This is a genomic window from Kitasatospora sp. NPDC051702 (assembly GCF_040681575.1).
In the GTDB taxonomy this organism is placed as follows: domain Bacteria; phylum Actinomycetota; class Actinomycetes; order Streptomycetales; family Streptomycetaceae; genus Kitasatospora.
This window is the reverse complement of the sequence record NZ_JBFAZB010000066.1, coordinates 1-42,094: the sequence shown is the minus strand read 5'-3', so window position 1 is coordinate 42,094 and position 42,094 is coordinate 1. Positions and strand designations below refer to the sequence as shown.

Here is a 42,094-nt window from a genome sequence, read left to right as displayed (position 1 = left end):
ACCCCCGGGATTCCTTGTGCCCGGGCGGGGGGGGGGGCGGGGGGGGCGCGCCCCGCCCCCCCCCCCCCGCCACCCCGCGGGGCGTCGGCCCGCCGCCCGGAGACCGGAGGCGTCCCGGCCCGCGGCCGGCGCGGCGAGGGCGCGTCAGCCCGCCGCCGGGGCTCGGTAGATCCGCAGGAAGGCCTCCACGCCGTCCGCCGCGATCCGGGCGACCTCCTCGTCGGCGACCGGCAGCGCCCCCCAGAACGAGCGCTCGGCGACGCCGTGGAAGGTCAGCAGGGTGTACTGCTCGGCGGCCAGCGCCGCGTCGTCGAAGGCCAGCAGTCCGCGGTCGGCGAGGGTGGTGAAGTGCCGCGCCAGGTCACGCTGCGAGGCGATCGGGCCGGCGTCCAGCCAGGCCTCCAGCACGTCGGCCGGGATGTTGGTCACCTCGGCGCGGATGGCCCGGCCGAGCGCGCCGTGGTCACCCGCGGACAGGACGGCCCGGGCCCGCTCGACGGCGAGGTCGACGAGGTCCTGGCGCAGGTCGACGACCCGGTCGAGGTACCGGGCCATCAGGGCGGCGATCCGCTCGGTGAGCTCGGCGGAGTTGTGCAGGGCGACGGAGAGGAAGAGGGTCTCCTTGTCCGCGAAGTGGTTGTAGACCGTCCGCTTCGACACCCCGGCCTCCGCGGCGATCGCGTCCATGCTGGCCCGGACGTAGCCCTCTCGCCCGAACACCGCCGTCGCGGCCCGCGCGATCGCCTCGCGCTTCTCCGGCCGTCCCGTTCCGCCCATCGCCACCACCGCCACCGCACCGCTCCTCGTCCGTCGAACTAGAAAACTACCCGGTGTAGTATATCTCGCCCGCGCCGGCCCGGGTTGCCGTCCGACCAGGGTGTCCTATGCTGCTGCCGATCTCTACACCCGTGTAGAAAGAAGTGGACGGCAGGCCCCGGCTCACCCGGTCGAGGGAACCAGTCGGCCGACCAACAGCGTCCAGTAGTGGCAGCGCACGGCCGATCCCCACACGGCGGCCGGGCGTGGGCGCCACCGTGGCGCACCAGCACCGAGGACCGGGGGTGAGTACGTGGCGGGCCGACGAGGACGGACGTCCGACCAGCGGATACGGCGGCAGTCGGGCGGAGCGGCCCGCCCGCTGCCCGGCGGCGCCGCCCTGCCCGCCGCGCTGGCCGTCGGGCTGCCGGCGGCGGGCGCCGCGGTCGACGAGCTCTCCGGGCCCGGCACCGGCCTGGCCTTCGGAGTGGGCGCGGTGCTCGGCACCGGCCTGGCCGCCGCGCTCAGCGGCCGCAACGGGTGGTGGTGGGTGCTCGCCGCCTCCCCGCTGCTGGTCCTCGGGGTCACCGCCGGCGCGGAACTGCTGGCCAACGGCGACGCCTACCGGGGCAGGGCCCTGGCCACCGGCTCCGCGAAGTGGGTGGTGCACGGATTCCCCGTGATGGCCGCAGCCGCAGCCGCGGCCGCGCTGGTGATGGTGGTCCGGGTGGTCCTGGGCCGGAGGAGGGCCCATGGCTGAGGAACGGAACGCCGACCGGGCCGCGGAGGCGGCTCCGGCACCCGCCCGCAGGCGCTCCCCGCTGCTGATCGCGGGCCGCACCGCGGCCTGCTCGGTGGCCCTGGCGGTCTTCGCCGCCAGCGGGGTGGTCTGGTACGAGTACACGTCCCTCACCGACGGGATGACCACCTCCGACGTCATCGCCGGGACGAAGAAGGACGCGCCCAAGCACCTCGACAACTCGGTCAACCTGCTGCTGATCGGCCTGGACAGCCGCAAGAACATGGACGGCACCGACCTGCCGCCGGAGTTCGTCCAGGACGAGCTGCACGCCGGCCACAGCTCCGACGTCGGCGGCTACAACACCAACTCGCTGATCCTGCTGCACATACCCGCCGGCGGCGGCAAGGTGCAGGCCGTCTCGATACCCCGCGACGACTACGTCATGACGTACGGCGCCGACGGCAAGCAGGCCGGCATGCGCAAGATCAAGGAGGCCTACGGCGAGGCCAAGGAGAAGGCCACGCCGGGCCTCCAGGCGAAGGGCCTCAAGGGCGCGGACCTGGAGAAGGCCGGCCGTGACGCCGGCCGGGCGGCCACCATCCAGACCGTGCAGAAGTTCCTCGACCAGCCCGTCGACCACATCGCCGAGGTCAACCTGATGGGCTTCTACGACATCGCCAAGGCCGTCGAACCGATCGAGGTCTGCCTCACCCACGACACCAAGGACCCGGCCATGGAGGGCCAGGGCTCCGGCGCCGACTTCCACAAGGGCATCAACAAGCTCAACGCCGCCCAGGCGCTCTCCTTCGTCCGCCAGCGCCACAACCTGGACGGCCCGGACGGCAACAGCGGCGACTTCGCCCGCACCCACCGCCAGCAGGCGTTCATCTCCTCCGTGGTGCACAAGCTCAAGCAGGACGGCATCGTCAGCGACCTGGGCAAGCTGCAGAAGCTCTTCGGCGTGGTGCAGAAGGACCTCGTCATCGACAACGAGTGGAACGTCCTCGACTTCGCCCAGCAGGCGCCCAACCTCACCGGCGGCAACGTCGAGTTCAACACCCTGACCTTCGACGACTTCGGCAAGCGCAACGGCCAGGACGTCAACCTGGTCACCCCGGCGAAGGTCCAGAAGGTGGTCAAGCAGATCTTCGGCTACGCGGACTCCGCCCCCGCCCCCGCGCCCGCGGACACCGCGGCCGCCACCCCCGGCGCACCGACCGCGACGCCCACCCAGACGCCGACCGCGTCCCCGACGACGACGGCCGCCGCGGCCTCCGCCACCGTGGACGTCTTCAACGCCTCGACCGCCGCCGGGGTCTCCTCGGGCGCGGAGTCCAAGGCGCTGGTCGCGATGGGCTTCAAGGCCGGCCGCACCGGCAGCGCGAGCACCCGCCCGAAGACCACCACCGTCGTCTACGGCAAGGGCGCCAAGGACGCGGCCGACCTGGTCGCCGCGCGCTACGGCGTGAGCCCCACCGAGTCCGCCGCGACGCCCGCCGGCCGGGTGGTGGTCACCCTCGGCACCGGGTTCACCGGAGCGGCCGACGACAAGCCCACCGCCACCGCGAGCGCCGGCGCCTCCGGGGCTCCGGGCGACCCGACCGCCAACCTGCCGGTGCAGGGCCCCGCGGTCGACGCGGAGTCCGACGGCGGCATCCCCTGCGTCTACTGACCCGGCGCGGCCGCTGACCGGCCGCACCGGGTGACGCCGGGTCACGCCGGCCGCACCCGTCACGTCTCTCGATCCGCCGCACCGCACCGTGGGGAGGCTCCCGCCCGGGGGCCTCCCCACGCGCATCGGCGGAGAGCCCTGGCACAATTCTACGTACTGCGTATAGTGTACTGCGTACGGGATAACCGTGCCGGCTTGCCGACGAGAGGACGCCCACCATGCAGATCACCACCTCCGCCATCGCCCTGACCGTCGAGGACACCACCGCCTCCGCCGACTTCCTCCGGCGCCACTTCGGCTACGCCGAGGCGATGTCGGCCGACGGCTTCGTCTCGCTACGGCACCCGGGTGGCGGCGTCGACGTCGTCTACCTGCGCCGCGGCATCGAGGTGCTGCCCGAGGACCAGCGCCACCGGACGGTGGCCGGCACCATCCTGGCCTTCGTCGTGGCGGACCTCGCGGGCGAGGAACGGCGGCTGCGCGCGGAGGGCGCCGGGATCACCATGGAGCTGCGCGAGGAGCCCTGGGGCGAGAAGCTCTTCCAGGTCACCGACCCGAACGGGGTCGTGATCGAGCTGGTCGAGTGGGCCGCGGAGTGACGCACGGCACGGCGGGCGCCACAGCGGACTCGACGACGGGCCCGACAACGGGCGGCGCCCCCTCGGCCGGTGGCCGAGGGGGCGCCGTCGCACCGTCCGGAGCGGTCAGTCCACCGTCCAGGTGTCGGCACCGGCCAGCAGCCCGGCCAGGTCGCCCGACCCGTGCCGGGCCACGGCCGCGTCCAGCTGATCGGCCATCAACTCGTCGTAGACCGGCCGCCGCACGTCGCGCAGCACCCCGATCGGGGTGTGGTGCAGGGTGTCGGTGTCGGCGATCCGGGACAGTGCGAAGGCCGTCGCCGGGCTGGCCGCGTGGACGTCGTGCACCAGCACCTGCGCCTCGTTGTCCGGCGTCACCGCCCCGACGGACAGCTCACCGCCCGGGCCGCGGAACACCCCGCCGGCCAGCCCCGCGCCGAAGCGGATCGGCTGCCCGTGCTCCAGCCGGACCAGCGCCTCGTCGCGCGTGCCCGGCTCCTTCAGCACCTCGAACGCGCCGTCGTTGAAGATGTTGCAGTTCTGGTAGATCTCCACCAGCGCGGTGCCCTCGTGCGCGGCCGCCGCCCGCAGCACCGACTGCAGGTGCTGGCGGTCCGAGTCGATCGTCCGCGCCACGAACGTCGCCTCCGCGCCGATCGCCAGCGACAACGGGTTGAACGGCACGTCCAGCGAGCCCATCGGCGTCGACTTGGTGACCTTGCCCAGCTCGCTGGTCGGCGAGTACTGGCCCTTCGTCAGACCGTAGATCCGGTTGTTGAACAGCAGGATCTTCAGGTTCACGTTGCGCCGCAGCGCATGGATCAGGTGGTTGCCGCCGATCGACAGCGCGTCCCCGTCCCCCGTGACGACCCACACGCTCAGGTCGGGCCGGGAGGACGCCAGCCCCGTCGCGATCGCCGGCGCCCGCCCGTGGATCGAGTGCACCCCATAGGTGTTCATGTAGTACGGAAAACGCGACGAGCAACCGATCCCGGACACGAACACCGTGTTCTCGCGCCGGATGCCGAGCTCCGGCATGAAGCCCTGCACCGCCGCCAGGACCGCGTAGTCCCCGCAGCCCGGGCACCAGCGCACCTCCTGGTCGGTCTTGAAGTCCCGGGCGCTCTGCGCGCCCTCGGCGCGGGGCACCAGACGCAGGGACGGGAAGCCGTTCTCGCTCATCGGTGGTCCTCCTCGTCCAGGGTGCCGATCGCCGCCGACAGCACGTCCGCCAACTGCGCCGCCTTGAACGGCAGCCCCCGCACCTGGTTGTAGGACTCCGCGTCCACCAGGTACTTCGCCCGCAGCAGCAACGCGAGCTGCCCCAGGTTCATCTCCGGCACGATGACCTTGTCATAACTCCTCAGCACCGTCCCGAGGTTCGCCGGGAAGGGGTTCAGGTGCCGCAGGTGCGCCTGCGCCACCTCACCGCCGTCCGCCCGCACCCGGCGCACCGCCGCGGTGATCGGCCCGTACGTCGAACCCCACCCGAGCACCAGCACCCGAGCCTCACCGCTCGGGTCGTCGACCTCCACCTCGGGCACCGCGATCCCGTCGACCTTCGCCTGCCGGGTGCGCACCATGAAGTCGTGGTTCGCGGGGTCGTAGGAGATGTTCCCGGTGCCGTCCTGCTTCTCGATGCCGCCGATCCGGTGCTCCAGACCCGCCGTCCCCGGCACCGCCCACGGCCGCGCCAGCGTCTTCGGATCCCGCAGGTACGGCCAGAACGAGCCGTCCTCCCGGTTCGGCCCGGTCGCGAAGTCCGGGCTGATCACCGGGAGTTCGTCCACCTCCGGGATCCGCCACGGCTCCGAGCCGTTGGCCAGGTAGCCGTCCGACAGCAGGAACACCGGCGTGCGGTACGTCACCGCGATCCGCGCCGCCTCCAGCGCCGCGTCGAAGCACTCGGCCGGCGTCGCCGGGGCCACGATCGGCACCGGCGCCTCGCCGTTGCGCCCGAACATCGCCTGCAGGAGGTCGGCCTGCTCCGTCTTCGTCGGCAGGCCCGTCGACGGGCCCCCGCGCTGGATGTCCACGACCAGCAGCGGCAGTTCCAGCGACACCGCCAGGCCGATCGTCTCGCTCTTCAGCGCCACCCCGGGGCCCGAGGTCGTCGTCACGCCCAGCGCCCCGCCGAACGCCGCGCCCAGCGCGGCGCCGATCCCCGCGATCTCGTCCTCCGCCTGGAAGGTCCGCACCCCGAAGTTCTTGTGCCGGGACAGCTCGTGCAGGATGTCCGAGGCCGGCGTGATCGGGTAGGAGCCCAGGTACAACGGCAGTTCGGCGCGCCGCGCCGCCGCGATCAGGCCGTAGGACAGCGCCAGGTTCCCCGAGATGTTGCGGTAGCGCCCGGCCGGCAGCCGCGCCGGCGGCACCTCGTACGAGACCGCGAACGACTCCGTCGTCTCGCCGAAGTTCCAGCCCGCCTTGAACGCGCTGATGTTCGCCTCCGCGATCTGCGGCTTCTTGGCGAACTTGGTGCGCAGGAACGCCTCCGTCCCGTGCGTGGGGCGGTGGTACATCCAGGAGAGCAGCCCGAGCGCGAACATGTTCTTCGCCCGCTCGGCGTCCTTGCGGGCCAGCCCGCTGTCCTTCAGCGCCTCCAGCGTCAGCGTCGTCAGCGGCACCTTGTGCAGGTGGAAGGCCTCCAGCGAGCCGTCCTCCAGCGGATCCGCCGCGTACCCGACCTTCGCCAGCGCCCGCTTGGTGAACTCGTCCGTGTTGACGATGATCTCCGCACCCCGCGGCAGGTCCCCCAGGTTCGCCTTCAGCGCCGCCGGGTTCATCGCCACCAGCACGTTCGGCGCGTCCCCCGGCGTCAGGATGTCGTGGTCCGCGAAGTGCAGCTGGAAGCTCGACACCCCCGGCAGCGTCCCGGCGGGCGCCCGGATCTCGGCCGGGAAGTTGGGCAGCGTGGACAGGTCGTTGCCGAACGACGCCGTCTCCGACGTGAACCGGTCCCCGGTGAGCTGCATCCCGTCACCCGAGTCGCCGGCGAAACGGATGATCACCCGGTCGAGTCTGCGGATGGGCTTGGCCCGCCGCTGCGGAGGGCCTCCCGGGGCGGGAGGACCGGCCGGCACGGTCGGGCCGGAGCGTCCGTCACCGCTCCCGGAACGACCCTCGTCGCCGTCCGGGCCGTCCACTGCCTCTGACTGATCGACCTGACTGGTCACTGCCGCGGACCTCCTCGTGGGCACACCACCGCGGGCGCGGCCCCGTGCCCCGTCCGCCTGGTGCACCTCCCGCATCCTATGCGCGGGAGGTCGGCCGGGGACGGAACTCCCGCGTGCGGCGGGAAATCACCGACCCGCGCCCGACCCGCACACGAGGTCCAACGTCCGGCCTCCGGAGATCATTCCGGCGGCCCTCCGAGGGCTCCGGCGGCCCGGTCGTGCCCCGGGCTCCGCTCCCGGCCGGTCAGGAGTTGAGGTACGTGAGCACCGCCAGCACCCGGCGGTGGTCCTCCGGGCTCTGCGCCAGGCCCAGCTTCAGGAAGATGTTGCTGACGTGCTTCTCCACCGCGCCGTCCGAGACCACCAGCTGCCTGGCCACCGCGGTGTTGGTCCGGCCCTCCGCCATCAGGCCGAGCACCTCGCGCTCGCGCGGGGTCAGCCGGGCCAGGACGTCCCCCTTGCGGCTGCGGCTGAGCAGCTGCTGGACCACCTCCGGGTCCAGCGCGGTGCCGCCCTCGGCGACCCGGACCACCGCGTCCGCGAACTCGCGCACCTCGGCGACCCGGTCCTTCAGCAGGTAGCCGACGCCCCGGGTGGAACCGGCCAGCAGCTCGGAGGCGTAGCGCTCCTCCACGAACTGCGACAGCACCAGCACGCCCAGCTGCGGGTAGTGGCCGCGCAGCTCGACGCAGGCCCGCAGCCCCTCGTCGGTGTGGGTCGGCGGCATCCGGACGTCGGAGACCACCACGTCCGGCAGCTCGCCGGCCGCGGCCAGCTCGTGGACGGTCTTCAGCAGGCCCTCGCCGTCACCGACCCCGGCCACGACCTCCAGGCCCCGGTCGGTGAGCAGCCGGGTCAGGCCCTCCCGCAGCAGTACGGAGTCCTCGGCGATGACGACGCGGCGCATGGCGACCTTCCCGGCAGGGTGAGCTGACAGGGGTCAGTCTCCCCCATTCGGGTGTCCGCCCGCCGGGGGATTCACGGCGCCGGACGCCCGTCCTCCGGGGGGTGCCCACCGCCGCGCGGCCGGTGCCGGGCGGCGCGGGCGCCGGGAGGGGGCCGGCTGAGTGCCGGGCCCGGGCGACTGCCGGGCCGGCGGGTGCTCCGGCCGGGCGGGTTCCCGGCCGGGCCGTCACATGGTGCGGATCGCCACCGAGTCGCAGAGGCCCTCCAGGGCCGCCTTCGCCGGGCAGTCCGGCAGCGGGGCGAGCAGCGCGCGGGCGTCCTCGGCCTGGCGCAGGGTCTCCCGGCGGGCGCGCTCCAGCGCCGGGTGGCGGCGCAGCAGCCGCAGCGCCTCGGCGTGCAGCTCGTCGTCGGCGAGGGGCTGGGCGATCAGCTCGCGCAGCCGGGTGTCGGCCGGGTCGGCCGGGTCCGCGGGCATCTGCTGCAGCAGCAGGGTCGGCAGCGTCGCCACGCCCTCGCGCAGGTCGGTGCCGGGGGTCTTGCCGGACTCGTGGCCGTCGCTGGCGATGTCCAGCACGTCGTCGGCCAGCTGGAAGGCGATGCCGATCCGCTCGCCGAACTCGCCGAGGGTGTCCACCATCCACGGCTCGGCGCCGGCCACCAGTGCTCCTATCCGGCAGGAGACGGCGATCAGCGACCCGGTCTTGCCGGCCAGCACGTCGAGGTAGTGCAGCAGCGGGTCGCCGTCCGGGCCGGCGCCGCGGGTCTCCAGGATCTGGCCGGTGACCAGCCGCTCGAAGGCGTCGGCCTGCATCCGGACCGCCTCGGGGCCGAGGTCGGCGAGCACCTGGGAGGCGCGGGAGAACAGGAAGTCGCCGGTGAGGATGGCGACGGAGTTGTCCCAGCGCGAGTTGGCGCTGGGGGCGCCGCGGCGCACCGGGGCCTCGTCCATGACGTCGTCGTGGTAGAGCGTGGCCAGGTGGGTCAGCTCGACGACGACGGCAGCGGGCACCACGCCCGGGGCGCCCGGGTCGCCGAACTGCGCGGCGAGCAGCAGGAGCAGCGGGCGGAAGCGCTTGCCGCCGGCCTCGATGAGGTGACTGGCGGTGATGGTGATGAAGGGGACGTCGCTCTTGACGGCCTCGGCGAGCGCCGTCTCCACCGCGTCCAGTCCGGCCTGGACGTCCCGGGTCAGGTCGCGGTCCTGCACGCTGAGCCCGAAGGGTCCCACGACGGTCACGAAGACCACTCCTCTGTCCCTGGTCGATCTAGCGGCCTGGTCCCTGAGTGCCGCCGCTGGCCATACAGGCAGGGTATCCGGTCGCGAGTGGATCACTGCACGGGCGTGCGGATCCTGTCATGATCGGGCCGGACGCCCAGGTCAGGGCGGCTGTCGCGGCGATCCGGCGGTGGGGGCGGAATCCGCCGGTGAACCCGCCGGGAGAACCGCGGCGGACGCACCGGCGGCGGACGCGCGTCCGGGCCGCGCACGGGGGGGCACGGCCCGGACGACGGGCCCGGGGCGGCGGCGCCGGCCCGGCGGGGTCAGCGGACGAACAGCGCCGCCTTGGACGCCAGGTCGAGGAAGTACTGCGGCAGCAGACCGAGACCCAGCGTGACCAGGACCCCCACCCCGATCGCGGTCGCCGTGAAGGCGCTCGGGATCGCGACGGTCGGGCCGCCCGGCTTCGGGTCGGAGAAGAACATCAGCACGATGACCCGGATGTAGAAGAACGCGGCGACCGCCGAGCTCAGCACACCGACGATCACCAGCGGAGTCGCCCCGCCGGCCGCAGCCGCCTGGAACACCGCGAACTTCCCGGTGAAACCGGAGGTCAGCGGGATCCCGGCGAAGGCCAGCAGGAACAGGGCGAACACCGCCGCCACCAGGGGCGAGCGCCGCCCCAGCCCGGCCCAGCTGGACAGGTGGGTCGCCTCGCCCTTGGAGTCGCGCACCAGGGTGACCACGGCGAAGGCCCCGAGCGTCACGAAGGAGTACGCCAGCAGGTAGAACAGCACCGAGGAGAGGCCCTGCTTGTTGGTGGCGATCACCCCGGTGAGGATGAACCCGGCGTGCGCGATCGAGGAGTACGCCAGCAGCCGCTTCACGTCCTGCTGGGTCACCGCGAGCACCGCGCCGACCACCATGGTGAGGATCGCCACCCCCCAGAGCACCGGCCGCCAGTCCAGCCGCAGGCCGGGGAAGGCCACGTAGAACAGCCGCAGGAACGCCCCGAACGCGGCGACCTTGGTGGCCGCCGCCATGAAGCCGGTCACCGGGGTCGGCGCGCCCTGGTACACGTCCGGCGTCCAGGAGTGGAAGGGGACGGCGCCGACCTTGAACAGCAGGCCGACCGAGAGCACCGCCAGTCCCATCAGCAGCAGCGCGTCGCTCTGGGTGCTGCTCAGCTGCGCCGGGGTGGTCATCGCCTTGCCGGAGATGACGTCCGAGATGTCGCCGAGCTTCACGCTGCCCGCGTAGCCGTACAGCAGCGCGGTGCCGAACAGGAAGAACGCCGAGGCGAAGGCGCCGAGCAGGAAGTACTTGACGGCCGCCTCCTGGGAGAGCAGCCGGCGGCGCCGGGCCAGCGCGCAGAGCAGGTAGAGCGGGAGGGAGAAGACCTCCAGCGCCACGAACATGGTCAGCAGGTCGTTCGCGGCGGGGAACAGCAGCATGCCGCCGACCGCGAAGAGGGTGAGCGGGAAGACCTCGCTGGTGGCGAAGCCCGCCCGGACGGCCGCCCGCTCCTGCTCGCCGCCGGGGGTGGCGGCGGCCTGGGCGGCGAACGCGTCGGCCGGCAGGCCGCCGGCCTTCGGCTCGAGCTTCCGCTCGGCGTAGGTGAGCACCGCCACCACCGCGACCAGCAGGATGACGCCCTGCAGGAACAGCGCCGGGCCGTCCAGCGCGACCGACTCCATCGCCAGCAGGTCGACCTTGGTGGAGCCGTAGCCCTGCGCGGCCAGCACCACCACGGCGACGAAGGACCCGATCAGCCCGACCAGGGCGAGCAAGACCTGCGTCCAGTGCCGGTGCCGGCGGGGCACGAAGGCCTCGACCAGGACGCCGAGCACGGCGGCGCCGAACACCACCAGCATCGGGGAAAGTTGGGCGTACTCGATGTGGGGTGCCGGGATGCTGGCGGTGTTGCCGCCGGCGGCGGCGAGCATGCCGGTGGTGCTCACTTCTGCTCACCTCCTGAAGTGGCGGCGACCGGGTGGACCGGCGCCGGGTCGGTCTCGTGGACCTGCGAGAGCGTCGCGTTCACCGAGGGGTTGACCAGGTCGGTGAGCGGCTTGGGGTAGACGCCGAGCAGGACGGTCAGCGCCACCAGCGGGGCGACCACCGCGAGCTCCCGGACCTTGAGGTCGGGCATCCCGCTGACCTCGGCCTTCACCGGGCCGGTCATGGTGCGCTGGTACAGCAGCAGGGCGTACAGCGCGGCCAGCACGATGCCGAAGGTGGCCACGATCCCGATCGCCGGGTAGCGGGTGAAGGTGCCCACCAGGACCAGGAACTCGCTGACGAAGGGCGCCAGGCCGGGCAGCGACAGGGTGGCCAGGCCACCGATCAGGAACGTCCCGGCAAGCACCGGGGCGACCTTCTGCACGCCGCCGTAGTCGGCGATCAGCCGCGAGCCGCGGCGGGAGATCAGGAAGCCGGCGACCAGCATCCAGGCGGCGGTGGAGATGCCGTGGTTGACCATGTAGAGGGTGGCGCCGCTCTGGCCCTGGCTGGTGAGCGCGAACACGCCCATGATGATGAAGCCGAAGTGCGAGATCGAGGCGTAGGCGACCAGCCGCTTGATGTCCTTCTGCCCGATCGCCAGCAGCGCGCCGTAGAGGATCCCGATCACCGAGAGGGCCAGGATCGCCGGGGCGAAGGTCTTCGAGGCGTCCGGGAACAGGCCGAGGCAGTAGCGCAGCATCGCGAAGGTGCCGACCTTGTCCACCACCGCGGTGATCAGCACCGCGGTGCCGGCGGTGGCCTCGCCCATCGCGTTCGGCAGCCAGGTGTGCAGCGGCCACAGCGGGGCCTTCACCGCGAAGGCGAAGAAGAAGCCCAGGAACAGCGCCTTCTCGGCGGTGCCGGTCAGCTGCAGCTTCCCGTCGGCGATCGCCGAGGCCAGGGTGGGCAGGTCGAAGGTGCCGAAGCCCTGGTCCTGCGCGATCACGTACAGGCCGATCACGGCGGCCAGCATCACCAGGCCGCCGAGCAGGTTGTAGAGCAGGAACTTGACGGCCGCGTAGCTGCGCTGGCGCGCCGCGTCGGGGCCGCCGGCCCGGTCGCCGAAGCCGCCGATCAGGAAGTACATCGGGATCAGCATGGCTTCGAAGAACACGTAGAACACGAAGACGTCGGTGGCGTAGAAGGAGACGACGACCATCGCCTCCACCGCCAGGATCAGGGCGAAGAAGCCCTGGGTCCGGCGCCGGTTCTCGAAGGTCCCGTCGGGCCGGAGGGGGCCGGCCCCCTCCGGCCCGGCGGCGGGCGGGGAGGAGGGGTCGGCGTCGTGCCAGGAGGCCAGCATGACGACCGGCACCAGCACGGCGGTGAGCAGGGCGAGCACGGCGCCGATGCCGTCCACGCCGAGCGAGAAGCTGATGCCGAAGGAACGGATCCAGCTGTGGGACTCGGTGAGCTGGTAGCGGGCGCCGTTCGGGTCGAACCGCGCGGCCACCACGGCGGCCAGCACCAGGGTGACGGCCGAGACGCCCAGGGCGACGGCCTTGGTGGTCCGGCGCCGGCCCTCGGTGGACCCGGCGGGCAGCGCCGCGGTGAGCACCGCGCCGGCCGCGGGGACGGCACAGGTGGCGGTCAACAGCGCGCTCATGGCCGGCCCCCCGGGTTCTTGTCAGGACGAGTCATCACACGGACCTCATCAGGAGAGTCGTGGCGACCAGCACCAGCGTGCCGCCGAACATGGAGAGCGCGTACGAGCGGACGAAGCCGTTCTGGATCCGCCGCAGCCGACTGGAGACGCCGCCGATGGTGGCGGCCAGGCCGTTGACGAAGCCGTCCAGTCCGCGGCTGTCGAAGTAGACCAGGGTGGCGGTCAGGGCCGAGCCGGGCCGGACCAGGACGGCGTGGTTGAAGTCGTCCTGGAGCAGGTCGCGGCGGGCCGCCCGGGTGAGCGGGGAGCCGACCGGCGGCACCACCGGGACGGGCGAGCGCCCGTACATCAGGTAGGAGACGCCGACGCCGACCAGCATGCAGACCGTGGTGAGCAGGGTAACCACCAGCGGAGTGAGCGGCGAGTCGCCCTCGGCGTGGCCGGTGACCGGCTCCAGCCAGTTCAGGAAGGAGTCGTTGTAGGCGAACAGCCCGCCCGCGAAGACCGAGCCGAGGGCCAGCAGGACCATCGGGATCGTCATGCTCTTCGGCGACTCGTGCGGGTGCGGGGCGTTGCCGTCGGCGTCGGGCTGCCAGCGCTTCTCGCCGAAGAACGTCATCAGCATCACCCGGGTCATGTAGAACGCCGTGACACCGGCGCCGACGAGCGCGCACAGCCCGAGGATCCAGCCCTCGGTGCCGCCCTTGGCGAAGGCCGCCTCGATGATCTTGTCCTTGGAGAAGAAGCCGGACAGGCCCGGGAAGCCGATGATCGCCAGGTAGCCCAGCCCGAAGGTGGCGAAGGTGACCGGCAGGTACTTGCGCAGGCCTCCGTAGTGGCGCATGTCCACCTCGTCGTTCATGCCGTGCATGACCGACCCGGCGCCGAGGAACAGCCCGGCCTTGAAGAAGCCGTGGGTCACCAGGTGCATGATCGCGAAGGCGTAGCCGATCGGACCGAGCCCGGCCGCCAGCACCATGTAGCCGATCTGCGACATGGTCGAGCCGGCCAGCGCCTTCTTGATGTCGTCCTTGGCGCAACCGACGATCGCACCGAACAGCAGCGTGACCGTGCCGACCACCACCACGGCGGTCTGCGCGTCCGGCGCCAGGTTGAAGATCGCGGCGGAACGGGTGATCAGGTAGACGCCCGCGGTCACCATGGTGGCCGCGTGGATCAGCGCCGACACCGGGGTGGGGCCCTCCATGGCGTCCCCGAGCCAGGACTGCAGGGGCACCTGGGCGGACTTGCCGCAGGCCGCCAACAGCAGCATCAGGCCGATCGCCGTCAGCTTGCCCTCGCTCGCCTGGTCGGCCGCACCGAAGACCGGCCCGAAGGCGAAGGAGCCGAACTCGACGAACATCAGCATGATCGCGATCGACAGGCCCAGGTCTCCGACCCGGTTGACGATGAAGGCCTTCTTGGCCGCCGTCGCCGCGCTCGGCTTGTGCTGCCAGAAGCCGATCAGCAGGTACGAGGCCAGGCCCACGCCCTCCCAACCGAAGTACAGCAGCAGGTAGTTGTCGGCCGTCACCAGCAGCAGCATGGCGGCCAGGAACAGGTTCAGGTACGCGAAGAAGCGGCGCCGGCGCTCGTCGTGCGCCATGTAGCCGACCGAGTAGACGTGGATCAGCGTGCCGACACCGGTGATCAGCAGCACGAACGTCATCGACAGCTGGTCGAGCTGGAACGAGACGTCGGCCTGGAAGCCGTTCACCCGGATCCAGGTGTACAGGTACTCGGTCACGGCCCGGTGCTCGGCGTCACGGCCCAGCATCGCCGAGAACAGTGCCAGGCCGAAGCCGAACGAGAGTGCCGCGAGTGCGGTGGCCAACCAGTGGCCGAAGCGGTCCAGCGCCCGGCCGCCGAGCAGCAGCAGGACTGCGCCGGCCAGCGGGGCGGCCACCAGCAGCGGAATGAGAGAGTTCACCGAGAGGCCCTCCGCCTACAGCTTCATCAGGTTGCTGTCGTCGACCGAAGCGGAGTGCCTGGTCCGGAAGATGGAGACGATGATGGCGAGGCCGACCACGACCTCGGCCGCCGCCACCACCATCGTGAAGAACGCGATGATCTGACCGTCCAGGGTGCCGTGCATCCGGGAGAAGGTCACCAGGGCCAGGTTCGAGGCGTTGAGCATCAGCTCCACGCACATGAACAGCACGATCGCGTTGCGCCGGATCAGCACCCCGGAGGCGCCGATGGTGAACAACAGGGCGGACAGGTAGAGGTAGTTGACCGGGTTCACTGCTCGCCCTCCTCGTCGGTGCGCTCGGACCCCGCCTGGGGCCCGTCCTGCTGACCGGCCGGCACCGGCTCCAGGGACTTGCGCGGCCCGGACACGACCGGCCGCTCGGAGGACGGGCGGCCCAGCCAGTCGGCGGTGCTGTTCTCCAGCTCCGCCATCCGCCGCAGCATCTCCTGGCTGACGTCCCGGACCTGGCCGCGCTCGCGCAGCGTCGCCATCACCGAGTCCTCGGCCACCGTGCCGTCCGGCAGCAGCGCCGGGACGTCCACCGCGTTGTGCCGCGCGTACACGCCCGGCGCCGGCAGCGGCGGGAGCTGGATGTTGTCCTTGACCCGCTGCGCGGCCAGCTCGCGCTGCGTCTTCGGCGCCTTCACGTGCTCGCGGTGGGTCAGCACCATGGCCCCGATCGCCGCGGTGATCAGCAGCGCGCCGGTGACCTCGAAGGCCCACACGTACCGGGTGAAGATCAGCCGGGCCAGGCCCGGCACGTTGCCCTCGGCGTTCGCCTCGGACAGGCCGGTGAAGTGGTTCAGCTTCGCGTTGGCGATCCCCGCCACCAGCAGCACGCCGAAGCCCAGCCCGCACAGCACCGCGGCGAACCGCTGGCCCTTCAGCTGCTCCTTCAGCGAGTCCTCGCTGGTGACGCCCACCAGCATCACCACGAACAGGAACAGCATCATGATCGCGCCGGTGTAGACCACGATCTGCACCACGCCCAGGAACACCGCGCCCTGGGCCATGTAACAGACCGCCAGCGCCAGCATCGTCGCCGCCAGGCACAGCGCGCTGTGCACGGCCTTCCTCATCAGCAGCATGCCCAGCGCGCCGCCGACCGCGACGACCGCGAGCACCCAGAACTGGACGGCCTCCCCGGTGGAGGTCGTCCCTGTCGCGGCGAGGGTGGTCAGGGGGCTCACGACCGGACCTCCTTCTCCCGGTCGGTGCGCTCCTGCTGGACCGTCCCGGGCGCCGCCGCGGTGATCTCGCCCCGGTAGTACGCGCCCTCGTCGGCGCCCGGGAAGATCGCGTGCGGGGAGTCCACCATGCCCTCGGACAGCCCCACCAGCAGCTGCTCCTTGGTGAAGATCAGGTCCCGGCGGGAGGAGTCCGCCAGCTCGTACTCGTTCGTCATGGTCAGTGCACGGGTCGGACAGGCCTCGATGCAGAGCCCGCACAGGATGCAGCGGGCGTAGTTGATCTGGTAGACCGCGCCGTAGCGCTCCCCGGGCGAGTAGCGCTCGTCCTCCCGGTTGTCCGCGCCCTCCACGTAGATCGCGTCGGCCGGGCAGGCCCACGCGCACAGCTCGCAGCCGACGCACTTCTCCAGGCCGTCCGGGTGCCGGTTCAGCTGGTGGCGGCCGTGGAAACGCGGAGCGGTGGGCTTCTTCTGCTCCGGGTACTGCTCGGTCAGCCGCTTCTTGAACATGGCCTTGAAGGTCACGCCGAAGCCGGCGGCCGGGCCGAGGATCGACGGCTTGTCGGGGCGTTCGTCCCGCTCCGTCTGGTCGGACTCCATCTCGGTTCAGCTCCCTTCGGAATGGTCGGCCCCGTTGAGGGCGTCCTGCAGTTGCTTCGGGGCGCGGCTGCGCCGGCGCGGCACCGGCGGCAGCTCCTGGCCGGGCAGCGGGGGCACCGGGTAACCGCCCGCCATCGGGTCGAACCCGCCCTGCGGCGACGCCCCGTCACCGGACGCCGCAGAGTCCTCGGGCTCCTTCTTCAGGAAGTCCCGCAGCAACGCGAGCAGCAGGATCCCCCCGACCGGCGCGCCGACGTACAGCACCACCTCGCCGAAGCCGTAGCCCTCGTTGCGCAGCGCCCGCACGCTCGCGATCAGCACCAGCCAGACCAGCGAGACCGGGATCAGCACCTTCCAGCCCAGCTTCATGAACTGGTCGTAGCGGAACCGGGGCAGCGTGCCGCGCAGCCAGATGAAGAAGAACAGCAGCAGCTGGATCTTCAACGTGATCCAGAGCATCGGCCACCAGCCGTGGTTGGCGCCCTCCCAGAAGGTCGACACCGGCCACGGGGCCCGCCAGCCGCCCAGGAACAGGGTGGAGGCGACGGCCGAGACGGTCACCATGTTGACGTACTCGGCCAGCATGAACATCGCGAACTTCAGCGAGGAGTACTCGGTGTTGAAGCCGCCGACCAGCTCGCCCTCGGCCTCCGGCAGGTCGAACGGCGCCCGGTTGGTCTCGCCCACCATCGCGATGATGTAGACGATGAACGACACCGGCAGCAGCACCGCGAACCAGGTCGGCTGCTGGTGCGCCACGATCTCCGAGGTCGACATCGACCCCGAGTAGATGAAGACCGCCGCGAAGGACAGGCCCATCGCGATCTCGTAGCTGATCATCTGGGCCGAGGAGCGCAGACCGCCCAGCAGCGGGTACGTCGACCCGGAGGACCAGCCCGCCAGCACGATGCCGTAGATGCCGACCGAAGCCGTCGCCAGGATGTACAGCAGCGCCACCGGGAAGTCCGTCAGCTGCATCGCCGTCCGCGTCCCGAAGATCGACACCTCGTCGCCGGGCGGACCGAACGGGATCACCGCGAAGGCCATGAAGGCCGGGATGGCGCAGACGATCGGGGCCAGGACGTAGACCACCTTGTCCGAGCCCTTGACCACCAGGTCTTCCTTGAGCGCCAGCTTCACGCCGTCCGCGAGGGACTGCAGCAGCCCCCAGGGCCCGTGCCGGTTCGGCCCGATGCGCAACTGCATCCAGGCCACCACCTTGCGCTCCCAGACGATCGCGATCAGCACCGTCAGGACCAGGAAGCCGAAGCAGAACACCGCCTTCAACAGCACCAGCCACCACGGGTCGTGGCCGAAGAAGTGGAGCGTCTCGTACGGCTGCGGAGTCATCGCTCCTCCCCTTCGCTGCTCGCGTCGCCGACCGGGGCCACGGCCTGCTCGACCGGCTCCGGTGCGGCCGCGGCGATCGTCACCAGGTGGCCGACGGTGGTGCCGAGCGCGCGGTGCGCGCCGCCCGGCGTGGAGTTGAGCGGCACCCAGACCGTGCGGTCCGGGATCGAGTCGACGACCTCCAGCGGCAGGGTCAGCGAGCCCGCCGGGCCCGTCACCCGCAGCGCACCGCCCGCGACGGCCCCGATCTCCTCCGCGGTGACCGGGGAGACCCGGGCCACCGCCCGGTGCCGGGTGCCCGCCAGGTGCGGATCACCCTGCTGCAGCGAGCCGCCGTCCAGCAGCTGGCGCCAGCCGCCCAGCACCGCCTGACCGTTGGCCGGCCGCGGCAGCACGGCCGGGTGCGCGGCCGGGTCCGCGGTGCGGTCGCCCGCCCACGGGGTGAAGTGGTCCAGCTCCAGGCGGGCCGCCCGGACGTCCGGCAGGCCGAGCCGGTGGCCCAGCGCGTCCGCCAGCATGCTCAGCACCCGCAGGTCCGGGTGCAGGTGACGGCCCATCTGCTGGTCCGGCTTGAGCGCCGCCTCGAACATCCGCACCCGGCCCTCCCAGTCCAGGAAGGTGCCGGCCTTCTCCGCCACCGCCGCCACCGGCAGCACCACGTCCGCGTGCGCCGTCACCGCGGACGGCCGTAGTTCCAGGGACACCACGAACGGCACCGCCGCCAGCGCCTCGTCGGCCAGCGCCGGATCCGGCAGGTCGTCCGGATCCACACCGCCGACCAGCAGCGCGTCCAGATCGCCGTTCACCGCCGCCGCGAGGATCTGGTCGGTGTCCCGGCCCAGCCGCGCGGGCAGCTCCGCCACGCCCCACAGCGCGGCGGCCTCCGCCCGCGCCCCCGGCGCCGCCACCGGACGGCCGCCCGGCAGCAGGCCCGGCAGCGCGCCCGCCTCGACGGCCCCGCGCTCACCCGCCCGGCGCGGCACCCAGGCCAGCGTCGCACCGGTCGCGTGCGCCAGGCGCAGCACCGCCGTCAGCGCGCCCGGCACGGAGGCCAGCCGCTCGCCCGCCAGGATCACCGCGCCCGGGCCGCGCAGCAGCTCGGCCGCCCGCCCGGCGTCGTCGTTCAGCGGCTCGTCCGCGGCCAGCGCCGCGAACCACTCCGGCTCGGTGCCGGGGGCCGCCGGCAGCAGTGCGCCGCGCAGCTTGGTCAGCCCCCGGGAGGCGAACGTCGCCACCGAGTACACCTTGGTGCCGCGCGCCCGGGCCGCCTTGCGCAGCCGCAGGAAGACGATCGGCGACTCCTCCTCCGGCTCGAAGCCCGCCAGCAGCACCACCGGTGCCTGCTCCAGCCGCTCGTAGCTCAGGCCCGTGCCGTCCACGTCCACGCCGCGCCCGGCGACGGCGGCGGCCAGGAAGTCCGCCTCCTCGCCGCTGTGCGGGCGGGCCCGGAAGTCCACGTCGTTGGTGCCGAGCACCACCCGCGCGAACTTCGCGTACGCGTAGGCGTCCTCGACGGTGACCCGGCCGCCGGTGAGCACGCCGGCGCGGGCGCCGCGCAGCCCCGCGGCGGCCCGGGCCAGCGCCTCCGGCCAGGACGCCGGGACCAGCTCGCCGCCCTCCCGCACCAGCGGGGTGGTGAGGCGGTCCCGCTGCTGGGCGTAGCGGAACGCGAACCGGCCCTTGTCGCAGTTCCACTCCTCGTTGACCGCCGGGTCCTCGCCCGCCAGCCGGCGCAGCACCTTGCCCCGCCGGTGGTCGGTGCGCTGGGCGCAGCCGGCCGAGCAGTGCTCGCACACGCTCGGCGAGGAGACCAGGTCGAACGGACGCGAGCGGAAACGATAAGCCGCCGAGGTCAGCGCGCCCACCGGGCAGATCTGGATGATGTTCCCCGAGAAGTACGACTCGAAGTCGTCGCCCTCACCGGTGCCGACCTGCTGCAGCGCACCGCGCTCCACCAGGTCGATGAACGGGTCGCCGGCGATCTGCTGCGAGAAGCGGGTGCAGCGCGCGCACAGCACGCAGCGTTCGCGGTCCAGCAGCACCTGGCTGCTGATCGGCACCGGCTTCTCGTAGGTGCGCTTCATCCCCTCGAAGCGGGAGTCCGTCTCCCCGGTGGACATCGCCTGGTTCTGCAGCGGGCACTCGCCGCCCTTGTCGCAGACCGGGCAGTCCAGCGGGTGGTTGATCAGCAGCAGTTCCATCACGCCGCGCTGCGCCTTCTCCGCCACCGGCGAGCTCAGCTGGGTGCGCACCACCATGCCCTCGGCGACCGGGATGGTGCAGGAGGCGACCGGCTTGCGCTGGCCCTCGATCTCCACGATGCACTGCCGGCAGGCGCCGGCCGGGTCGAGCAGCGGGTGGTCGCAGAAGCGCGGGATCTGGGTGCCGATGGTCTCGGCGGCCCGGATCACCAACGTCCCCTTGGGGACCTGCACTTCGACGCCGTCGATGGTGAGCGTGACCAGTTCGACCGGGGCCTTGTCGCCCGTGGAGGTGGATGGCTCTGTGATCGTCACGCGTGCACCTCCCTTTCGGTGGCGGACTGGTGGCCGGGGCGGGGGCCGTCGGCCCAGACGGTGGAGGCGGCCGGGTCGAACGGGCAGCGGCGCTCGGCCAGGTGCTGCTCGTACTCGGCCCGGAAGTGCTGGAGCGAGGAGACGATCGGGCTGGCCGCGCCGTCCCCCAGCGCGCAGAAGGACTTGCCGTTGATGTTGTCGGCGATGTCGAGGAGCTTCTCCAAGTCCCCCGCGACGCCCTCGCCCGCCTCGATCCGCTTGAGCAGCTGGACGAGCCAGTAGGTGCCCTCTCGGCAGGGGGTGCACTTGCCGCAGGACTCGTGGGCGTAGAACTCCGTCCAGCGGGTGACGGCCCGCACCACGCAGGTCGTCTCGTCGAAGACCTGCAGCGCCTTGGTGCCGAGCATCGAGCCGGCCGCGCCGACGCCCTCGTAGTCCAGCGGGACGTCCAGGTGCTCGTCGGTGAACATCGGGGTGGAGGAGCCGCCCGGGGTCCAGAACTTCAGCCGGTGGCCGGAGCGGACGCCGCCGCTCATGTCCAGCAGCTGGCGCAGGGTGATGCCCAGCGGCGCCTCGTACTGGCCGGGGTTGGTGACGTGGCCGGAGAGCGAGTACAGCGTGAAGCCGGGGGACTTCTCGGTGCCCAGGCCCTTGAACCACTCCTTGCCCCGGGCCAGGATCGGCGGCACCGAGGCGATCGACTCGACGTTGTTGACCACCGTCGGGCAGGCGTACAGGCCGGCGATGGCCGGGAACGGGGGCCGCAGCCGGGGCTGGCCGCGCCGGCCCTCCAGCGAGTCCAGCAGCGCCGTCTCCTCGCCGCAGATGTAGGCGCCGGCGCCGGCGTGCACGGTGATGTCGAGGTCGACGCCCGAGCCGAGGATGTTCCGGCCCAGCAGCCCCGCCCGGTACGCCTCCGCGACCGCCTCGTGCAGGCGGCGCAGCACCGGGACGACCTCGCCGCGCAGGTAGATGAACGCGTGGTCGCAGCGGATCGCGTACGAGGCGATGATCATGCCCTCGATCAGCGAGTGCGGGTTGGCGAACAGCAGCGGGATGTCCTTGCAGGTGCCCGGCTCGGACTCGTCCGCGTTGACCACCAGGTAGTGCGGCTTGCCGTCGTTCTGCGGGATGAACTGCCACTTCATCCCGGTGGGGAAGCCGGCGCCGCCGCGGCCGCGCAGCCCGGAGTCCTTCACCAGGGCGATCACGTCGTCCGGCGGCATGGCCAGCGCCGCCTTGAGGCCCTCGTAGCCGTGGTGGCGCTGGTACGTGGCGAGCGTCCAGGGCCGGCTGTCGTCCCAGGAGGCCGACAGCACGGGGGTGAGCAGCTTCTCGGCCGGCTCGGCGGAGGTCATCACGCTTCGGTCCCTTCGTGGCCGGTGCCCTCGTGGCGGGGCGCGACGACCTTGGTGCCACCGGTGCCGGGCAGCGCCTCGCCCCTGGCCAGCCGCAGGCCGGCGAGCGAGGGCGCTCCGCCCGCGCCGGACTCGTCGTTGGCGCCCGGGCGCTCGTCGGGGAAGCCCGCCAGGATCCGGGAGGTCTCCTTGAAGCCGCACAGCCGGGCGCCCCGGGTCGGCCGGACCTCGCGGCCGGCGCGCAGGTCGTCGACCAGCTGCTTGGCGCTCTCCGGGGTCTGGTCGTCGAAGAACTCCCAGTTGACCATCACCACGGGGGCGTAGTCGCAGGCCGCGTTGCACTCGATGTGCTCGATCGAGATCTCGCCGTCCGCGGTGGTCTCGTTGTTGCGCACACCGAGGTGCTGCTGGAGCTCGTCGAAGATCTGGTCGCCGCCGAGCACCGCGCACAGGGTGTTGGTGCAGACCCCGACGTGGTACTTCCCGGCCGGCCGCCGCCGGTACATCGTGTAGAAGGTGGCGACGGCGGTGACCTCGGCGGTGGTGAGGTCCAACTGCTCGGCGCAGAACCGGATGCCGGTCGCGCTGACGAAGCCCTCCTCGGCCTGCACCAGGTGCAGCAGCGGCAGCAGCGCCGACCGGGCCTGCGGGTAGCGGCCGATCAGCTCCGCGGCGTCCGCGGTCAGCCGGGCGTGCACCTCCTCGGGGTACGGTGCGGCCGGCATCGCCGGCATCCCCAACTGGACGTCTGTCACCGGTCCACGCCTCCCATCACCGGGTCGATCCCGGCCACCGCGACGATCACGTCGGCCACCTGGCCGCCCTCGCACATCGCCGCCATCGTCTGCAGATTGGTGAACGACGGATCCCGGAAGTGGACCCGGTACGGGCGCGTCCCCCCGTCGCTGACCACGTGCACGCCCAGCTCGCCCTTGGGCGACTCGACCGCCGTGTACGCCTGGCCGACCGGGACCCGGAAGCCCTCGGTGACCAGCTTGAAGTGGTGGATCAGGGCCTCCATCGAGGTGCCCATGATCTTGCGGATGTGGTCGAGCGAGTTGCCCATCCCGTCCGGGCCGACGGCGAGTTGGGCCGGCCAGGCGATCTTCTTGTCGGCCACCATGACCGGGCCCGGGCGCAGCCGGTCCAGGCACTGCTCGACGATCCGCAGTGACTGCTTCATCTCCTCCAGCCGGATCAGGAAGCGGCCGTAGGAGTCGGCGCTGTCGGCGGTCGCGACCTCGAAGTCGTAGTCCTCGTAGCCGCAGTACGGGTCGCTCTTGCGCAGGTCGTGCGGCAGGCCGGTGGCGCGCAGGATCGGACCGGTGGCGCCGAGCGCCAGGCACCCGGGCAGGTCCAGGAAGCCGACGTCGACCAGGCGGGCCTTGAACACCGGGTTGCCGGTGGCGAGCTTGTCGTACTCGTGCATCCGGGAGCGGAACGTCCGGACCGCCTCGCGGATCTGGTCGACCGCCCCGGGCGGGAGGTCCTGGGCGAGACCGCCGGGGCGCACGTACGCGTGGTTCATGCGCAGGCCGGTGACCAGCTCGAAGACGTCCAGGATCAGCTCGCGGTCCCGGAACCCGTAGATCATCAGGGTGGTGGAGCCGATCTCCATGCCGCCGGTGGCCAGGCAGACCAGGTGCGAGGCGATCCGGTTGAGCTCCATCATCATCACGCGGATGACGCTGGCCCGGTCCGGGACGTCGTCGGTGATGCCGAGCAGCTTCTCGACGGCCAGGCAGTAGGCGGTCTCGTTGAACAGCGGGGTCAGGTAGTCCATCCGCGTCACGAAGGTCGTGCCCTGGACCCAGCTGCGGAACTCCATGTTCTTCTCGATGCCGGTGTGGAGGTAGCCGATGCCGCAGCGGGCCTCCGTGACCGTCTCGCCGTCGATCTCCAGGATCAACCGCAGCACGCCGTGGGTGGACGGGTGCTGGGGGCCCATGTTGACGATGATGCGCTCGTCGTCGGCCCGGCCGACCGCCTCGACGACCTCGCCCCAGTCGCCGCCGGTGACCGTGAAGACCCGGCCCTCGGTGGTCTCCCGGGCGTGTGCCCGCTCGGCGTCCTCCCGCGGGTCCGCTCCCTGCGGGGCCTGTTCGTGGTGCTGGGTGCTCATCAGCTGTACGACCTCCGCTGGTCGGGTGCCGGGATCTGGGCGCCCTTGTACTCGACGGGGATGCCGCCGAGCGGGTAGTCCTTGCGCTGCGGGTGGCCCAGCCAGTCGTCCGGCATCATGATCCGGGTGAGCGCCGGGTGACCGTCGAAGACCAGGCCGAAGAAGTCGTAGGCCTCGCGCTCGTGCCAGTCGTTGGTCGGGTAGACGCTCACCACGGACGGGATCCGCGGGTCGGCGTCCGGTGCGGTGACCTCCAGCCGGATCAGCCGGCCGTGGGTGATCGAGCGCAGGTGGTAGACCGCGTGCAGCTCGCGGCCCTTGTCGCCGGGGTGGTGCACGCCGCTCACGCCCAGGCAGAGCTCGAAGCGCAGCGCCGGGTCGTCGCGCAGGATGCGGACGGTCCGCAACAGGTGCTCGCGCTCAATGTGGAAGGTGATCTCGCCGTGGGCGACCACCGTCTTCCCGATCACGTCGACCGGGTCCAGCCCCTGCTCCTCCAGGGCGCCCTCCAGCTCGTCGGCCACCTCGTCGAACCAGCCGCCGTACGGCCGCTCGCTCGGGCCGGGCAGCACCACCGGCGCGACCAGACCGCCGAAGCCGGAGGTGTCACCGGTGCCCTGGGCGCCGAACATGCCCTGGCGGCGGCCGACCACCTCGACCGGGATCTCGCGGACGGGCCGCTCCTGCCGGGTCTCGGGTACCTGCTCGTTCATCGCAGCTGCCCCCGCATCTCGCTGACCGGGGTGGCCCGGAGGGCGAGCGCCTCGCCGAGCTCCTCGGCCCGGCGCCGGTTCACGCCGAGCGGCTCGTGCTGGATCTTGTCGTGCAGCTTCAGGATCGCGTCCATCAGCATCTCCGGGCGGGGCGGACAGCCGGGCAGGTAGATGTCCACCGGGACGATGTGGTCGACGCCCTGCACGATCGCGTAGTTGTTGAACATCCCGCCCGACGAGGCGCAGACGCCCATCGAGATGACCCACTTCGGGTTGGGCATCTGGTCGTACACCTGGCGCAGCACCGGGGCCATCTTCTGGCTCACCCGGCCCGCCACGATCATCAGATCGGCCTGTCGGGGCGAACCCCGGAACACCTCCATGCCGAACCGGGCCAGGTCGTAGCGGCCGGCACCGGTGGTCATCATCTCGATCGCGCAGCAGGCCAGACCGAAGGTGGCCGGGAAGAGTGACGCCTTGCGCACCCAGCCGGCGGCCGTCTCCACGGTCGTGAGCAGAAAGCCGCTCGGCAGCTTCTCCTCGATTCCCATCAGATCCCTCTCAATGCCCTCAGAAAGCCCTCAAGTCCTGTGGTACGTCCGGCCCGTTCGGGCTTGTCCGCTCGTTCACAAGGGCGGCGGCCACCCCGCGCTCAGTCCCACTCCAGACCGCCGCGGCGCCACACGTAGGCGTACGCGACGAAGACGGTGGCGATGAACAGGAGCATCTCGACCAACCCGAAGATCCCCAGGGCGTCGAAGGTGACCGCCCACGGGTAGAGGAAGACGATCTCGATGTCGAAGACGATGAAGAGCATCGCCGTCAGGTAGTACTTGATCGGGAACCGACCGCCGCCCACGGGCTGCGGGGTCGGCTCGATGCCGCACTCGTACGCCTCCAACTTGGCCCGGTTGTAGCGCTTGGGGCCGGTCAGCGAGGCCATCACGACGGAGCCGACCGCGAACGCCGCCGCGATGGCACCGAGTACGAGGATCGGCGCGTAGGCATTCATAGCCCCCGCTCCCTCCGTCCAGTCGTCCTTGACTGCAGATCGGAACCGGCAGGTCACACTGTGGTGAACCCGCGTTCCGGTTCCCGGGATCCACCTCATGTGAGGCAGTTCACAAAGCCTGGAACGAGCGCATCCTATGCCCGTCGGCTTGTGATCTGCGACACGCAGTTCAACGTCATCTTTGTGATCTACGACACCCTTGGAATCACGCCGAATGTGAACATGCCGAGAGTTGTCAACACAAAGAAGTCAAATGGTCACAACCAGTCGCATTTACTTGTGAAGCGGCTGGTCAGAGGCACGCTCCTATATCAACTATGCGTCGTCTCAAGCAAATTTCCGGGCGTCATGTTGACGTGTTATAGCGGCTCACCCAGAGGGGTGGCGGCGCTCCGAACGTCCGCTTGACCCTTCGTTCACAAGCGCGCGAGCGCGGGGTGGAGTTGGGGTTCCCGTTCGCCACGCGGCCCCCGCCGCTCGCCGGACGCCCCTCCGCACGGCCCCCTCCAGCCGGTGTCTCCCTGCTGCCGTCGCCCCCGCCGGCCGGCCACCTCTTGCCGGCCACCCCTCGCCACTCACCCCGCTACCGGTTGCCGGCGGCCTGTTCCCAGACCCAGGCCGCGATGCCCACCCGGTTCCTGGCACCGAGCTTGCGCTGGACGTTGGCGAGGTGGTTCTTCACCGTGCCCGGTGAGATGAACAGCCCGGAGCCGATCTCGGCGTTGGTCGCGCCGTCGGCCACCAGCTCGGCGATCTCCCGCTCCCGCGCGGTCAACTCCTCCACCGGGCCGGCCGCAGGCGGCGCCGCCGCCCCCGAACCGGAGCGCTCCTCCGGACCGGGCGCCGCCATGTGCCGCAGGAGCCTGACGGTGACCTGGGGGCTGATCAAGGCGTCCCCGTCCATCGCCGCCCTGATCGCCTCGATCAGCAGCACCGGACCGGAGCGCTTGAGCAGGAAGCCCGCCGCACCGTGCCGGAGCGCTGTGTGCACGTACTCGTCCAGGTCGAACGTGGTCACCACGATCACCTTGCACTGACCGGCCAGCTGCCGGGTGACCTCCAGGCCGTCGAGCTTCGGCATCCGGATGTCCGCGAGGACCACGTCCGGACGAAGCCTCCTCGCCTCCGCCACCGCCGCGGCGCCGTCCGCGGCCTCGGCCACCACCGCCATGTCCGGCTGGACGTCCAGGATCATCCGGAACGCACTGCGGACGTCGGGCTGGTCGTCCGCGATCAAGACCCTGATCGGCCCGGTGCTGCTCATGCGTGCTCCTCCCGTGCTGCGGCCTTCGCCGCACTCCGCCGAACTCCTTGCCGGTCGCGTGCCTCCCCCAGGGGAAGCACCGCCGCCACCCGCCAGGACCGCACTCCGTGCGGCCCCGCCTCGAACGAACCGCCCAGGGCCTCCACCCGGGCCGCCAGCCCCGACAGTCCGCTTCCTCCGCCGCGCCGTGGGCGGCCTCCTGGAGCGGCGCCCCGCCCGTCGCTGGTCACGGTCAGCTCCAGCCGGCCGCCGGCTCGGAGCGCCCGGACGTCCACCGTCCGAGCGGTCGGTGCGTGCCGCCTGACGTTGGTGAGCGCCTCGACGACGATCCGGTGGACGGTGCCCGCCACCTCCCGGGGGACCGGGTCCTCCGGGAGCTCCAGCCTGACCTCGGCGCCGCCCGAGAGCACGAACTGCGCTGCCACCTCACGCAGTTCGGTCAGGCCCGGCTGCGGGGCGCGGCCGGCACCCTCCTCCGTACGCAGCAGCTGCACCGTCCGGTCCAGCGAGGCCAGGGCCCGCTGCCCGGCCTGCTCTATCCGCTCGAACATCTCCGCCGCCCGCGCGGGATCGATCGTGGCCAGGTAGGCCCCCGCCTGGGCCTGGGCGACCATGCCGCTCACGTCGTGCGCCACGAAATCGTGCAGGTCGTGGGCCAGCTCGAGCCGCTGGGCCCGCCGGGCCTCCGCCACCGCCCGGAGCCGGGCGCCGTCCAGGCCGCGCAGGTAGAGGCCGATCAGCACCGCGGGGAGGGACAGCATCGACCCGAAGCCGAAGAGGTCGAGCGCCCCCATCGGCCCGTCGACCGCCTCGAACCGGGAGGGCCAGAGGCCGACGGCGCCGCAGGCCGTCCAGGCGGCCGCGGCGGACCGCGGGCCGTCCGCCGACCGGAGGGTGAGGACCACCGCCAACAGCAGGGCGGCCAGTTCGGCCAGGCCGAGCAGCCCCGGCCACCTGTCCGCCTCCGCCCACCGGCCGACGAACCAGACGGCGATGGTGACCGCCGCCGACGACGCACCGACCACGGCCGTCACCGCCGCCACCCCGCGGCGACCGCGAGCCACCCACGCCGGCAGCAGCAGGGCCGGCACGACGAGTGCGAGCAGCTGAGTCATCGTCATCTCCTCCCTTGGACTGCCGTCACCGTACGACGGGGCACCCGGGGTCCGCTTGTGCCGATCGGCATATTTCAAAGGCCGGTTGAGCAGGTGGAACAGCCCGATCGGCATCTGCCGCGGAGCCGGTGGGAGGGGTCAGCCTTGAGTCGTCGAACCGGCCGGGAGGGCCGGGCAGGAAGGGAGCCACCACCATGTCGAAGATCGCGATCAACGCACGCGGCACCGGCCACCGGGCCGGGGCGGCCGCCCCGGCCGTCGCCGTCGCTCCGGACACCCTCGTCGCTCCGGGCGGTCGCAACGCCCGGGCCGTCCCGCCCGCACCGCGGTGGGCCGAGCTCGCCGCCGGGGCCGCGGCCCTGAGCACCGTCCCCTCGGGGGTGTGGCGGGTCGCCTTCGGCTTCGGCGTCCCAATGGGGTTCACCGGGGCGACGGCCGCGGCCTACGGCGAGCACCAGCCGGGTTGGGGCACCGTCTACTGCGTCGTACTGAGCGCCCTGGCCGAGGCGCTGGCGTTCCTGACCCTCGGCCTGGTCCGGCCCTGGGGCCTGGTGGTGCCCCGGTGGGTCCCGCTGATCGGCGGCCGGCGGGTGCGGCCGCTCGCCGCGATCGTCCCGGCGCTGCTGGGCTCGGTGGTGCTCACCGTCCTCGGCGCGGAGGGGCTGTTCGGCCGCTGGGCCGCCAACCTGGCCGAGCCGGATTCGCCGCGCGGGGCCGCCGCCGTGGTGATGACCCTCGCCTACCTGCCCCTGGTGGTCTGGGGCCCGCTGCTCGGCGCGGTCACCGTCGACTACGCCCGCCGGACACTGGGGCGCCGGTGATCACCGAGCCCGGTCAGGCCCGCGCCGCCTCCGGAGCCGGAGCCGGAGCCGGCGGCGGGGCCGGAGCCGCGCCCTCGGAGTCGCCCCGGGCCTCGTCCCCGGCCTGCGGCCGCGGAGCCGGGGCGGTGCGACGGCCCCACTCCGTCGCGAACAGGACCACGGCTCCGCCGAGCAGGGCCAGCGGGCCCATCCGGTTGCCCGCGATCGTGATGCCGAAGACGGCGGCCCAGAGCGGCTCCGTCCCCAGCAGCAGGCTCACCCGGGACGGCGAGGTGGCTCGGACGGCCCAGGTCTGGACGAAGAAGGCGAACAGCGTGCAGAACAGCGACAGGTGGAGCAGCCAGGCCCACTGTCCGGGCCCGTACGAGGCGGCGACGGCCCACGGTGCCGGCCCCGCGGAAAGCGCGACGACCGTGAAGACGGCGGTGGCGACCGCGAGTTGGACCCAGGTCAGGGCCAACGCGTCGGTGTTGCGCACGGCCCGGGTGCGGGCCGTGGTGAGGACGAACACCGCGCGGACGAGGGCGGCGCCCAGCACCAGCAGGTCACCGAGCGTGGGTGGGCGGAGCCCTCCGTCGCCGGTGAGCAGGGCGACGCCCAGGACGGCCAGCACGGCGGCCGCGAGGAAGGCGCGCGGCGGGGCGGTCCGGGTGAGCGCGCTCTCGCCGAGCGGGGTCAGCACCATGGCGAGGCTGATGATCAGTCCGGCGTTGGTGGCAGAGGTGTGCACGGCGCCGTACGTCTCCAGCAGGAAGATCCCGCTGAGCACCAGGCCCAGCGCACCGCCGCCCAGCCACTCGGCGCGGCTCAGCCTCCGCAGGGCACGCCAGGCGACGGCCCCGAGGAGTGGAAGCACCAGCCCGAACCGCAGCACCAGCATCGCGACGGCGGTCCCCGGCTCGGCCACCCGCTGGACGGCGAGGAAGCTCGACCCCCACACCACGGCCACCAGGAGGACCGGCAGGTCGCGGAGGACCGACGAGGAAGCGAACGAGGACGAGAGCGAGGAGCTGGACGTGGAGCTGGAACTGAACAGGCGGGAGCGCATGGGTCTGACCCCTCCGAGCGAACGGAACCGGCGGGCGCGAGTACCGTACGGCGTCGGACGGACCCAGGAGGAGGCCGAGCGGCGGGCTCGGCGGCGAACGGGCGGAGCGTGGAGCGGCGGTGCGCCATCTTCGCGCACCGGCCCGCCCCTGATCAACGGCCTTTCACGGGCCGGACGGTTCAGGGGGCGAGCAGACCGTTCGCCGCGGCGATCTCCTCGATGTCGGCCGGGGTCCCGGACATGACGGCGCGGACGTGCTCGGTGACGAGTTCGACCGGCCAGTCCCACCAGGCCGCGCGGAGCAGCCGTTCGATGTCGGCCTCGTCGAAGCGGCGCCGGATGGGGCGGGCGGGATTGCCGCCGACGACGGTGTAGGGCTCGACATCGGCGGTGACGACCGCGCCGGCCGCGATGATCGCCCCGTCGCCGATCCGGACGCCCGGCAGCACGGTGGCCCCGAAGCCGAACCAGACGTCGTTGCCGACCACGGTGTCGCCCCGGCTGGGCAGGCCGGTGACGATGTCGAGGGTCCGTTCGGTCCAGTCGCCGCCGAACATGGTGAACGGGAAGGTGGAGACGCCGATGGTGGGGTGGGCGGCGCCGGCCATCAGGAAGCGGGTGCCGGTGGCGATGGCGCAGTACCGGCCGATCACCAGCCGCTCGGGCCCGTAGGCGTAGAGGACGTTGCGCTCCTCGAAGCGGGTGGCCCCTTCGGGGTCGTCGAAGTAGGTGTACTCGCCGACGTCGATCCGCGGGTCGGTGACGAGCGGGCGCAGCAGGACCACCCGGTCATGGCCGGCGAGCGGGTGCAGTGCGGTCGGGTCGGGGATGGCGGTGGCGGTCATCGGGGAGGGCTCCTCTCGTAATGCGACCTGTGTCGCATTACGATGAGCATGGCATCAAGACCATCCGCACGGCAAGCTTTAACGCGACTGGAGTCGACTTTGAACGAGAGCGCCACGAACACCGCGGACACCGCGAACACCGCGAACACCCCCGACGCCACCCCGACCCCCCGCCCCGCCGCCGGTCCAGCCGCCAGCCCCGCCGCGAGCCCCGCCGCGGGAGCCGAGCCACCCCGAGCTCCGACTCCGCGCCCCGGCGGTCGCAGCGCCCGGGTCCGGGCGGAGGTGGTCGCCGCCACGCTCGCCGAGGTCACCGAGAAGGGGTACGACGGCCTCACCGTGGAGGCGGTCGCGGCCCGGTCCGGCGTCCACAAGGCGACGCTCTACCGTCGCTGGGGCGGGGTGGACGGCCTGGTCGCCGAGGCCCTGACCGTCTCGGCCGACCAACCGTGGCCGGTACCCGACACCGGCGACCTCCGGGAGGACCTCCGCCTCATCACCCGGGAGCTGTTCGCCGTCTTCACCGACCCGGAGCAGGGCCCCACTCCCACGGCGCTGATCACCGCCGCCCAGCGCTCCGACACCGGCGCGGCCGCCCTGCGCTCCTTCTTCACCGCCCGGCACCGACAGGCCGCGCAGGTGGCCGACCGGGCCGTCGCCCGCGGGGAACTGCCCACCGGCACGGACGGCGCCGAAGTCGTCCGGGCCGCCACCGCCCCGCTCTACTACCGGCTGTTCGTCACCGGCGAGCCGCTGGACGCCCGGTCCGCCGAACGGGCCGCGGACGCCGCCGCACTGGCCGCCGGCGCCGGCCTCTTCATCCACACCCGCGAGGCGAACCCCGCGACGGGTGCGACTTCCTGACCCTCCGACACCGAACGGGAACCCACACCACTCCGCCCCCTACCGGATCGCCGCCCCGGCGTGGATGATGTCGCCATGCCAAACCCGCCGTCCACCACCCCTCGGAAGGCCAGTCACGTGAAGCGCGCACCCTGGGCCCTGCTCGCCGTCGCCACCGTCCTGCCGCTCGTGGCGAGCACCGGCACCGCCGTCGCGGACACCCCGCCCACCACACCCGCGCCCACCTGCGCCTACACGCCCGCAGTGCCGGCCGACAACTTCAAGGGCATCCCGGTCTTCGACGCCAAGAAGGCCGCCCAGCCCTACCGCGCGACCCTGCGCACGAGCCAGGGCTCGATCACCTTCCAGGCGCTCACCGACAAGGCGCCCTGTACCACCTTCTCGTTCCGGTTCCTCGCCGAGCACGACTACTTCGACCGCAGCCACTGCCACCGTCTCACCACCCAGCGGATCTACGTCCTGCAGTGCGGCGACCCGACCGGAACGGGCAGCGGCGGCCCCGGCTACTCCTTCCCGGACGAGAACCTGACCGGCGCCACCTACCCGGCGGGCACGGTGGCGATGGCCAACGCGGGCCCCAACACCAACGGCAGCCAGTTCTTCTTCGTCTGGAAGGACACCAAGCTCTCCCCCGCCTACACCCCGTTCGGCCGGGTCACGGCGGGCCTGGACGTGCTGCAGAAGATCGCCGCGGGCGGCGAGGACGACCAGAACAACCCCGGCGACGGCTTCCCGACCCTCCCGGTGAACATCCGCAACGTGAAGATCAGCACCCGCTGACCCGGGGCCGGCACCCCGTGGGCCCGGACCCACGACCGCTCGGGGGGTGACCGCTCGCCCCAGGACCGCTCGCCTCAGAACCGCCCGGCTCGCAGCCCCCGGCCCGCGACCACTGGGTCACGACCATCGGGTCACGACCGCCCGGCCCGCGAGAGCCGGGCGCTGTCCGCCGCCGCTCCCGTACGGTGGCAGCACCACCGACACCGTACGGGAGCAGCGCGCATGGACAGCCGGATCTGGGAGAGCGTCGACCACGTCGTCGCGTGGCTCGACGCGGAGGGCACGCAGTCGCCCCGGGAGGAGCTCCTGCTGCGGATCCTCAAGCTCTCCGAGGAGGTCGGCGAGGTCGGTGCGGCGGTGATCGGCGCCACCGGCCAGAACCCGCGAAAGGGCGTGACCCACAGCTGGGAGGACGTCCAGCACGAGCTCTGCGACGTCGTCTTCTCGGCCCTCGTCGCGCTCCGGACGCTGACCCCGGACGCGGCCCGGGTGTTCGCCGAGCGCCTCGCCTACGTCGAACAGCGCTCCGCCGCCTCCCGCCGCCCGGCGGACCGGGAGCAGGGGGCGGCGGAGGATGCGACGCACTGAAGGCCGCACCGAGGAGGGCCGCCGGAGGGCGCCCCGGGGGGCGTTCCCCCGAGGACGCCCCCGAGGGTGTTACGCGTTCGGGGCGACCTTCGCGAGGCCGTTGATGATGCGGTCCATCGCGTCGCCGCCCTGCGGGTCGGTGAGGTTGGCGAGCATCTTGAGGGTGAAGCGCATCAGCATCGGGTGGGTGAGGCCGCGCTGGGTGGCGAGCTGCATCACCTTGGGGTTGCCGATGAGCTTCACGAAGGCGCGGCCCATCGTGTAGTACCCGCCGTAGACGTCCTTGAGGATACGCGGGTAGCCCTGGAGGGCGCGCTCGCGGCCGGCCTCGGTGACCCGGGCGTGGGCCTGGGCGATGACCCCGGCGGCGATCTGGCCGGATTCCATCGCGTAGGCGATGCCCTCGCCGTTGAACGGGTTGACCATGCCGCCCGCGTCGCCGACGAGCAGCAGGCCGCGGGTGTAGTGCGGCTGCCGGTTGAAGGCCATCGGCAGCGCGGCGCCGCGGATCGGCTCGGTCATGTTCTCGGGGGTGTAGCCCCACTCCTCCGGCATGCCAGCGCACCAGGCCTTGAGCACCTCGCGCCAGTCGAGCTCACCGAAGGCGGGCGAGGAGTTGAGGATGCCGAGGCCGACGTTGGAGGTGCCGTCGCCCATGCCGAACACCCAGCCGTAGCCGGGCAGCTGCTTGCGCTGGCCGCCGCGGGTGTCCCAGAGCTCCAGCCAGGACTCCAGGTAGTCGTCGTCGTGGCGCGGCGAGGTGAAGTACGTCCGGTAGGCGACGCCCATCGGGCGGTCCTCGCGGCGGTGCAGGCCCATGGCGAGCGAGAGCCGGGTGGAGTTGCCGTCGGCGGCGACGACCAGCGGGGCGCGGAAGGTGACGGGGCGCTTCTCGTCGCCGAGCTTGGCAGTGACGCCGACGATCCGGCCGGTGCGGTCGTCCAGGACGGGCCCGCTGACGTTGCAGCGCTCGTAGAGCCTGGCGCCGGCCTTCTCGGCCTGACGGGCCAGCAGCTCGTCGAAGTCGGCGCGCTTGCGCACCAGGCCGTAGTCGGGGAACGCGGACAGCTCGGGCCAGTCGAGCTCGAGCCGGACGCCGCCGCCGATGATGCGCAGGCCCTTGTTGTGCAGCCAGCCGTTCCCGGTGGAGACGTCGATGCCCATGTCCACCAGCTGCTTGGTGGCGCGCGGGGTCAGGCCGTCGCCGCAGACCTTCTCTCGCGGGAAGGCGGTCTTCTCCAGCAGCAGCACGTCCAGCCCGGCCTGGGCGAGGTAGTACGCGGTGGTGGAGCCGGCGGGGCCCGCGCCGACCACGATGACGTCGGCCGTGCTCTCGATCGGGCTGTCCGGCTTCGTCAGGTCGGCTGCGGTCTCGGACACGGTGGACACTCTCCTGGAGCTGCGGCTGGGGGACGGCGGCGTTGTCTTGGGCAGTCTAGTTCCGTTCACGGCGCCGGAAACGACCACGCCCCCGGCTGCGTCCCGCCCCGGACCCGGACCGCACCGGACCGCACCTCGCCCCGCACCCCCGACCGCGCCCCGCGGTCCGGGGGCGCCGCGGCGGTGCGCGCTACGCCGGCTTGTAGGCCCGGTGCAGCGCGACGATGCCGCCGGTGAGGTTGCGCCAGGCGGCCTTGGACCAGCCGCTCTCCTGCAGCTTGGCGGCCAGCGCGGGCTGGTCCGGCCACTCCCGGATGGACTCGGCGAGGTACACGTACGCGTCGGGGTTGCTGCTGACCGCGGTGGCGACCGGCGGGAGGGCGCGCATCAGGTACTCGGTGTAGACCGTCCGGAACGGCGTCCAGGTCGGGGTGGAGAACTCGCAGATCACCAGCTTGCCGCCGGGCTTGGTGACCCGGTGCATCTCGCGCAGCGCGGCGTCGGTGTCGTGGACGTTGCGCAGCGCGAAGGAGATCGTCACCGAGTCGAAGGTGTCGTCCGCGAAGGGCAGCCGGGTGGCGTCGCCGGCGGTGAGCGGCAGCTCGGGGTGGCGGCGCTTGCCCTCGGCGAGCATGCCGACGGAGAAGTCGCACGGGACGACCTGCGCGCCGGCGTCGGCGAAGGGCAGCGAGGAGGTGCCGGTGCCGGCTCCGAGGTCGAGCACGAGGTCCCCGGGTCCGGCGGCCACCGCCTCGGCCACCGCCCGGCGCCAGGCGCGGGCCTGGCCGAGGGAGAGCACGTCGTTGGTGCGGTCGTACTTCGCCGCGACGTCGTCGAACATGGCGGCGACTTCGTGCGGCTGCTTGTCCAGAGAGGCTCGGGTCACGACCCCATTGTTCACCCTGGCGCCGATGCCCCGACCAACGGGGCACGCCGGGCCACCGGATCCGGCCCCCCGGCCGGCACCCGGCCGGCCCGCGGCGGGCACGCCGGCCCCGTCAGTGCTGGGCGCGCCGCCCGCCCGGGCGCCGTCGGCGGCGGGAGCGCTTGCCGTGCGTTATAGCGGGCATCCCGTCGGCCAGTGCCCCGGTCGCCAGGGCGACGGTGGTGGCCAGCCGGCCCTGGCCGGCGCGGACCGCGACGGCCCGCCGGTGCCGCCGGATGCGCAGCACGCAGATCGCGAAGAGCCCGACGGCGACCGGAACGCTGAACCGGGCCAGGCCGACGCCGACCGGCTGCGGATAGGTGTCGCCGCAGATCCGCACCGCGCCCGGGTCGTCGGCGGCGTGCTCCAGGCAGATCGTGTCGCCCACCCTGGCGCCGTCGGTCAGCGGCAGCGCGGCCGCGGTGTGCTGCTGGCCGGAGGCCCGGTAGCTGACGGCGCTGTAGGAGCCGCCGCCGGTGGGCAGCTGGGTGACGACGCCCTCGACCCTCACCGGGTGGGCGGCGATCCGGTCGGCCTGCTCGGCCTGGCGCCAGCCGAGCAGGCACATGCCGACGGCGAGCACGGCGCTGAGCACGGCGGCGAGGTACCAACCACGGCCCAACCGCGGGGTTCGCGGTGGGGGGACGGTCGCGGATCGCATGGTTCCTGTCCTGGCTTGCCTTCGGGCCCTGGGACGGGGCCGCGCCGCCCGCGGGCACGGGCGGTGGTGTGGTGAGGGTACGGAGTGAGCTGTTCGGGATCGTAGCCGCTGGCGGGCCCTCAGGTCACGGCGAAGGGGTAATCACTCCACGCTGCGGACACCGCAGTTCGGCAGCACACGAAGGAAGTCCGTTGCGCCGCAGGGAAGTCCGGCTACCGGCGGGTACGGACGAACGACCCGGGCGCCGCTCAGCGCCGGCGGTACACCAACCGCCCCGCGAGCACGGTCGCCAGGCAGCCGCCCGGCAGCGGCCCGACGCCCACGGCGGCCTCTCCCGCCCCGGCCTCGTCCCCGGCCTCGCCCCCGGCCTCGTCCCCGGCCTCGCCCCCGGCCTCGTCCCCGGTCGCGTCCACCGCACCGCCGACCCGGCCGTCCCCGAGGCCGTCCCCGACGGCTCCCCGACCCGCCGGGAAGACCGCGAAGTCGGCCCGGCCGCCCACCGTCACCCGTCCGTGGACGGCCCGCGAGAGCGGCAGCACCGCCAGGGGGTCCAGCAGCCGACCACCGGCCGCGCCCGGAGCGGCACCCCGGTCCGCGTCGGCACCCGTGGCCGGGTCGCCCGGCAGCGCCACCAGCCCCGAGCGCGCCACGGCCGTGCGCACGGAGCTCCGCTCGAACGGCCCGGCGACCGCCGTCACCCCGAAACCGAGCATCCGTTGCAGCCCGCGCCGGGCGCTGGCCCCGCACCGCGCGTCGTCACCCGAAGCCCCCGAGGCACCCGCACCACCGGCACCACCCAAGGCACCCGCAGCACCCCCAGCCCCGGCATCCCCAGCGTCCACCAACCCGTCCACGAGCGGCTCGACCCCGATCCCCTCGCGCGGGTCCGGGTGGTAGTCACGCTCCAGCAGCCGGTGCCCGTACGGGTTGCGCAGTCCCGGGGTGAGCACGGCGGCACCCCAGTCCCGCACCCGTGCCCCCGGGTGGGCGGCGGCCAGCCCGGCGTACGCCCCGACGGCCTCGACGCGTTCGCCGCGCACCAGCACCGCCCCGTCCGCGAGGGACGGGGCGGTGGGGTCGGCCGGGTCGGGCAGCACGAGGGCCGCCCGGTGGAGGGTCAGCACGTCGGCGCCCCGCTCCTCAGTTGTCCAGGATCTTCAGCTCGGGGTGCGCCGTGCCGCCCTCGATCGCGGTGGAGGCGATGTGCGAGGCCACCCGCTGGTCGACCGGGTCGTTGGCCGGGTCGTCCAGCACCCGCAGGTGCTCGTAGGTGGTGGCGCGCTGGGCCGGGACGCGGTCGGCGGCCCGGATGAGGTGGATCAGCTCGGTGAGGTTGGAGCGGTGCTTGGCACCGGCCGCCGAGACGACGTTCTCCTCCAGCATGACGGAGCCCAGGTCGTCCGCACCGTAGTGCAGCGACAGCTGGCCGGCCTCCTTGCCGGTGGTGAGCCAGGAGCCCTGGATGTGGGCGACGTTGTCGAGGAACAGGCGGGCGATGGAGATCATCCGCAGGTACTCGAAGACGGTGGCCTGGGTCGAGCCCTTCAGGTGGTTGTTCTGCGGCTGGTAGGTGTACGGGATGAAGGCCCGGAAACCGCCGGTGCGGTCCTGCACGTCGCGGATCATCCGCAGGTGCTCGATCCGCTCGGCGTTGGTCTCGCCGGTGCCCATCAGCATGGTGGAGGTGGACTCCACGCCGAGGCCGTGCGCGGCCTCCATGATCTCCAGCCAGCGCTCGCCGGACTCCTTGAGCGGGGCGATCGCCTTGCGCGGCCGCGCGGGCAGCAGTTCGGCACCGGCGCCGGCGAAGGAGTCCAGGCCGGCCCGGTGGATCCGGGTGATGGCCTCCTCGATCGAGACGCCCGAGATCCGGGACATGTGCTCGACCTCGGAGGCGCCCAGCGAGTGGATCACCAGCTGCGGGAAGTCGGCCTTGATCGCCGAGAACGCGCGCTCGTAGTACTCCACGCCGTAGTCGGGGTGGTGACCGCCCTGGAACATGACCTGGGTGCCGCCGAGTTCGACGGTCTCGGCGCAGCGGCGCAGGATCTCGTCGAGCTCGCGGGACCAGCCCTTGTCGCTCTTCGGCGGCACGTAGAAGGCGCAGAACTTGCACGCCGTCACGCACACGTTGGTGTAGTTGATGTTGCGTTCGATGATGTACGTCGCGATGTGCTCGGTACCGGCGTAGCGGCGGCGGCGCACCGCGTCGGCGGCGGAGCCCAGTGCGTGCAGCGGCGCCGAGCGGTACAGCTCCAGCGCCTCCTCCGGGGTGATCCGGCCGCCGGCGGCGGCCCGGTCGAGCACGGCCTGCAGGTCGGTGCTGGGCGCATCGAGGGTGGTCGCTGCGAGCTCGGTCACCTGGCGGCCTTCTCTCTCTCGGGTACTGCTGTTCTCGGCGCTGCCGGCCCCCGGACGGCGGGCGTCCGGGTACGGCCGAACCAGCCTACGCCAGGCCCTTCGGGCGGCCGCGTCAGCCCGCTGTCCCGTCGACCCTGCGCATCGTGCCGGCCGGGTTACCGGCCGCCGGGTCGGCGGAGGTGAAGCGGATCGTGCCGTCCGCCTGCAGGGTGAGCGTCTCGGCGTAGGAGCCGCTGGTGCAGGCGCCGGGGAGTGAGGAGCGGACCAGCCGCGAGGTGAAGACGAGGGCGCTGCCGGAGGCGGACTTGAGCGTCCAGGCGCCGTCGCAGCTGAGCGGGATCAGGCCGGTGAGGGCGTTGCGGCTGGTGGTGTTCTCCTGGCCGATCGCGGCGGGGCCGATGGTGAGCGTGGTGGTGCCGGCGGGCAGGCCCTTGTCGCTGACCATGTCTCCGCGCCAGGTGCCCAGGAAGGCGGCCGGTACGGCGCTCGGCCCGCCGGTCCCTCCCGACCCGGACGCCGGTGCGGTCGCGGGGGCGGCGGGCGGCCCGGAGCGCCCGGCCGGTGACGCGGCGGCCGACGGATCGGACGGTCCGTCCGCCCCGCCTTCCCCGGACGCCCCGCCTTCCCCGGACGCCCCCGGCGACGCGCCGGACCGGCCCGGGTCGACGGACGGGACGGCCAGTGGTCCCGTGGTCGGTGCGGTCCCGGCCGGATCGGGCCGCTGCGTCCACGCGTACAGCCCGTACCCGGCGCCGGCGAGCAGCGCCGCGGCCAGCACGGCCGCCGCCGCCCGCCCGGCCCGCCGCCGCCCGGGCTGCCCCGGCCGGCCAGGCTGCCCCGGCCGGCCGGGCCGCCCCGGCTCCAGTGGCGTCACCGGTGCGGGCGGGTGCTGGCCGAGGGGCGGGTAGTGGCCGCGGGGCACGTAGGTCGGTGTCGGCACGGGCTCGTCCGGCGGGCCGCCGCCGTCCGGATCCCCCTCCAGGTCCAGCAGCTCCACGGCGCTGCGCCCGACCGCCGCCGCCAGCGCGGGCGGCAGCCAGCCGCCGTGGCCCAGCAGGGCGGTGGCGCCGCCGTCCGGGTCGAGCCGTTCGCGCAGCCGGGCCGGGGTGGGCCGGGCGGCCGGGTCCTTGGCCAGGCAGTCGAGGACGAGCGCGCGCAGCGGCCCGGCCAGGCCGGCGACGTCGGGTTCCTCGTGGAGCACCCGGTAGAGCAGCACGGCGGCGCTGACGCCCTCGCCGAAGGGGTGCACCCCGGTGGCGGCGAAGGCGAGGACGGCTCCGAGCGAGAAGACGTCGCCGGCCGGGCCGACGGGCCGTCCGTTCGCCTGCTCGGGGGACATGAAGCCGGGCGAGCCGACCACGTACCCGGACTGGGTGAAGCCGCTGGTGGCGTCGAGCGCGCGGGCGATGCCGAAGTCGATCAGCCGCGGCCCGTCGAGGGTGAGCAGCACGTTGGACGGCTTGACGTCGCGGTGCACCAGGCCGAGCCCGTGCACGTGGGCGAGCGCCTCGGCGAGCCCGACGCCGAGGGCGCGCACGGCCGGTTCGGGCAGCGGTCCGGAGTCCCGGACGGCGGTGGCGAGCGCGGGGCCGGCCACGTAGCCGGTGGCGACCCAGGGGTGTTCGCCCTCGGTGTCGGCGTCGAGCACGGGCGCGGTCCAGGCGCCGCCGACCCGCCGGGCCGCGGCGACCTCCTGCCGGAAGCGGGCGCGGAACTCGGCGTCGTCCGCGAGTTCGCTGCGCACCACCTTGACGGCGACGGTGCGCCCGCCCGCCGTGCGGCCGAGGTAGACGCGGCCCATCCCGCCCGCGCCGAGCCGCCGCAGCAGTCGGTAGGCGCCCACCTGACGCGGGTCGTCCGACCCCAGTGCCCGCATGCCCCGCACGCTCCCCTCGCGCCGTCGACGCGGCCGCCCGGCCGCGTCCGCCGTTCCCGGGACGCGCTGCGGTCGCCCGCAGGACGCACCCGGGAGCAGACCGTACCGGGCCGGGCGGGGGCCGCGCTCAGCCGACGGGCGGCACCGCCGGTTCGAGCAACCGCACGGCCACGTCCGACGCGACCGCTCAGCCGACGGGCAGCGCCACCGGTTCGAGCAACCGCACGGCCACGTCCCACGCGACCGCTCAGCCGACGGGCAGCGCCACCGGTTCGAGCAACCGCACGGCCACGTCCGGCGCGAAGCCGCTGTCGTGGGCGACCCGCCGGGCGAACTCGGCGACCCCGGCGAGCTGGCGCCCGCCGAGGGAGAAGTCGAGGGCCTCGCTGAAGTAGCGCTCCAGCACGTCGGCCCCGAAGGCCTCCCAGCGGGCCGCCTGCTCGGCGACCTTGGCGGCCTCGACGAGCGAGAGGTCGCGGGACTCCAGGAAGGCCCGGTGGACGGCCGCGGTGAGCTCGGGCCGGCGCTCGGCGAACTCCCGGCGCACCGCCCAGACGGCGAACACGAAGGGCAGTCCGGTCCAGTCCTTCCACATCTCGCCGAGGTCGTGGACGGTCAGTCCGAGGTCGGCGGCCTGTCCGAGGTAGGCGCGCAGCGCCGGGTCGCCGATCAGGACGGCGGCGTCGGCCTCGGCGAGCATGGCGCTGAGGTCGGGCGGGCAGCTGAAGTACTCCGGGCGGACGCCCTCGCGCTCCTCGAGCAGCAGCCGGGCGAGCCGGACGGAGGTGCGGCTGGTGGAGCCGAGCGCGACCCGTCGGCCGTCGAGCTCGCCCAGCGGGACCTTGCTGACGATGATGCAGGACATCACCGGGCCGTCGCTGCCGACCGCGATGTCGGGCAGGACGAGCAGGTCGTCCGCGTTGCGCAGGTACTCGACGCAGGTGATCGGCCCGATGTCCAGCCGGCCGTCGACCAGCTGGTCGCTCAGCTTCTCCGGGGTGTCCTTGGTGAGGTCGAGGTCGAGCAGATTGCCGGTCCTCGCGAGGCCCCAGTAGAGGGGGACGCAGTTCAGGAACTGAATATGGCCGACCCGCGGCCTGACCGGGGTGATCTCCGGGGTGTTCTCCTGGGGCTCCCGCGTTTGTCCGTCCGGTGCTGCCACTGCGCCGCTCCCTCGTGCTGTTCGTGCGCTTCCCCGCAGCGTATGCCCGGTGTTCGGAATGGCTCGCACCGGCCACCCGACACGCCCGCGCCGACTCCGCCACGGATGCCCCGCACGCCTGCGCGCGACCCGCCTCCCGACCCTCGCGGGGCGCCCGCGCCGCCTGCCCAACACCCCTGCGCCGCCCGCCCCGCGCCCTCGCGCGGGGCCTTACGACACGCGCCGTCCGGGCCGCAAGTCACCCCTGGTCGTCACAGCGACCGCATGCTAGCGTTGCCCTCAGTTGCAGTTTGATTCCCCTTGCAGTACTTGAAGCCTGCGGAGCATGTAACCGCAGGCTTTTTGTAGTTTTTCAGCAATATCGAAAAACTTCGGACTCGTCCGGAGGCAGGGCGATCAGCGCAGCGGACCGGGTGCCACACGGTGTGGCCCCCGATACGTCCCTCGCAAGGAGAACGGCATGGCCACGGGAACCGTCAAGTGGTTCAACGCTGAGAAGGGCTTCGGCTTCATCGCCCAGGAGGGCGGCGGCCCCGACGTCTTCGTCCACTACTCCGCCATCAACGCGAGCGGCTTCCGCTCGCTGGAGGAGAACCAGGCGGTGAGCTTTGACGTCACCCAGGGCCCGAAGGGCCCGCAGGCGGAGAACGTCACCGCTATCTGACCATCCTCTGATGTTCTGATCGCTCGGGACCCCACCGGGTCCGTCGGCGGCTCCCGACAGCCGTCACCATGAGCACAAGAGCAACACCCAAGGGGGCCCGCCCGACCGGCGGGCCCCCTGCCTCGTGCCCGGGAACCCCGGGGCGGCGTGCAGAAGGGCCCGCCCCCGCACCGTTCGGTGCGGGGGCGAGGGCGGGGGGGGTGGGGCGGTAGGCGGCCGGGTCGTCCGCGATCGGCGGGGCGGCCATGC

The 42,094-nt window shown here is 72.8% G+C and carries 38 protein-coding genes; 8 read left to right on the top strand and 30 right to left on the bottom strand.

Annotated elements, in window-relative coordinates; all coding sequences use genetic code 11:
• Positions 1-144 precede the first annotated feature (144 nt).
• Entirely contained in the window at positions 145-792 is a 648-nt protein-coding gene (locus AB0N04_RS35595; protein ID WP_360218913.1) for a TetR/AcrR family transcriptional regulator, read from the bottom strand.
• Positions 793-1,069: 277 nt separating this feature from the next.
• On the opposite strand from AB0N04_RS35595, the gene AB0N04_RS35590 reads away from it, so the two are divergent.
• The 3 genes from AB0N04_RS35590 to AB0N04_RS35580 all read left to right on the top strand — a co-directional run bounded on the left by AB0N04_RS35590 (position 1,070) and on the right by AB0N04_RS35580 (position 3,769).
• A complete protein-coding gene (locus AB0N04_RS35590) occupies positions 1,070-1,516 on the top strand; it encodes a DUF6542 domain-containing protein (RefSeq protein ID WP_360218910.1) in 447 nt (148 codons plus the stop codon).
• A complete protein-coding gene (locus tag AB0N04_RS35585; protein WP_360218907.1) occupies positions 1,509-3,170 on the top strand; it encodes an LCP family protein in 1,662 nt (553 codons plus the stop codon). The genes AB0N04_RS35590 and AB0N04_RS35585 overlap by 8 nt, the downstream gene beginning before the upstream one ends.
• A 218-nt stretch (positions 3,171-3,388) precedes the next feature.
• Positions 3,389-3,769, top strand: a complete 381-nt coding sequence (locus AB0N04_RS35580; RefSeq protein ID WP_360218904.1) for a VOC family protein — start codon at positions 3,389-3,391, stop codon at positions 3,767-3,769.
• A gap of 105 nt (positions 3,770-3,874) precedes the next feature.
• Here the strand turns inward: AB0N04_RS35580 and AB0N04_RS35575 are convergent, their stop codons facing one another.
• The 20 genes from AB0N04_RS35575 to AB0N04_RS35480 form a co-directional block, all read right to left on the bottom strand.
• Complete coding sequence (locus AB0N04_RS35575) at positions 3,875-4,930, bottom strand: 2-oxoacid:ferredoxin oxidoreductase subunit beta (protein ID WP_360218901.1); 1,056 nt, start codon at positions 4,928-4,930, stop codon at positions 3,875-3,877.
• Positions 4,927-6,948 carry a 2-oxoacid:acceptor oxidoreductase subunit alpha gene (locus AB0N04_RS35570; RefSeq protein WP_360218931.1) on the bottom strand — a complete coding sequence of 674 codons (2,022 nt, stop codon included), beginning with the start codon at positions 6,946-6,948 and terminating at the stop codon, positions 4,927-4,929. The genes AB0N04_RS35575 and AB0N04_RS35570 overlap by 4 nt, the downstream gene beginning before the upstream one ends.
• 220 nt (positions 6,949-7,168) lie before the next feature.
• Positions 7,169-7,831, bottom strand: coding sequence for a response regulator transcription factor (locus AB0N04_RS35565; protein ID WP_360218898.1), 663 nt, complete (start codon positions 7,829-7,831; stop codon positions 7,169-7,171).
• Between the two features lie 225 nt (positions 7,832-8,056).
• A complete protein-coding gene (locus AB0N04_RS35560) occupies positions 8,057-9,067 on the bottom strand; it encodes a polyprenyl synthetase family protein (protein WP_360218895.1) in 1,011 nt (336 codons plus the stop codon).
• Between the two features lie 305 nt (positions 9,068-9,372).
• On the bottom strand, positions 9,373-10,995 hold the full coding sequence (nuoN, locus tag AB0N04_RS35555; RefSeq protein WP_360218928.1) for an NADH-quinone oxidoreductase subunit NuoN: 1,623 nt from the start codon (positions 10,993-10,995) through the stop codon (positions 9,373-9,375).
• An 11-nt stretch (positions 10,996-11,006) separates the two neighbouring features.
• Positions 11,007-12,659: an NADH-quinone oxidoreductase subunit M gene (locus AB0N04_RS35550; RefSeq protein ID WP_360218892.1), complete on the bottom strand. Its 1,653-nt coding sequence runs from the start codon at positions 12,657-12,659 to the stop codon at positions 11,007-11,009.
• A 34-nt stretch (positions 12,660-12,693) separates the two neighbouring features.
• A complete protein-coding gene (nuoL, locus tag AB0N04_RS35545) occupies positions 12,694-14,589 on the bottom strand; it encodes an NADH-quinone oxidoreductase subunit L (RefSeq protein ID WP_360218889.1) in 1,896 nt (631 codons plus the stop codon).
• Between the two features lie 15 nt (positions 14,590-14,604).
• Positions 14,605-14,904, bottom strand: coding sequence for an NADH-quinone oxidoreductase subunit NuoK (gene nuoK / locus AB0N04_RS35540; RefSeq protein ID WP_030235394.1), 300 nt, complete (start codon positions 14,902-14,904; stop codon positions 14,605-14,607).
• On the bottom strand, positions 14,901-15,812 hold the full coding sequence (locus tag AB0N04_RS35535; RefSeq protein ID WP_360218925.1) for an NADH-quinone oxidoreductase subunit J: 912 nt from the start codon (positions 15,810-15,812) through the stop codon (positions 14,901-14,903). Before AB0N04_RS35535 ends, nuoK begins: the two co-directional genes overlap by 4 nt.
• 5 nt (positions 15,813-15,817) lie before the next feature.
• Complete coding sequence (gene nuoI / locus AB0N04_RS35530) at positions 15,818-16,420, bottom strand: NADH-quinone oxidoreductase subunit NuoI (RefSeq protein WP_360218886.1); 603 nt, start codon at positions 16,418-16,420, stop codon at positions 15,818-15,820.
• Positions 16,421-16,426: 6 nt separating this feature from the next.
• Positions 16,427-17,770: an NADH-quinone oxidoreductase subunit NuoH gene (gene nuoH, locus AB0N04_RS35525; protein WP_360218883.1), complete on the bottom strand. Its 1,344-nt coding sequence runs from the start codon at positions 17,768-17,770 to the stop codon at positions 16,427-16,429.
• Complete coding sequence (locus AB0N04_RS35520; protein WP_360218880.1) at positions 17,767-20,286, bottom strand: NADH-quinone oxidoreductase subunit G; 2,520 nt, start codon at positions 20,284-20,286, stop codon at positions 17,767-17,769. Before AB0N04_RS35520 ends, nuoH begins: the two co-directional genes overlap by 4 nt.
• Positions 20,283-21,644, bottom strand: a complete 1,362-nt coding sequence (gene nuoF, locus AB0N04_RS35515) for an NADH-quinone oxidoreductase subunit NuoF (protein WP_360218877.1) — start codon at positions 21,642-21,644, stop codon at positions 20,283-20,285. The genes AB0N04_RS35520 and nuoF overlap by 4 nt, the downstream gene beginning before the upstream one ends.
• Positions 21,644-22,378 (bottom strand): NADH-quinone oxidoreductase subunit NuoE, encoded by a 735-nt coding sequence (gene nuoE, locus AB0N04_RS35510; protein ID WP_360218922.1) that lies wholly within the window; start codon positions 22,376-22,378, stop codon positions 21,644-21,646. The genes nuoF and nuoE overlap by 1 nt, the downstream gene beginning before the upstream one ends.
• Before the next feature lie 17 nt (positions 22,379-22,395).
• Positions 22,396-23,766 carry an NADH-quinone oxidoreductase subunit D gene (locus AB0N04_RS35505; RefSeq protein ID WP_360218874.1) on the bottom strand — a complete coding sequence of 457 codons (1,371 nt, stop codon included), beginning with the start codon at positions 23,764-23,766 and terminating at the stop codon, positions 22,396-22,398.
• Positions 23,766-24,479: an NADH-quinone oxidoreductase subunit C gene (locus AB0N04_RS35500; protein WP_360218871.1), complete on the bottom strand. Its 714-nt coding sequence runs from the start codon at positions 24,477-24,479 to the stop codon at positions 23,766-23,768. The genes AB0N04_RS35505 and AB0N04_RS35500 overlap by 1 nt, the downstream gene beginning before the upstream one ends.
• Complete coding sequence (locus tag AB0N04_RS35495) at positions 24,476-25,030, bottom strand: NADH-quinone oxidoreductase subunit B family protein (protein WP_360218868.1); 555 nt, start codon at positions 25,028-25,030, stop codon at positions 24,476-24,478. Before AB0N04_RS35495 ends, AB0N04_RS35500 begins: the two co-directional genes overlap by 4 nt.
• A gap of 101 nt (positions 25,031-25,131) precedes the next feature.
• A complete protein-coding gene (locus tag AB0N04_RS35490) occupies positions 25,132-25,491 on the bottom strand; it encodes an NADH-quinone oxidoreductase subunit A (RefSeq protein ID WP_030060100.1) in 360 nt (119 codons plus the stop codon).
• A 583-nt stretch (positions 25,492-26,074) separates the two neighbouring features.
• Positions 26,075-26,755: a response regulator transcription factor gene (locus AB0N04_RS35485; RefSeq protein WP_360218865.1), complete on the bottom strand. Its 681-nt coding sequence runs from the start codon at positions 26,753-26,755 to the stop codon at positions 26,075-26,077.
• Positions 26,752-27,870 carry a histidine kinase gene (locus AB0N04_RS35480; RefSeq protein ID WP_360218862.1) on the bottom strand — a complete coding sequence of 373 codons (1,119 nt, stop codon included), beginning with the start codon at positions 27,868-27,870 and terminating at the stop codon, positions 26,752-26,754. Before AB0N04_RS35480 ends, AB0N04_RS35485 begins: the two co-directional genes overlap by 4 nt.
• A 194-nt stretch (positions 27,871-28,064) precedes the next feature.
• On the opposite strand from AB0N04_RS35480, the gene AB0N04_RS35475 reads away from it, so the two are divergent.
• Positions 28,065-28,691, top strand: coding sequence for a hypothetical protein (locus AB0N04_RS35475; RefSeq protein ID WP_360218859.1), 627 nt, complete (start codon positions 28,065-28,067; stop codon positions 28,689-28,691).
• A gap of 13 nt (positions 28,692-28,704) precedes the next feature.
• Here AB0N04_RS35475 and AB0N04_RS35470 read toward each other — a convergent pair whose 3' ends face one another.
• Positions 28,705-29,739 (bottom strand): DMT family transporter, encoded by a 1,035-nt coding sequence (locus tag AB0N04_RS35470; RefSeq protein WP_360218856.1) that lies wholly within the window; start codon positions 29,737-29,739, stop codon positions 28,705-28,707.
• Positions 29,740-29,918: 179 nt separating this feature from the next.
• Entirely contained in the window at positions 29,919-30,584 is a 666-nt protein-coding gene (locus AB0N04_RS35465; RefSeq protein WP_360218853.1) for a CatB-related O-acetyltransferase, read from the bottom strand.
• A gap of 99 nt (positions 30,585-30,683) precedes the next feature.
• Between AB0N04_RS35465 and AB0N04_RS35460 the strand changes: the two genes are divergently transcribed.
• The 3 genes from AB0N04_RS35460 (at position 30,684) to AB0N04_RS35450 (ending at position 32,816) form a co-directional block, all read left to right on the top strand.
• Entirely contained in the window at positions 30,684-31,448 is a 765-nt protein-coding gene (locus AB0N04_RS35460; RefSeq protein ID WP_360218850.1) for a TetR/AcrR family transcriptional regulator, read from the top strand.
• Between the two features lie 117 nt (positions 31,449-31,565).
• Positions 31,566-32,228, top strand: coding sequence for a peptidylprolyl isomerase (locus AB0N04_RS35455; RefSeq protein WP_363365647.1), 663 nt, complete (start codon positions 31,566-31,568; stop codon positions 32,226-32,228).
• A 222-nt stretch (positions 32,229-32,450) separates the two neighbouring features.
• Positions 32,451-32,816, top strand: a complete 366-nt coding sequence (locus AB0N04_RS35450; protein ID WP_360218844.1) for a MazG-like family protein — start codon at positions 32,451-32,453, stop codon at positions 32,814-32,816.
• Positions 32,817-32,885: 69 nt separating this feature from the next.
• On the opposite strand, the gene AB0N04_RS35445 is transcribed toward AB0N04_RS35450, so the two are convergent.
• The 7 genes from AB0N04_RS35445 to AB0N04_RS35415 form a co-directional block, all read right to left on the bottom strand.
• Positions 32,886-34,175, bottom strand: a complete 1,290-nt coding sequence (locus AB0N04_RS35445) for a geranylgeranyl reductase family protein (protein WP_360218919.1) — start codon at positions 34,173-34,175, stop codon at positions 32,886-32,888.
• Positions 34,176-34,386: 211 nt separating this feature from the next.
• Complete coding sequence (locus AB0N04_RS35440; RefSeq protein WP_360218841.1) at positions 34,387-35,082, bottom strand: demethylmenaquinone methyltransferase; 696 nt, start codon at positions 35,080-35,082, stop codon at positions 34,387-34,389.
• Between the two features lie 112 nt (positions 35,083-35,194).
• Complete coding sequence (locus AB0N04_RS35435) at positions 35,195-35,782, bottom strand: hypothetical protein (protein WP_360218838.1); 588 nt, start codon at positions 35,780-35,782, stop codon at positions 35,195-35,197.
• A 248-nt stretch (positions 35,783-36,030) separates the two neighbouring features.
• Positions 36,031-36,906, bottom strand: a complete 876-nt coding sequence (locus AB0N04_RS35430; protein ID WP_360218835.1) for a hypothetical protein — start codon at positions 36,904-36,906, stop codon at positions 36,031-36,033.
• Between the two features lie 16 nt (positions 36,907-36,922).
• On the bottom strand, positions 36,923-38,143 hold the full coding sequence (gene mqnC / locus AB0N04_RS35425; RefSeq protein ID WP_363365646.1) for a cyclic dehypoxanthinyl futalosine synthase: 1,221 nt from the start codon (positions 38,141-38,143) through the stop codon (positions 36,923-36,925).
• Between the two features lie 112 nt (positions 38,144-38,255).
• Entirely contained in the window at positions 38,256-40,019 is a 1,764-nt protein-coding gene (locus AB0N04_RS35420; RefSeq protein ID WP_360218829.1) for a protein kinase, read from the bottom strand.
• Between the two features lie 247 nt (positions 40,020-40,266).
• A complete protein-coding gene (locus AB0N04_RS35415) occupies positions 40,267-41,130 on the bottom strand; it encodes a menaquinone biosynthesis protein (protein WP_360218916.1) in 864 nt (287 codons plus the stop codon).
• Positions 41,131-41,641: 511 nt separating this feature from the next.
• On the opposite strand from AB0N04_RS35415, the gene AB0N04_RS35410 reads away from it, so the two are divergent.
• Entirely contained in the window at positions 41,642-41,845 is a 204-nt protein-coding gene (locus AB0N04_RS35410; protein WP_030060085.1) for a cold-shock protein, read from the top strand.
• Positions 41,846-42,094: the final 249 nt, after the last annotated feature.

Bases quoted from the DNA above. Each gene is read 5' to 3' on its own strand.
- nuoI (WP_360218886.1), bottom strand. From the start codon at position 16,420: ATGGAGTCCGACCAGACGGAGCGGGACGAACGCCCCGACAAGCCGTCG.
- AB0N04_RS35470 (WP_360218856.1), bottom strand. From the start codon at position 29,739: ATGCGCTCCCGCCTGTTCAGTTCCAGCTCCACGTCCAGCTCCTCGCTC.
- nuoN (WP_360218928.1), bottom strand. From the start codon at position 10,995: ATGCTCGCCGCCGCCGGCGGCAACACCGCCAGCATCCCGGCACCCCAC.
- AB0N04_RS35500 (WP_360218871.1), bottom strand. From the start codon at position 24,479: ATGAACGAGCAGGTACCCGAGACCCGGCAGGAGCGGCCCGTCCGCGAG.
- AB0N04_RS35485 (WP_360218865.1), bottom strand. From the start codon at position 26,755: ATGAGCAGCACCGGGCCGATCAGGGTCTTGATCGCGGACGACCAGCCC.
- AB0N04_RS35435 (WP_360218838.1), bottom strand. From the start codon at position 35,782: ATGCGATCCGCGACCGTCCCCCCACCGCGAACCCCGCGGTTGGGCCGT.
- AB0N04_RS35465 (WP_360218853.1), bottom strand. From the start codon at position 30,584: ATGACCGCCACCGCCATCCCCGACCCGACCGCACTGCACCCGCTCGCC.
- AB0N04_RS35550 (WP_360218892.1), bottom strand. From the start codon at position 12,659: ATGAGCGCGCTGTTGACCGCCACCTGTGCCGTCCCCGCGGCCGGCGCG.
- AB0N04_RS35480 (WP_360218862.1), bottom strand. From the start codon at position 27,870: ATGACTCAGCTGCTCGCACTCGTCGTGCCGGCCCTGCTGCTGCCGGCG.
- AB0N04_RS35475 (WP_360218859.1), top strand. From the start codon at position 28,065: ATGTCGAAGATCGCGATCAACGCACGCGGCACCGGCCACCGGGCCGGG.
- AB0N04_RS35575 (WP_360218901.1), bottom strand. From the start codon at position 4,930: ATGAGCGAGAACGGCTTCCCGTCCCTGCGTCTGGTGCCCCGCGCCGAG.
- AB0N04_RS35565 (WP_360218898.1), bottom strand. From the start codon at position 7,831: ATGCGCCGCGTCGTCATCGCCGAGGACTCCGTACTGCTGCGGGAGGGC.
- AB0N04_RS35495 (WP_360218868.1), bottom strand. From the start codon at position 25,030: ATGGGAATCGAGGAGAAGCTGCCGAGCGGCTTTCTGCTCACGACCGTG.
- AB0N04_RS35505 (WP_360218874.1), bottom strand. From the start codon at position 23,766: ATGAGCACCCAGCACCACGAACAGGCCCCGCAGGGAGCGGACCCGCGG.
- AB0N04_RS35450 (WP_360218844.1), top strand. From the start codon at position 32,451: ATGGACAGCCGGATCTGGGAGAGCGTCGACCACGTCGTCGCGTGGCTC.
- AB0N04_RS35420 (WP_360218829.1), bottom strand. From the start codon at position 40,019: ATGCGGGCACTGGGGTCGGACGACCCGCGTCAGGTGGGCGCCTACCGA.
- nuoF (WP_360218877.1), bottom strand. From the start codon at position 21,644: ATGACCTCCGCCGAGCCGGCCGAGAAGCTGCTCACCCCCGTGCTGTCG.
- AB0N04_RS35410 (WP_030060085.1), top strand. From the start codon at position 41,642: ATGGCCACGGGAACCGTCAAGTGGTTCAACGCTGAGAAGGGCTTCGGC.
- nuoH (WP_360218883.1), bottom strand. From the start codon at position 17,770: ATGACTCCGCAGCCGTACGAGACGCTCCACTTCTTCGGCCACGACCCG.
- AB0N04_RS35585 (WP_360218907.1), top strand. From the start codon at position 1,509: ATGGCTGAGGAACGGAACGCCGACCGGGCCGCGGAGGCGGCTCCGGCA.
- AB0N04_RS35580 (WP_360218904.1), top strand. From the start codon at position 3,389: ATGCAGATCACCACCTCCGCCATCGCCCTGACCGTCGAGGACACCACC.
- nuoE (WP_360218922.1), bottom strand. From the start codon at position 22,378: ATGCCGGCGATGCCGGCCGCACCGTACCCCGAGGAGGTGCACGCCCGG.
- AB0N04_RS35490 (WP_030060100.1), bottom strand. From the start codon at position 25,491: ATGAATGCCTACGCGCCGATCCTCGTACTCGGTGCCATCGCGGCGGCG.